At 38.6% G+C, this 55,368-nt stretch carries 65 protein-coding genes and 5 pseudogenes (2 of these 70 running past the window's edge); 43 read left to right on the forward strand and 27 right to left on the reverse strand.

From position 1 onward, the window contains the following. Window positions 1-651, forward strand: partial view of a hybrid sensor histidine kinase/response regulator gene (locus CYAN7822_RS29710; RefSeq protein WP_013334667.1) — the 3' portion only. It extends 537 nt beyond the left edge of the window; 651 of the gene's 1,188 nt are visible here — the last part of the coding sequence; the start codon falls outside the window, past its left edge; the stop codon is at window positions 649-651. On the opposite strand, the gene CYAN7822_RS29715 is transcribed toward CYAN7822_RS29710, so the two are convergent. After that, complete coding sequence (locus CYAN7822_RS29715) at window positions 634-1,299, reverse strand: response regulator transcription factor (RefSeq protein WP_013334668.1); 666 nt, start codon at window positions 1,297-1,299, stop codon at window positions 634-636. The genes CYAN7822_RS29710 and CYAN7822_RS29715 overlap by 18 nt on opposite strands. Window positions 1,300-1,613: 314 nt before the next feature. Here CYAN7822_RS29715 and CYAN7822_RS29720 point away from each other — a divergent pair, with 314 nt between their 5' ends. Then, complete coding sequence (locus CYAN7822_RS29720) at window positions 1,614-1,961, forward strand: hypothetical protein (protein WP_013334669.1); 348 nt, start codon at window positions 1,614-1,616, stop codon at window positions 1,959-1,961. Further along, window positions 1,954-2,466 (forward strand): PIN domain-containing protein, encoded by a 513-nt coding sequence (locus tag CYAN7822_RS29725; RefSeq protein ID WP_013334670.1) that lies wholly within the window; start codon window positions 1,954-1,956, stop codon window positions 2,464-2,466. The genes CYAN7822_RS29720 and CYAN7822_RS29725 overlap by 8 nt, the downstream gene beginning before the upstream one ends. Before the next feature lie 116 nt (window positions 2,467-2,582). On the opposite strand, the gene CYAN7822_RS38165 is transcribed toward CYAN7822_RS29725, so the two are convergent. From CYAN7822_RS38165 to CYAN7822_RS29745, 5 genes and pseudogenes are all read right to left on the reverse strand, one after another. After that, window positions 2,583-2,735, reverse strand: a complete 153-nt coding sequence (locus CYAN7822_RS38165; RefSeq protein ID WP_157871987.1) for an HU family DNA-binding protein — start codon at window positions 2,733-2,735, stop codon at window positions 2,583-2,585. A 48-nt stretch (window positions 2,736-2,783) separates the two neighbouring features. After that, complete coding sequence (locus CYAN7822_RS29730; RefSeq protein ID WP_041934104.1) at window positions 2,784-3,272, reverse strand: hypothetical protein; 489 nt, start codon at window positions 3,270-3,272, stop codon at window positions 2,784-2,786. A 20-nt stretch (window positions 3,273-3,292) separates the two neighbouring features. Beyond that, window positions 3,293-3,616 (reverse strand): annotated as a pseudogene (locus CYAN7822_RS29735) (AAA family ATPase); the annotation flags it as partial. 60 nt (window positions 3,617-3,676) lie between these two features. Continuing rightward, complete coding sequence (gene dnaN / locus CYAN7822_RS29740) at window positions 3,677-5,170, reverse strand: DNA polymerase III subunit beta (protein WP_013334671.1); 1,494 nt, start codon at window positions 5,168-5,170, stop codon at window positions 3,677-3,679. 497 nt (window positions 5,171-5,667) lie between these two features. After that, window positions 5,668-6,087 carry a response regulator gene (locus tag CYAN7822_RS29745; protein WP_013334672.1) on the reverse strand — a complete coding sequence of 140 codons (420 nt, stop codon included), beginning with the start codon at window positions 6,085-6,087 and terminating at the stop codon, window positions 5,668-5,670. A 304-nt stretch (window positions 6,088-6,391) separates the two neighbouring features. Here CYAN7822_RS29745 and CYAN7822_RS29750 point away from each other — a divergent pair. The 4 genes and pseudogenes from CYAN7822_RS29750 (at window position 6,392) to CYAN7822_RS29760 (ending at window position 9,738) form a co-directional block, all read left to right on the forward strand. Then, window positions 6,392-8,718, forward strand: a pseudogene (locus CYAN7822_RS29750) (molybdopterin oxidoreductase family protein). Window positions 8,719-8,749: 31 nt separating this feature from the next. Next, window positions 8,750-8,998, forward strand: a complete 249-nt coding sequence (locus CYAN7822_RS39805) for a hypothetical protein (protein WP_245602824.1) — start codon at window positions 8,750-8,752, stop codon at window positions 8,996-8,998. Next, window positions 8,992-9,171, forward strand: coding sequence for a hypothetical protein (locus CYAN7822_RS39810; protein ID WP_245602825.1), 180 nt, complete (start codon window positions 8,992-8,994; stop codon window positions 9,169-9,171). The genes CYAN7822_RS39805 and CYAN7822_RS39810 overlap by 7 nt, the downstream gene beginning before the upstream one ends. A gap of 12 nt (window positions 9,172-9,183) precedes the next feature. Continuing rightward, on the forward strand, window positions 9,184-9,738 hold the full coding sequence (locus CYAN7822_RS29760; protein ID WP_013334673.1) for an HPP family protein: 555 nt from the start codon (window positions 9,184-9,186) through the stop codon (window positions 9,736-9,738). Between the two features lie 13 nt (window positions 9,739-9,751). Here the strand turns inward: CYAN7822_RS29760 and CYAN7822_RS29765 are convergent, their stop codons facing one another. Continuing rightward, complete coding sequence (locus tag CYAN7822_RS29765) at window positions 9,752-11,077, reverse strand: DUF2254 domain-containing protein (protein WP_013334674.1); 1,326 nt, start codon at window positions 11,075-11,077, stop codon at window positions 9,752-9,754. Window positions 11,078-11,114: 37 nt separating this feature from the next. Then, entirely contained in the window at window positions 11,115-13,433 is a 2,319-nt protein-coding gene (locus CYAN7822_RS34975; protein WP_083786949.1) for a glycoside hydrolase family 31 protein, read from the reverse strand. A gap of 77 nt (window positions 13,434-13,510) precedes the next feature. On the opposite strand from CYAN7822_RS34975, the gene CYAN7822_RS29775 reads away from it, so the two are divergent. From CYAN7822_RS29775 to CYAN7822_RS29795, 5 genes are all read left to right on the forward strand, one after another. Continuing rightward, the gene (locus CYAN7822_RS29775) at window positions 13,511-13,864 is read left to right on the forward strand and encodes a hypothetical protein (RefSeq protein ID WP_157871988.1); all 354 of its coding nucleotides are present in this window, start codon (window positions 13,511-13,513) and stop codon (window positions 13,862-13,864) included. Between the two features lie 321 nt (window positions 13,865-14,185). Next, the gene (locus tag CYAN7822_RS29780; protein WP_013334676.1) at window positions 14,186-14,824 is read left to right on the forward strand and encodes a hypothetical protein; all 639 of its coding nucleotides are present in this window, start codon (window positions 14,186-14,188) and stop codon (window positions 14,822-14,824) included. Window positions 14,825-14,857: 33 nt separating this feature from the next. Beyond that, window positions 14,858-15,319 (forward strand): BON domain-containing protein, encoded by a 462-nt coding sequence (locus CYAN7822_RS29785; RefSeq protein WP_013334677.1) that lies wholly within the window; start codon window positions 14,858-14,860, stop codon window positions 15,317-15,319. A gap of 227 nt (window positions 15,320-15,546) precedes the next feature. Beyond that, window positions 15,547-16,287, forward strand: a complete 741-nt coding sequence (locus CYAN7822_RS29790) for a potassium channel family protein (protein ID WP_013334678.1) — start codon at window positions 15,547-15,549, stop codon at window positions 16,285-16,287. Next, window positions 16,262-16,825, forward strand: coding sequence for a general stress protein (locus CYAN7822_RS29795; protein WP_245602826.1), 564 nt, complete (start codon window positions 16,262-16,264; stop codon window positions 16,823-16,825). Before CYAN7822_RS29790 ends, CYAN7822_RS29795 begins: the two co-directional genes overlap by 26 nt. Before the next feature lie 169 nt (window positions 16,826-16,994). Here the strand turns inward: CYAN7822_RS29795 and CYAN7822_RS29800 are convergent, their stop codons facing one another. The 5 genes from CYAN7822_RS29800 to CYAN7822_RS29820 all read right to left on the reverse strand — a co-directional run bounded on the left by CYAN7822_RS29800 (window position 16,995) and on the right by CYAN7822_RS29820 (window position 22,130). Further along, window positions 16,995-17,324 (reverse strand): four-helix bundle copper-binding protein, encoded by a 330-nt coding sequence (locus tag CYAN7822_RS29800; RefSeq protein ID WP_013334680.1) that lies wholly within the window; start codon window positions 17,322-17,324, stop codon window positions 16,995-16,997. Window positions 17,325-17,626: 302 nt separating this feature from the next. Further along, on the reverse strand, window positions 17,627-18,613 hold the full coding sequence (locus CYAN7822_RS29805) for a mechanosensitive ion channel family protein (RefSeq protein WP_013334681.1): 987 nt from the start codon (window positions 18,611-18,613) through the stop codon (window positions 17,627-17,629). Between the two features lie 381 nt (window positions 18,614-18,994). Then, entirely contained in the window at window positions 18,995-19,450 is a 456-nt protein-coding gene (locus CYAN7822_RS29810) for a hypothetical protein (RefSeq protein ID WP_013334682.1), read from the reverse strand. 104 nt (window positions 19,451-19,554) lie between these two features. Beyond that, on the reverse strand, window positions 19,555-20,508 hold the full coding sequence (locus CYAN7822_RS29815; protein ID WP_013334683.1) for a tetratricopeptide repeat protein: 954 nt from the start codon (window positions 20,506-20,508) through the stop codon (window positions 19,555-19,557). 338 nt (window positions 20,509-20,846) lie between these two features. After that, window positions 20,847-22,130, reverse strand: coding sequence for a TIGR00341 family protein (locus tag CYAN7822_RS29820; RefSeq protein ID WP_013334684.1), 1,284 nt, complete (start codon window positions 22,128-22,130; stop codon window positions 20,847-20,849). A gap of 305 nt (window positions 22,131-22,435) precedes the next feature. Here CYAN7822_RS29820 and CYAN7822_RS29825 point away from each other — a divergent pair, with 305 nt between their 5' ends. From CYAN7822_RS29825 to CYAN7822_RS29845, 5 genes are all read left to right on the forward strand, one after another. Further along, on the forward strand, window positions 22,436-23,047 hold the full coding sequence (locus CYAN7822_RS29825) for a class I SAM-dependent methyltransferase (protein WP_013334685.1): 612 nt from the start codon (window positions 22,436-22,438) through the stop codon (window positions 23,045-23,047). Window positions 23,048-23,198: 151 nt separating this feature from the next. Then, window positions 23,199-24,041 carry a DMT family transporter gene (locus tag CYAN7822_RS29830; RefSeq protein ID WP_013334686.1) on the forward strand — a complete coding sequence of 281 codons (843 nt, stop codon included), beginning with the start codon at window positions 23,199-23,201 and terminating at the stop codon, window positions 24,039-24,041. A 297-nt stretch (window positions 24,042-24,338) separates the two neighbouring features. Next, entirely contained in the window at window positions 24,339-24,530 is a 192-nt protein-coding gene (locus CYAN7822_RS29835; RefSeq protein WP_013334687.1) for a DUF2795 domain-containing protein, read from the forward strand. A gap of 55 nt (window positions 24,531-24,585) precedes the next feature. Continuing rightward, complete coding sequence (locus CYAN7822_RS29840; RefSeq protein WP_013334688.1) at window positions 24,586-25,059, forward strand: cupin domain-containing protein; 474 nt, start codon at window positions 24,586-24,588, stop codon at window positions 25,057-25,059. 178 nt (window positions 25,060-25,237) lie between these two features. Further along, window positions 25,238-26,326, forward strand: a complete 1,089-nt coding sequence (locus CYAN7822_RS29845) for an SDR family oxidoreductase (RefSeq protein WP_013334689.1) — start codon at window positions 25,238-25,240, stop codon at window positions 26,324-26,326. 89 nt (window positions 26,327-26,415) lie between these two features. Here the strand turns inward: CYAN7822_RS29845 and CYAN7822_RS29850 are convergent, their stop codons facing one another. From CYAN7822_RS29850 to CYAN7822_RS29860, 3 genes are all read right to left on the reverse strand, one after another. Next, a complete protein-coding gene (locus CYAN7822_RS29850) occupies window positions 26,416-27,633 on the reverse strand; it encodes a zinc-dependent alcohol dehydrogenase (protein ID WP_013334690.1) in 1,218 nt (405 codons plus the stop codon). 327 nt (window positions 27,634-27,960) lie between these two features. Then, entirely contained in the window at window positions 27,961-28,470 is a 510-nt protein-coding gene (locus CYAN7822_RS29855; protein ID WP_013334691.1) for a DoxX family protein, read from the reverse strand. Between the two features lie 30 nt (window positions 28,471-28,500). Continuing rightward, on the reverse strand, window positions 28,501-29,397 hold the full coding sequence (locus CYAN7822_RS29860) for an SMP-30/gluconolactonase/LRE family protein (RefSeq protein ID WP_013334692.1): 897 nt from the start codon (window positions 29,395-29,397) through the stop codon (window positions 28,501-28,503). A gap of 533 nt (window positions 29,398-29,930) precedes the next feature. Between CYAN7822_RS29860 and CYAN7822_RS29865 the strand changes: the two genes are divergently transcribed. From CYAN7822_RS29865 to CYAN7822_RS29890, 6 genes are all read left to right on the forward strand, one after another. After that, window positions 29,931-31,502 carry a GMC oxidoreductase gene (locus CYAN7822_RS29865; protein ID WP_013334693.1) on the forward strand — a complete coding sequence of 524 codons (1,572 nt, stop codon included), beginning with the start codon at window positions 29,931-29,933 and terminating at the stop codon, window positions 31,500-31,502. After that, window positions 31,499-32,011 (forward strand): DUF1622 domain-containing protein, encoded by a 513-nt coding sequence (locus CYAN7822_RS29870; protein WP_013334694.1) that lies wholly within the window; start codon window positions 31,499-31,501, stop codon window positions 32,009-32,011. The genes CYAN7822_RS29865 and CYAN7822_RS29870 overlap by 4 nt, the downstream gene beginning before the upstream one ends. Next, complete coding sequence (locus CYAN7822_RS29875; protein ID WP_013334695.1) at window positions 32,008-32,520, forward strand: HPP family protein; 513 nt, start codon at window positions 32,008-32,010, stop codon at window positions 32,518-32,520. The genes CYAN7822_RS29870 and CYAN7822_RS29875 overlap by 4 nt, the downstream gene beginning before the upstream one ends. 14 nt (window positions 32,521-32,534) lie before the next feature. Then, complete coding sequence (locus tag CYAN7822_RS29880) at window positions 32,535-32,891, forward strand: colicin V family bacteriocin (RefSeq protein ID WP_013334696.1); 357 nt, start codon at window positions 32,535-32,537, stop codon at window positions 32,889-32,891. 128 nt (window positions 32,892-33,019) lie between these two features. Continuing rightward, on the forward strand, window positions 33,020-35,419 hold the full coding sequence (locus CYAN7822_RS29885; RefSeq protein ID WP_013334697.1) for a glycoside hydrolase family 15 protein: 2,400 nt from the start codon (window positions 33,020-33,022) through the stop codon (window positions 35,417-35,419). Beyond that, the gene (locus CYAN7822_RS29890; protein ID WP_013334698.1) at window positions 35,410-36,201 is read left to right on the forward strand and encodes an alpha/beta fold hydrolase; all 792 of its coding nucleotides are present in this window, start codon (window positions 35,410-35,412) and stop codon (window positions 36,199-36,201) included. Before CYAN7822_RS29885 ends, CYAN7822_RS29890 begins: the two co-directional genes overlap by 10 nt. Window positions 36,202-36,386: 185 nt before the next feature. Here CYAN7822_RS29890 and CYAN7822_RS40390 read toward each other — a convergent pair. The 3 genes and pseudogenes from CYAN7822_RS40390 to CYAN7822_RS29900 form a co-directional block, all read right to left on the reverse strand. Next, window positions 36,387-36,659 (reverse strand): annotated as a pseudogene (locus CYAN7822_RS40390) (fasciclin domain-containing protein); the annotation flags it as partial. Next, window positions 36,659-36,829: a hypothetical protein gene (locus CYAN7822_RS40395; RefSeq protein WP_342635711.1), complete on the reverse strand. Its 171-nt coding sequence runs from the start codon at window positions 36,827-36,829 to the stop codon at window positions 36,659-36,661. The pseudogene CYAN7822_RS40390 and the gene CYAN7822_RS40395, both read right to left, overlap by 1 nt. 45 nt (window positions 36,830-36,874) lie before the next feature. Continuing rightward, a complete protein-coding gene (locus CYAN7822_RS29900) occupies window positions 36,875-37,159 on the reverse strand; it encodes a hypothetical protein (protein WP_041934106.1) in 285 nt (94 codons plus the stop codon). A 118-nt stretch (window positions 37,160-37,277) separates the two neighbouring features. On the opposite strand from CYAN7822_RS29900, the pseudogene CYAN7822_RS29905 reads away from it, so the two are divergent. From CYAN7822_RS29905 to CYAN7822_RS29925, 5 genes and pseudogenes are all read left to right on the forward strand, one after another. After that, window positions 37,278-38,493 (forward strand): annotated as a pseudogene (locus tag CYAN7822_RS29905) (ISL3 family transposase). 317 nt (window positions 38,494-38,810) lie between these two features. Beyond that, window positions 38,811-39,623 (forward strand): SDR family oxidoreductase, encoded by an 813-nt coding sequence (locus CYAN7822_RS29910; RefSeq protein ID WP_013334699.1) that lies wholly within the window; start codon window positions 38,811-38,813, stop codon window positions 39,621-39,623. Window positions 39,624-39,627: 4 nt separating this feature from the next. Further along, window positions 39,628-40,176, forward strand: a complete 549-nt coding sequence (locus CYAN7822_RS29915; RefSeq protein ID WP_013334700.1) for a VOC family protein — start codon at window positions 39,628-39,630, stop codon at window positions 40,174-40,176. A 7-nt stretch (window positions 40,177-40,183) separates the two neighbouring features. Next, window positions 40,184-40,497, forward strand: a pseudogene (locus CYAN7822_RS29920) (DUF2231 domain-containing protein); the annotation flags it as partial. Window positions 40,498-40,501: 4 nt separating this feature from the next. Continuing rightward, a complete protein-coding gene (locus CYAN7822_RS29925) occupies window positions 40,502-41,413 on the forward strand; it encodes a minor capsid protein (protein ID WP_013334701.1) in 912 nt (303 codons plus the stop codon). Window positions 41,414-41,427: 14 nt separating this feature from the next. Here the strand turns inward: CYAN7822_RS29925 and CYAN7822_RS29930 are convergent, their stop codons facing one another. Genes CYAN7822_RS29930 through CYAN7822_RS34980 form a run of 4 tightly spaced genes read right to left on the reverse strand, consistent with a single transcriptional unit; the run spans window position 41,428 to window position 43,304 of the window. Continuing rightward, window positions 41,428-41,856, reverse strand: coding sequence for a hypothetical protein (locus tag CYAN7822_RS29930; protein WP_013334702.1), 429 nt, complete (start codon window positions 41,854-41,856; stop codon window positions 41,428-41,430). A gap of 53 nt (window positions 41,857-41,909) precedes the next feature. Next, window positions 41,910-42,137, reverse strand: a complete 228-nt coding sequence (locus tag CYAN7822_RS29935) for a hypothetical protein (RefSeq protein WP_013334703.1) — start codon at window positions 42,135-42,137, stop codon at window positions 41,910-41,912. Between the two features lie 2 nt (window positions 42,138-42,139). Further along, window positions 42,140-42,445 carry a hypothetical protein gene (locus CYAN7822_RS29940; protein WP_041934108.1) on the reverse strand — a complete coding sequence of 102 codons (306 nt, stop codon included), beginning with the start codon at window positions 42,443-42,445 and terminating at the stop codon, window positions 42,140-42,142. Next, complete coding sequence (locus tag CYAN7822_RS34980; RefSeq protein WP_013334705.1) at window positions 42,438-43,304, reverse strand: BRO-N domain-containing protein; 867 nt, start codon at window positions 43,302-43,304, stop codon at window positions 42,438-42,440. Before CYAN7822_RS34980 ends, CYAN7822_RS29940 begins: the two co-directional genes overlap by 8 nt. 175 nt (window positions 43,305-43,479) lie before the next feature. Here CYAN7822_RS34980 and CYAN7822_RS29950 point away from each other — a divergent pair, with 175 nt between their 5' ends. The 4 genes from CYAN7822_RS29950 (at window position 43,480) to CYAN7822_RS29965 (ending at window position 44,920) form a co-directional block, all read left to right on the forward strand. Then, entirely contained in the window at window positions 43,480-43,683 is a 204-nt protein-coding gene (locus tag CYAN7822_RS29950; RefSeq protein WP_013334706.1) for a helix-turn-helix domain-containing protein, read from the forward strand. Window positions 43,684-43,790: 107 nt separating this feature from the next. After that, complete coding sequence (locus tag CYAN7822_RS29955; RefSeq protein WP_013334707.1) at window positions 43,791-44,195, forward strand: hypothetical protein; 405 nt, start codon at window positions 43,791-43,793, stop codon at window positions 44,193-44,195. After that, window positions 44,173-44,583, forward strand: coding sequence for a hypothetical protein (locus tag CYAN7822_RS29960; RefSeq protein WP_013334708.1), 411 nt, complete (start codon window positions 44,173-44,175; stop codon window positions 44,581-44,583). Before CYAN7822_RS29955 ends, CYAN7822_RS29960 begins: the two co-directional genes overlap by 23 nt. Next, a complete protein-coding gene (locus tag CYAN7822_RS29965; RefSeq protein ID WP_013334709.1) occupies window positions 44,561-44,920 on the forward strand; it encodes an HNH endonuclease in 360 nt (119 codons plus the stop codon). The genes CYAN7822_RS29960 and CYAN7822_RS29965 overlap by 23 nt, the downstream gene beginning before the upstream one ends. Window positions 44,921-45,078: 158 nt before the next feature. Here CYAN7822_RS29965 and CYAN7822_RS29970 read toward each other — a convergent pair whose 3' ends face one another. Further along, window positions 45,079-45,420 carry a hypothetical protein gene (locus tag CYAN7822_RS29970; RefSeq protein ID WP_013334710.1) on the reverse strand — a complete coding sequence of 114 codons (342 nt, stop codon included), beginning with the start codon at window positions 45,418-45,420 and terminating at the stop codon, window positions 45,079-45,081. A 29-nt stretch (window positions 45,421-45,449) separates the two neighbouring features. Between CYAN7822_RS29970 and CYAN7822_RS29975 the strand changes: the two genes are divergently transcribed. From CYAN7822_RS29975 to CYAN7822_RS38175, 11 genes are all read left to right on the forward strand, one after another. Then, the gene (locus CYAN7822_RS29975) at window positions 45,450-46,562 is read left to right on the forward strand and encodes an IS630 family transposase (protein ID WP_013334711.1); all 1,113 of its coding nucleotides are present in this window, start codon (window positions 45,450-45,452) and stop codon (window positions 46,560-46,562) included. A gap of 96 nt (window positions 46,563-46,658) precedes the next feature. Then, on the forward strand, window positions 46,659-46,949 hold the full coding sequence (locus CYAN7822_RS29980) for a hypothetical protein (RefSeq protein WP_041934109.1): 291 nt from the start codon (window positions 46,659-46,661) through the stop codon (window positions 46,947-46,949). Window positions 46,950-47,196: 247 nt separating this feature from the next. Next, complete coding sequence (locus CYAN7822_RS38170) at window positions 47,197-47,364, forward strand: hypothetical protein (RefSeq protein WP_013334712.1); 168 nt, start codon at window positions 47,197-47,199, stop codon at window positions 47,362-47,364. Window positions 47,365-47,423: 59 nt separating this feature from the next. After that, window positions 47,424-47,933 (forward strand): hypothetical protein, encoded by a 510-nt coding sequence (locus CYAN7822_RS29985; RefSeq protein WP_013334713.1) that lies wholly within the window; start codon window positions 47,424-47,426, stop codon window positions 47,931-47,933. Window positions 47,934-48,002: 69 nt separating this feature from the next. Further along, the gene (locus CYAN7822_RS29990; protein ID WP_013334714.1) at window positions 48,003-48,410 is read left to right on the forward strand and encodes a J domain-containing protein; all 408 of its coding nucleotides are present in this window, start codon (window positions 48,003-48,005) and stop codon (window positions 48,408-48,410) included. Window positions 48,411-48,835: 425 nt separating this feature from the next. Beyond that, a complete protein-coding gene (locus CYAN7822_RS29995; protein ID WP_245602818.1) occupies window positions 48,836-50,869 on the forward strand; it encodes a TnsA endonuclease N-terminal domain-containing protein in 2,034 nt (677 codons plus the stop codon). Between the two features lie 25 nt (window positions 50,870-50,894). Further along, window positions 50,895-51,551, forward strand: a complete 657-nt coding sequence (locus CYAN7822_RS39815; RefSeq protein ID WP_245602819.1) for a Mu transposase C-terminal domain-containing protein — start codon at window positions 50,895-50,897, stop codon at window positions 51,549-51,551. Next, window positions 51,551-51,787, forward strand: a complete 237-nt coding sequence (locus CYAN7822_RS30000; RefSeq protein WP_041934086.1) for a hypothetical protein — start codon at window positions 51,551-51,553, stop codon at window positions 51,785-51,787. The genes CYAN7822_RS39815 and CYAN7822_RS30000 overlap by 1 nt, the downstream gene beginning before the upstream one ends. Window positions 51,788-51,838: 51 nt before the next feature. Further along, window positions 51,839-52,351: a hypothetical protein gene (locus CYAN7822_RS30005; protein ID WP_041934087.1), complete on the forward strand. Its 513-nt coding sequence runs from the start codon at window positions 51,839-51,841 to the stop codon at window positions 52,349-52,351. A 233-nt stretch (window positions 52,352-52,584) separates the two neighbouring features. Further along, window positions 52,585-53,211 (forward strand): hypothetical protein, encoded by a 627-nt coding sequence (locus CYAN7822_RS30015; RefSeq protein ID WP_013334715.1) that lies wholly within the window; start codon window positions 52,585-52,587, stop codon window positions 53,209-53,211. A gap of 125 nt (window positions 53,212-53,336) precedes the next feature. Beyond that, on the forward strand, window positions 53,337-53,603 hold the full coding sequence (locus tag CYAN7822_RS38175) for a hypothetical protein (RefSeq protein WP_157871990.1): 267 nt from the start codon (window positions 53,337-53,339) through the stop codon (window positions 53,601-53,603). A gap of 26 nt (window positions 53,604-53,629) precedes the next feature. Here CYAN7822_RS38175 and CYAN7822_RS30025 read toward each other — a convergent pair whose 3' ends face one another. The 3 genes in view from CYAN7822_RS30025 to CYAN7822_RS30035 are tightly spaced (at most 42 nt apart) and all read right to left on the reverse strand, a layout consistent with a single transcriptional unit that may run on beyond the window. Further along, entirely contained in the window at window positions 53,630-54,772 is a 1,143-nt protein-coding gene (locus CYAN7822_RS30025; protein ID WP_013334717.1) for an RNA-guided endonuclease InsQ/TnpB family protein, read from the reverse strand. A 42-nt stretch (window positions 54,773-54,814) separates the two neighbouring features. Continuing rightward, complete coding sequence (locus CYAN7822_RS30030; protein ID WP_013334718.1) at window positions 54,815-55,042, reverse strand: hypothetical protein; 228 nt, start codon at window positions 55,040-55,042, stop codon at window positions 54,815-54,817. A 2-nt stretch (window positions 55,043-55,044) separates the two neighbouring features. Further along, on the reverse strand, window positions 55,045-55,368 hold the 3' portion of the coding sequence (locus CYAN7822_RS30035; RefSeq protein WP_013334719.1) for a hypothetical protein. Its footprint extends 18 nt past the window's final position; only the last 324 of its 342 coding nucleotides appear in the window; its start codon lies off the right edge, out of view; the stop codon is at window positions 55,045-55,047.

Here is a 55,368-nt window from a genome sequence, read left to right on the forward strand (position 1 = left end):
TTAACCCTCAGTACCATTTTAGGCCAGCAAAAGGGGGAAATCTGCCAGATTGAGCGGCGGGTGCTTTCTACGATGCTATCAAGTTGTAGTTCACAAGAAAGGTTGATTGACTCACTTGTGGGGGCGCAACGGGAGAAGGAAGGGGTTGATGGGTTGGTGCTTAACTTGACGACTGTACAGCTAGAAGAGATTGTGAGTGAGGTACTTTTAGAATGGCGGCTGGTTTTAGAAAAAAATGCTGTTACGGTTAATCATGAATTGTTTATTGAAAGTTGTCCTGTTCTAAAAGCAGATGTAGTTCAATTACGTCGAGTCTATTTTAATTTAATCGGTAATGCGCTTAAATACAATGAGCCAGGGATTATTTTAACCTTGAAAGCGCTCTTGGTGATGAGAGAGGAACGAGAATGGTTGCAGTGTTGGGTAATTGATAATGGGGTGGGAATTCCAAGGATGTTTAAGAAGAATTTATTTAAACCTTATTCAAGTAGTGGGCAGGGAGTAAAGAGTGCAGGTTTTGGTCATTCTTTTGGGTTGGGGTTATATATTTGTCAAAAAATTATTGAAGCGCATGGGGGAATAATTGGGCTAGAAGAAACGGAAAAGGGGGCGGCTTTTTGGTTTGATTTGCCGTTAAGTAACTATCCCTAATGAGTGAGCTTTTAAAGCGACTAAAGTTCGATTGGTTAGGTTCAGTTTGTGAAAAATTCTAGTGATGATGGATTTGATTGTATCTAAGGGTTTATTGGTAATAGCGGCTATTTCTTTATTGGTATATCCACTGCCAATCAGTTGAAAGACTTCTAGTTCAGCTTCACTAAATTTTGAGAGAAGTTTTTTTGACGACTCTGGGATAGGCGAGTTGAGTGCTTGAAGATTGGGAGGGGTTAAGGTGTTATTAAAATTGGCTTTGAAAGAAGGATCTAAATATATTCCGCCTTCATAAATAATTTTAATGACGGCTCTGATATTTTCAGGTTTTTTTCCTTTAACTAAATATCCATCAGCCCCAAAGGATAAAGATTTAAGGGCAAGTTCAAATTGAGAAGATGCGGTTAGCACTAAGGATTTAATATGAGGGTGTGAGCGGCTAATTTGGGAGAGCGCCGTTACTCCACTTTCCCCATTTTTTAAGGACATATCTATAATTACTAAGTCAGGATTATTTTTTCTCAGGAGTTCCATCCCTTCTGGTACATTGTTGCTGGTTCCGAGTAAATTAAATGGGTCAACTTTTAAAGCGTGTTCTAATCCGATTAAAAACATCATGTCGTCTTCAATGGCAATAAGGTTAATCATGGCTAATTTTTAAAACGATTTTGATGAGCATAATTGGTGTTAGTTAAATTATAAAGTGTTAATTTAAAAACCGGAAATAAATTATAATTAACTATTTAAAAACATAACGAAATCACATCTATTATCTGTCAGAATATAGCAAACAGTTTGAAAAAAAAATGCGAACCCATAAATCGAGGTTTCAACACTCCTGAAGGTGAATATCACTTCTAAGTAGTCGGACATAAATAAAGCGCACTGTACTCGTGAAATGTAAAAGTCTCTAAACCTGATTCTATAGAAGTTATAATATCTATAGAAATTGGAGAAATAACATGGCAGGAAAAACGATATCAGCTTATACGGACGCTGAAACCGCGTCGCGTTTAGGAATAATAGCTAAAGTAGAACAAAGAACCCAAGCGCAAATAGGAGGAATGGCTTTAAAATTGTTTGTTTCTTTGCCTAAAGAGGCAAGAGAAGCTTTATGGCAAGTAAAAGCTCTGGGAAATGAACAGGACTGGGAGTCTCTAATCAAAGAAGTAACCAGAACGTTATTGAATGTTCAATATAAATTAGCGGCTCAACAAGTGGTAGAACAAATAAAGCTAGAGGAATTAGGAAATTTAGAGAGTGAAGATGAGATTTTAAAAGCAGCAGTTAATTTAACCTGTGATGAGTAATTCGTTGCGCTTGTGTCTAGATCTAAATATTTGGTGTGCTGCCTTATTATCAGAGAAAAAAGGAAGATCTGATACATCAAGTCAACGCATTGTGGAGATAGTAAGAGAAGGCAAAAGTTTCTTAGGAGAAGTACAGTTAATCATATCTTGGGGTATGCTCAATCGTTTAAAAAAGGTATTAGAAAAGGATTTAGGTGTGTCATCTTTAGCAACGGCAATGTACATAAATGCAATCGAAGGATATGCACAATTAGGAGTGTCACTAACTTTAGGGGGTACGGGGATAATTCCAATTCAAGACACAGAAGACGCGCACGTTCTCGAGACAGCATTAGCCGGACGGGCTGATGTTTTAGTAACAGCAAATTTTAAAGATTTTATATCTAATGATACACAACTAATAATTCCTCAACGTCACGCTATTCATGTTGCCCCAAATCATCGTTTTCATATTGTTCATCCTTATTTAATGATAGATTGGATTCATCAAGGACAAATTCCCTAGAGGTAAGTTCGATTTGTGTAAGATGTTTACTGTATTGTATGTCTTACGGGTATTCCCTTTTAAGATTAGAAGACTGTAGCTTTTTCGAAATCATTAATTTTTCTAACCCCATTTTTTTAAAAAGTTTGAATGATTTTCAACAGCGTTGGTAAGATGAGTTTAGTTGAATGACCTTTTTTAAGAGCCACTTCTAGAGAGATTAAATTTTCTAAAGCCGAAAATAGTGATCGTACATCAAGGGATTTAACTTCTTGTCGGAGAAAATACATTCGTTTAGGATTACTAATTTTACAGACAGAAGCGATTTGAGTGTCGTTTTAAAGCCCTTTAATGAGAGCAGATTTAACCCATAGCCAAGTCCTAAATTGAGTAATTAAACTAGGAACCTTTAAGACAGCTTCTTGCTCAGAAATAGTAATTAAAGTAGCCAACGAAAGCACTCTACGATTATTCGGTTTTACGCTTTCTACAACCTTTTTCCATATACAACTGGGGTTAATTTGAGATTGGGATTTGCTGGTTTTTTCTTGACCATTACGGATAGATTTTTCAGATATAAAAATGGGAGTAGATGGGATGAGTTTAAGTAAACAGATCTCTAACCAAACGGCTGCATTTAAAGAAGTTTTAAGGAGTTCTTCAGATTGGATGAGTTGTTGCAGCCCTTGATAGAGAATTTCAAATTCTGTATGACTGGCGAGTTTTTGTAAATGAATAATATTTGAATAATCGCTGATTAAGCTTTGGCATTTGGAGTCGAATTTGAGTAATAATAAATCTCGATAGGTTTCAATTAAACTTTTCAAAATTGATTGAGGGGTTTTTGAGAAGCCGCATCAATTTCAGTCACATTCATGGAACTTCCTCGATCTATACTTTGACAAGAAGAACATTGTCCACAAGGTTCTATTGTGGGTTTATGACTACTTTTACAGTTAAGGGCTTTAGCTAAAATTCGGGCGGTGCTGGTTTTTCCTGTCCCTCTAGGTCCGGTAAATAGATAAGAATTGGCAATTTTTAAGGAGGATATCGCATTCTTGAGGGCACGACCAATTAATTTTTGTCCGATTAAATCTTTAAACTGTTGTGGTCTGTATTTTAAGTGAAGGGGTTGGAAAGTACCGGTGGTGAAGCAATTTTGGGTTTCCATGATGGGTAAAATTTTACTAAGGTTTTAAAAGCAAAACAGTTTGTAGGGCGCATCGAGGAATTATGCGAGGGGTGCTAACAGGTATTTGAGATGAACGGCGAGGGAATGAGAGGAATTAATTGAGGGGGTAATTAAGGTAGCATCGGTAGGGCTATTTCCTAAATGTAGAATAATTGTGTCATTAGGGATGGCTTTAATAATTTCCAGCAAGTAATTAACGTTATAGAGAAGTTTTAAGGGTTTGCCCGTAAAGTTTTCAATAGGAATTGATTCTTGTCCTCTGGCGACATCTTTTTGAGAGATACTTAAATAATCTTTTTCCGATTCAATCTTCATTTTCATCACCCGTTCTGATTTGGTACAGAGGATTAAAAACCGTTCTAGGGTGTCTTGAAGTTGTCCCCGTTGGCAGGTAAAAGAGTGGCTACTTTGGCTTAAAATTTCATTGATAACATTTTCGCAGTCTGGGTATGCACCCTCAATAGTACGCGATACCAGTTCGTTCAATCCCCATTGAAAGCGGCAGAGGTTTTCTGATAAATAGAGTTTAATTTGATCACTGGGTAAAAGGTGTTTTTGAAGTTCCCGTAGGGCTTTAACAGGTATGGTTAAACTGACGGGTTCGTCTAGGGTTGATTGATCTTTTGTCATGCCTTCACTAAAGACCATTCGATGGCCATCTGTGGTAAAGGTTTTTAAGGTAGTCAGCTTTTTGTCGGGATTATAGGAAAGAAGAAAATGTGTTCCCGTTAATACTCGTTTAGTTTCTTCATTACTAGCGGCAAATAGGCTTCCATTGAAAATAGAGATGAGAAAATCGCCGCTAAAGCAAGCCATTACAGTTGTAGGAGAAACGGTTGGGTATTCTGGGTATTGATTGCCTGGTAGTCCTCTAATTTCAAAGAAGTTGTCGGGTTGTTCTTTGAGTGAGAGTTTGGCTACGATTTCATCTGTGGCTTCATCATTGGTTTGTAAAGTGAGCAAGCACTCTCCCATAGGAAATTTACGAAGAATAGCATAGAATAAAGCGGCGGGTAAGGCTATAGAACCTTTGCCTGTAATTCCTGCTTCTATTTCTGTGCTAAATCCAAATTCGTAATTATAACTTCTTAGCTTTAGCCGTTGTTTTTCTGTCTCTAATTCTAGTAAAATCATCCCTAATATCGGGTAAGCAGGGTTGTTTGATATTCCAGCTTTAACTAGCTCTATCGCTTCAAGAAGTGCATTTTTATCAGTGCTAATTTGTATTAATTGAGATTCGGTTTGTACAGTTTGTTCTTGCGGGGGGGTAGCATCAGTTTTTGATTTATCTTCTCCAGTTTCGCTAGAGGATGTAGCGGGTGTTTTTGCTTTTTTAGATGGGTTTTCGATCTTGGTAGGAGAGTTAGCTTTTGCTTTTTTTGCTTGGCTTTCGGTTGAGGTTGTAGAGTCAGTTTTTGTTCTTTTTACTTGCTTTTCGGTAGGGTTAGATGACTTGGGAATATCCGTTGATTTTTTCTGAACAGAAGATTGAGTTTTTTTTGTATTGGTGCTAGAAGCCGTCGTTTTAGTCATGATTGGTTAAATTAACTTTATTGCTAAAAAAAGGGCGATCGCCCTCGATAATATTATTGTTGAGCCGTCAACGAGAAATCTACGACCCCGACCGTCCTAAATTATTCCTCTATTTCCAAGGCGGTTAACTGTACTTTGAGTGCGTTAGTGAATGCTCTTCTTTCTAATTTCGTTCTATCCTCAATCTGGAAAAATCACCATGTTATTACTCTTTCGTTCTAAAACTTTTTCCAAGAAAGTCAGCCAATAGCAAGCCATTTCTTCAAAAAAATTAACGGCTTGACAGGGTAAAAGTCGAATCAAAGTTAGTTTGCAAATGAATTGTTCAATGAGCAATTTGAGAGTTAACTGTGAGAAAAACTACAAAAATAGTCTTTTTTTCTTTACTGCGCTTTTTTTTTCGATTAATAAATTAATAAAATTTTTTAAGATATGTCTTTTTATAGCGATAAAAAATATAAATATTTATATTTTTTAAATTTTTCTATTTTGGTTTTTTAAAGTAACAAATTTAACGACCAATAATTATTAATAGTAATGATAGCTTGCGAAAAAGATTCAAATGTCATTGATTTAAGTATATAACCTGCTACATTTAAATTATAGGCTTTTAATAGATCCTGTTCACTTTCCGATACGGTTAAAACAATTACAGGAATTTTTTTGAGATTAACATCACTGCGTAACTCTTGTAAAAATTCAATTCCAGTCATTTCTGGCATATTTAAATCTAAAAGAGTCAAAAGGCCATGTTGAGGAACAATAGGCGGTTTTCCATTTTTTGAGCGTAACCAAAAAAGGGCTTCTTTACCATTTTTGGCTATATACAAGGGATGGGTTATATGATTATTTCTAAAAGCTCTTTTGACTTTCAGGACATCAACTTCATCATCCTCGACTAGCAAAAAATGGATCATTTGTAGTTTTAGCAAGGGCAAAAACAGGGAATTTACCCAACTTTTTTAGAGTTAGCTTGATTTTTATAATTTTAAGCTAACTGTACTTTATGAAACAATATTTAAATTCGATAATATTTAATTTTTAAAAGCGAAATATCGTTAATCTACGCCTATTTATGCAAATAAACTTTATTACAAAGCATCCGCCTTAAGTTTAATATATAATAATACTATAAAATAATATTTATATTTCTTAAGATAGAGGTTTTGTAAATCAATTCTGATTTAAATAAAACAACAAAAATTTTAGTGTCATACAAGTATGCAAGAAACCCGCAACAGTATCACTGACATTTGGGGTCAGCGTACTCCTTACGTAAAAAATTGGCCGGTAAGAGTGGATCAGCGCATAGAAGAAGAACCCGAACAATGGATTCAATCAGCCTGTATTTTATGCTCAAATGGCTGTGGGATGGATATAGGGGTCAAAAATAATCAAATTGTCGGGGTTCGGGGACGTGCCGTCGATGCAGTTAATCACGACGTTTAGGGCCTAAAGGGTTGCATGGTTGGGTAGCCAATAAGAGTCAAGATCGCTTACTTCATCCTTTAATTCGTTGTAACGGTCAACTTGAAAAAGCCACTTGGGATGAAGCCATGAATTTAATCGTGCAACACTCGAAACAAATTATCGCTCAACATACGAGTAGCGCGATCGGCTTTTATACTAGCGGACAGTTGTTTCTCGAAGAGTATTATACTTTAGGCGTGATCGGAAAAGCCGGCTTGGGCACACCGCACATGGATGGGAATACTCGATTATGTACGGCCACAGCCGCCGCCGCTTTGCAAGAAACTTTTGGCTCTGATGGGCAGCCCGGCTCTTATACTGATCTCGACACCACCGAAGCGATTTTGCACGTCGGACATAACATCGCCGAACAACAAACAGTTCTGTGGATGCGAATTCTTGACCGCCGACGAGGCGAAAAGCCGCCCTCATTAGTAGTGATCGATCCCCGTCTCACTCCTACAGCCAAAGAAGCTGACGTACATTTAGCCCCTCGTGTCGGTACTAATATTCCAGTTCTCAACGGTTTATTGAATTTAATTATCGAAGCTGGGCATATCGATTTAGATTATATTCAAGCTCATACGGTTGGCTTTGAACAATTAAAAAGCACGGTCAGCCAATGGCCAAGCGAGCGCGTCGAAGAAGTGACAGGCATTCGTGCCGAAAAATTACGCGCGGCTGCCCAAATTTTAGGAGAAGCAAAAACACTGGTAACTACAGTGCTTCAAGGCGTTTATCAATCGATGCAAGCAACAGCAGCCGCCTGTCAGGTGAATAATCTACATCTAATTCGGGGTTTAATTGGGCGTCCGGGTTGTGGCATTTACCAAATGAACGGTCAACCCACCGCACAAAACACTCGTGAATGTGGCGCAGACGGGGCACTACCAGCATTTCGCAATTGGGATAATCCCGAACACATCAATGAATTAGCAAGACTGTGGAATGTCGAACCTAATATTATTCCCCATTGGGCCCCCCCAACCCACGCCATGCAAATTTGGCGTTTTGCTGAACTTGGCTCGATTAAATTATTATGGATTAGTGCCACCAACCCCGCCGTATCCCTTCCCGATCTAGCCCGTGTCCGTCGTATTTTGGCAAAAGATGATTTATTTGTGATTGTACAAGATGCTTTTCTCACAGAAACGGCTTCATTAGCTGATGTAGTTTTACCAGCCGCTATTTGGGGAGAAAAAACCGGTTGTTTTACTAACGTTGATCGTACCGTTCATATTTCTCATCAAGCGATCTCCCCCCCAGGAGAAGCCCGGTCTGATTTCGATATTTTTGTTGACTATGCACGTCGCATGGATTTTCGAGACCGAGACGGCGCACCTTTAATTAAGTGGAATAATCCTCAAGAGGCTTTTGAAGCGTGGAAAGAATGTACTCGCGGTCGTCCTTGCGACTATACAGGTTTAAGCTATGCCAAACTCAGCGAGGATTCCGGAATACAGTGGCCTTGTAATGAACAATTTCCCGACGGAACACCCCATTTATATACTGATGGAGTATTTAATACCAATCCTGACTACTGCGAAAATTATGGTCACGATCTCGTGACGGGTGCTGCTATTACCCCAGAAGAATACCGCGCTAATGATCCAAAAGGCAAGGCTATTCTTAAAGCGGCTGACTATCAGCCACCTCACGAACTGCCCGATCAAGAGTACCCACTCATGTTAACTACCGGGCGCATTGTTTATCACTTTCATACTCGCACGAAGACAGGACGCTCGAACTCACTCCATCAGGCTGCACCCGATGCTTTTGTGCAAATTTCTGCTGAGGATGCTCAAAAATATGGAATTGAAGAGGGTGGCTTAATTGAAATTACTTCACGTCGGGGTCAAGTGATAGAACCGGCTCGTATTGGCGATATTGAATCAGGACTTCTTTTTATTCCTTTTCATTATGGCTACTGGGACGATCCAGAACGCCCTCGTGCGGCTAATGAGTTAACGATTACGGAATGGGATGCGATCAGTAAGCAACCTCACTTTAAATATGCTGCCGTCAGAATTCGTCCTCTAGTCAGTATCCGTCCAACCGATGCCCAAAAGGAATTTTAAACCATAATTAATTTCAATATTCAATAAAACCATGCACTTAGCAAATTATTTAGGACTGATTCACCATAGTGAACAACAACTCGCTAAAGCTTTTGATACTATCGCTCAACATCATGGGGATGAACCTGATATTTATCAAAATTGCTTGTTATTGTCGTCTTGGTCACAGCATCATGTTCAAGCCCTTAAACCTGTATTAGAGCGCTATAAGGAGGATAAAAGCTCTGAACCCGAACGGCTGACAAAAACACTTTTTGAAGAACCGCGCACTGGTTGTTAGCTAATGAAGTTTATTTATGCTGGATTGTTTTATTACAAGCCGCCAGAGCTTTACGAGATAGTGAACTCGAAACTTTATGTCAACAATTTGATGGAGAAACTAAGCGCCAAATTTCCTGGTTGATTACTCGAATTAAACATATTGCCCCACAAACTTTAGTCGTTGCCGAGTAATGACTTAACATTATGGTTCACAATAGTCAAAAAAATCAACAGTCAAATTCTCATCAAAAAAACTGGTTTTCTAAATTACCAGATTTTATATGGGCCCCTTTTTCGGCTGGTTTGTTAATTTTAATAGTCGGTTTAATTGGGATTGTAGTAGGCCAGCCTTGGCTATTTCCTAGTTTAGGTCCAAGTGCTTTTTTATTAGTTGAAAATCCTCAACTTCCCTCGGCTCGTTTTTATAATATTGTTGTCGGTCATTTAATTGGATTAGGTGCAGGTTGTCTTGCTGTAATTATCCTTAACGCAAGCGATGCGCCAGGGGTATTATCGTCTAATCATTTGACTTTAATTCGAGTTTGGGCTGCTTTGTTGGCAATCGTGTTAAACATGATTGGAGTTATATTAGCGCGCGCTTCTCATCCCCCTTCGGCGGCTACTACTTTATTGGTTGCCCTTGGTGGCTTAAAAGTCACTTGGCAAGATGCACTAACGGTCATTATCGGTGTTTTGCTCTTAGCCGTTTTTGGTGAAGGATTACGATTATTACGGCTTGCAAAAAAGCCATTTTTGTAATAATAAATAAATTTTACTTTAAGTTTTTTAGAGTTGCTAAATATCGTTTTTGGATATCTTTAAGGTCTCGTTTTTCGGAAATTCGTTCTAAAGCATCTTGGTTGACCATTTGGCTATGAATCATCAAAACTTGTCGATAATCATCATTATCGGTATGAGCCGCAATTTCAGCAAGTGCTTCTAACAAACGAATTCTAACAGCAACACTAGAACTAACATTTTGACGTATCTGATTAAAAGCCGCGTCTACCATTCCTTCAAAAGTGACAGGGTTAGCAATAATTCGAAGTTGATTATTTTCATCATAGCGATAGGAAGACGGAATTTCTCGCTCGACAAGACGACAGAGACCTTGACTGAGCCGATCAATACAACTAATAGCAGTAAATGGATCATTAATCCCCGGCGATAGTGCCCTAATGGCAATTTCTACAAGCTGATCGACTGTAAATTTAACATCCTGCTGTTGAGTTCGGTGTGAACCTAAAATAAATATTTGATTAATCTGTTTAATGAGGTGTTTATTAACAAATTCACGAGGGAAAATTAGAACTAATACACTTCCTTTAATAATAAAATTTCCGGGGCGTTGGAGAATTTTAATAATCAAATTATGATATTTAGCTATTTTTAATAATTTTTCTTCATCAACAGCTTGAATATAACCACTTTTTTGAGCTAATATCGGGGAATAATTATTGTCAAAATTTGCCAACAATTCCGGAGAAGGTTGTTGTGGTTTGAGTGAAGATTTGTGTCCTAATTTTCCCGGAAAAAGAGAATCTATAGCCTGATTAAGGTCATTGCTGACTTCAGCAATCACAATATCAGCTTGTATTGATTGGGCGGCATGATGAATAAAAAAGATTAATACACCAATGCTAATCATGGCTAAAATAATAGCAACAGTAACTGATATTTGAGGAATAAATATCTCATAATCATGACCATGAACTGTTCGTAAAATTAATAAACAATAAATAAATGTAGAGATAAATGTTCCTAAAACTATTTGATTCCCTGTATCTTTCATAAAATTTCGTAATAGTCTAGGCCCGAATTGTGATGAAGCTAAAGAGAGTGCAACTATTGTGATAGAAAAAACTGTTCCCGTCACCGTAATCATTGAGCCAGCTATAGTAGAAAGTACGGCTCTAGCACCATCAGGTCCGCCCGTATAAATCCAACCTAATTTTTTAACTAATCCGGAGCCGAGTTTTTGATCCAAAATTAACATAATAAAGGCAAGTCCTACTGAACTGATTGCCATTACAGTTGGCACAAACCAATAACTTGTATGAAGGACATCCCAAATTTTACTAAGTTTTGCAGATTTCATCGTTTCAACATTTTTGATAAGTTTGGATAAAAATGTTTTAAGAGTCAACAATCATTAGTTCAACAATTAAACGAACTTTATTAAAAAGACAGCAAACTAATTTTTCAGGAGAAAAGTCAGTTATTTCCTCACCATCAACCCAAACCTGTTGAAGTTTCATCCCATGTAAATAAAGTTCAATTTCTGAATAGGGAAAATCATAGTTTCCTTGTTCTGAACGAATTAATTCTAAGCCTTCCTCTTCTCGCGCTAATGTAAATGTATCTAACCGCCAATCTCCATAACCGTCTTTGGCATCACTATATAAGTAACCTTGACTGTATCCTTCAATAAGAGGGTAAATGTGCAAAATTAGTCGTTGTCCTGTTTCCATTGGCAAAATACTGCCAGCACGAACCAATAAAGGGATTTGTTCTAAAGGTGCATCTAATTCAATTTCACATTTACCTTCTAACACTTGATCATCCCAAAAATGATACCAATGTCCTTTAGGAACCAATACACGACGCGATCGCTTTTCGGGTTTTAAAATCGGACAAACCATTAAAGCATTACCCACTAAAAAGCTATCTTCCACATCCCAAAGTCTTCGATCCTCATTATCTAACCAAAAAAGAGGACGTATGAGAGGATATCCCGTCTGATTAGCTTCCCAAGCTAAAGTATAAAAGTAAGGTAGAAGACTATAACGTAATTTCAAAAACTTTCTAACAATGCTTAATGTGGGTTCTCCGTAACTCCAAGGGGTGCGAGGTTTAGCGTTATTGGCGGAGTGGGTGCGACAAAAAGGCAAAAACGAAGCCATTTGAAACCAGCGTAAATACAATTCTGCTGTAGGATCTCCCTTAAAACCACCGATATCAGGCCCGGTGTAGGGAATTCCTGATAGTCCCATATTTAAAACTGTAGGGATAGTTTGTGCTAAAGCTTGCCAAGTGATGTCAATATCTCCCGTCCAAGTCCAAGCATAACGTTGTAATCCTGCCCAACCGGCGCGTGAAACAATAAAAGGACGCAGTTCCGGTTGATAATTTCGTAAAGCTTCATAACCCGCTTGTGCTTGCAGTAAACCATAAACATTGTGAGCTTCCCGGTGATCGCCTCCTCGGCCTTCCATAGCGTGTTGGGTTACAGTAGGTAAAGTAGCATCCCCCCACAAGGTGAATACCCCCGGCTCATTCATATCATGCCAAAAACCCGCTATTCCTAAATCGAGTAAATATTCATATTGCCTACTCCACCAATGCCGGGCTTGAGGGTTAGTAAAATCGGGAAAGGCACACATTCCCGGCCATACGGGAGCTAGGATCAGCTTACCATCTTCCCCTTTACAGAAAATATCCTGCGCTATTCCTTCCTCAAATAGTTTACGATTGCGCTCGGCTTTAACTCCGGGGTTGATAATAGTCACCAGTCGCACCCCTCGCTCTTTGAGTTCTTGGGAAAAATTTGCTAACTTAGGAAAGCGATCAGGATCGATCGTAAAGGCTCTGAAACCGTTTTGACAGTCAATATCTAAATGAATAGCACTCAACGGTAGGTTATGAGTTATAAATCCTTGGGCTACAGAGCGAATTACCTCCTCGGTTTCATATCCCCAGCGAGACTGATGATATCCAAACGCCCAATAGGGAGGCAAGACAGGACGACCCGTTAACTCAGTATATCGTTTAAGTAACTGAGCGGGTTCGCCACTTGCCACATAATACCGTAATGCACCCCCTTCAAATTCAGCACGAGCAACATCTTTAAAGCTAAAGGTGGCACGATAGGGATTCTCATAAAAAATCAAATAACTGCCTTGAGCATGAAGTCCTAAATAGAGGGGAATGCAAAGATAAAGAGGATCTGCGCCGGGACCATATCTTCCACCCATGTCATAATTCCACATTTGATAAGATCTTGGCGGTTCATCTGTATTAGGAGAAGTCCGAAGATTGAGGGGAGCGGCTCTTTCTCCTAACCCATAAATATGTTCTTCTAATTGCAATTTGGCTTGATGCAACCACTGTTGTCCTTGGCGCTGAGGCGGCAATTCTTCTCGTAAGAGTTGTCCATCAGTTGTGTAAAAAGTTATGCTACCTTCTTGACTCACTAAAACTTTTAATTTAGAACTGGAAATAATCCACTCATTTTGTCTTTGCTCAAAAGTTGTCTCTACCATTGGCCAATCTTGAGCAATAATTCCATAAGGAACGGGCGGAACTGGGTATTTCCAATCGATTTGAACTAAATCAGCCGCTAAAAATTTTATTTCTAGTTCTAATTGCTTAAATTGGAAATATCCACCTTGAAAACTTGATTCTGCCTTGAGACATTTTTCAGGACTTTGGGATGTTTTTGAGATATTTGATATAAGACTGCAAACTTAACTGAATATCAAAGGAGATTTTAATGTTTTTCTTCAAACAGTTAGCAAAATCAGCAAAACTAATGGGTGCAGCCCTGGGGAGCTTAGTTATACTTCCGATGATTCCCTTTGCTGCTTCTGCAAATCCTGTTGCTCAGACTAATTATCAACAGATTACTATCCCTGATCGTATTACCATTCCAGCTACAGGAGAAATAATCTATATGTCAGATTTAAATGTAGTGGGTACACCACCTTGGCCACAAAATCCTTGCCCTAACTTATATTATGAGTATCCCCATAATTCTCGCATTGTAGTGCCTGAAGTTTGTCAAAATAATGCGGTTACTCAAGAACTTCAAAATTTAGGACTACTACAGGCGGTTCGTAACATGGCTAACAATAATAATGCTTATTACCCGAATAGAACTTACTAAAATATCTCATCAGTAAGTTAAAAGGTTTTGAGTTGGTAATTAGGGGTAAAAAAATCTAGAATATCATTTTTTTCACCAATTAAGCTAAAGCTCCCTATTGGGGAGTTTTTTATTTAATCCCAATAATAAATATTTATTTTTATTTCAAAAGTTATAAATTTTAACTCAACAGCTTTACTCTTAAGATAGATTAAATTTGCTAAAATAATTTTTATACTGTTATTAAATTAAAACTCAGTCAAAATTATTAGATGAGTTTTAAATATCTTAAAATTAAATAGTGGATATAAACTGTTACTAAGACAGTTGGAAGATAGAATCATGAATAATACTTCAAATATAACTAACCCTTCTAAATTAGCCATAGGAATTTTTAGCAATAGCTCAATGGCTAAACAAGCAATTCAAGAATTAAAAAATATTGGCTTTGCTGAAAACAAAATTTTTCTGCTTACTCAAGACAATAATATCAGATCAGCCCCAAAAGACGATATTAGCGTTACTCAAAAAATTATTGGTAACAAAAGCAATGAAGGAACAAAAACGGGTGCTATCGCGGGTATTTTAGTAGGAACATTTACAGGAATTTTAGTAGGTTTAGGAGCGATCGCCATTCCGGGTGTTGGCCCGATTCTTTTAGCCAGTGCTGAGGGAACAGCTTTAGTAACTACCTTAGCAGGAAGTGCGATAGGCACAGCTACAGGTGCTGTTTTAGGAGGTTTGATTGGTTTGGGTATTCCCAAAAAGCAAGCCAAAATTTATGAAAAACATTTTAAAACCGAATCGGATAGCGCTCTGGTTGTGGTTCAGGGAAACCGAGAAAATATTAAACGAGCAGAATCTTTAATGCTTTCTTTAGGAATTCAAGAATGGAATGTTTATAATTTGCCTCCAACTCAAAATGATTTAGCCCAAAGTGAGCCAATAGCCGTAGTTCTTAACCTTCAAGAAATTCTTTAACATAAGTTTTTTAAAAATAGGAGGACATTACCAATGAATAAATTTACGCTATTAATACTCAGTAGTTTCTTAATCATCGGGGCTGTTGGATGTAGTAATGTCGCTAGAACTAGCAGAGATGCACCCACCACTTTAGATGGTTCTGTACAAAATCCCCAGGACGTTCGAGAAACAAGAGAAGACGCAGAAAGTAAGATTCGCCAAGCGCAACTTAATGCCGATATTCGGGCACGAGAAGAACGGAATCAATGGTCAGACAATGAGCTAGAAAGAACCGATGCTGATCTACAAAGCGAAGTCCGCGCTAAATTAGAGGCAAACATTCCTCGTGGCCAGCTAACAGTTAAGGCCGAAGATGGGGTTGTTACAATAGTAGGTGTAGTTCCCAATCAAAAAGAATATCAAACTATTGAGCCATTGGCAAAAGAAATTAAAGGAGTTAAAGCCGTTAATGTTAATGTTGAGGTTGTCCCTCCTACTCCTACTAAAAGATAATTATTTTGTATTATGGGCTAACACTTGCATATTATCAAATGAAAGGTGCAGCGATAAAGCCATGAACAAAAATTGAGGAACAGATAGTTAAGGTTGCAACTGTCCATGCTTCCTCAATTATCGTTTTTTCTAGGTACATACTCTCATCAATAGAGCGGTGATAGCGATTGAATTAAACCATTTTAATTCATTTACAATGATTTTATTTTTTTTAAACTAATGTAACGATGAATCCTATAAATTTTCCTCACAAAAATACTCTGGAACGCGAACGACATGAAATTTTGCAACAGCTTGAAGAATGGCTTGATGTTCCCATGCTAATTCTTAGCTTTATTTGGCTGATTTTGTTTGTTGCTGAACTAATTTGGGGTCTTACGCCTTTTCTAGATGTTTTAGAAACGGCAATTTGGGTGCTTTTTGGACTAAACTTTGCTTTAGAATTTATCATTGCTCCTCGCAAATTAGCCTATCTTAAACAAAATTGGTTAACGGCTTTTTCTTTAGCTCTGCCTGCCATACGTTTATTGCGCTTCGTGCGCTATTTACAACTTTTAAAGAGCGTTCACAGTGTACGCGGTTTGAAATTAATACGATTGATCTTGCGAACTAATCGAGGAATGCGATCTCTGTCCGGTAGTTTTCAAAGGCGGGGTTTTGGTTATGTCCTTGGATTAACCACTTTAGTGATCTTTTTGGGAGCAGCCGGAATGTATGCTTTTGAAGGGGATGTTCCTAATACCGGCTTATCCAATTTCGGCACAGCTTTATGGTGGACAGCAATGATTATGACGACAATGGGTTCAGATTATTTCCCAAAAACTCCCGAAGGTCGTCTTTTATGTTGGTTTTTGGCTCTTTATGCTTTCGCTGTTTTTGGTTATGTAAGTGCTACCCTGGCTACATTTTTTATTGGTAGAATTGGAGAACAAAATTATGATTATGGAAAGACCACCACTGAATGCTAATCCCCAAACAGGAGGTATTCATCAACGCGCTGTAGGTGTGTTCCAAAAATCTGAAGATCTTGAAAATGCGATTCGCGGCCTTAAAGATGCTGGTTTTAACATGGACAATGTATCTTTAATCGCCCGTAACCCTAAAGAAGTTGAAAAAGCCCAAGACATGACAGGCAATGAAGCCAAAGAAGGTGCAGCCGCAGGAGCAACAGCAGGGACAGTTCTCGGCGGTGTTGGTGGCTTATTGGTTGGTTTAGGAGTATTATTAGTACCTGGTGCCGGTCCATTTTTAGCCGCAGGTACTTTAGCAACAACTCTAGCAGGAGCGGGAATTGGTGCTGCTGCTGGCGGGATTGTTGGTGGTTTGGTTGGTTTAGGGATTCCTGAAGAACGCGCCCAAGCTTATAGTGATCGCATTGAAGCGGGTGATTATTTAATCATGATCAGTGGAACTCAAGATCAAATCCGACAGGCAACAGAAATTTTAAGGAATTATTCGATTCAAGACTTTGAAATTTATAGAGAGTCTAATTCTAACCTGTTGTAAAGCACCTTTGTATTTCGTGCGCTTGTCGCTTTCTAAAAGTCCCATGCTGTTTTTTGCAGACGTGGGATTTTTGCCGCTCTAACCTAAAGTAAGAGAGTGTTTTTTTGGTGAAGTAGCTGATCAAAACCCAATTTTTTGTTTGACAGTCTACTTCACCCTAAAAAATTAATTAGGCGACCCCTGCTAAACTAGCGACTTTTTGATATTCACTAGCTGCACGACGACAAGCTTGAGCGCATTTTTGACAGTGTTCGTTATCATGTTTAGAACATTCATCCGCACAGGCCTGACAAATGTTAAGGCAAGAATTTACGATATGAGGGATAAATCGAGAATCTCGGCTAATATAGGCAGCAATCGTCCAACACATTTGAGCGCAGTCCCGACAAAGTTTGGCGCATTCAGGCATCTGACCTATGCAAGCATCTCCACAATGTTCGCATTCTCTGGCACAATGGATAGCCGCATCTAGAATTGACTGATGTTGTTGCTCAGGCATATCTACCTCCAAATTACTAAGATTTGCTTAAACTTGTTGAAAAAGCCCAAATAATTTGATTTAACTTGACTTAAAAGGACTAATCTACATTGGGCTTAAGATGTCTTTTCTGTTTCCAACTTATAAAAAAAATTTATAGATTATGTCCTACCACAGAAATAAATACTTTTCTAACTTAAGACAGAATTTGACATTTTGAGCTAATTCCAGATTGACTAGGTTCGGAATTTAATATTTCGACAGGCGTAATTTTAATAATTCTCCCTAAGCCCGAATTTTTTTTTCGTTATTATTTTTCATCACTAATGCCCACGTTTATTATTATTATCTACTGCGTGAGAATTAGATTGTTTATTGAGCAAAGCTTGATAACGAGGCATGGGAACTTGATTTTTGCCGGCTGGCCAGCCTTCTCGTTGACGAGAGCGATCACCATCGGTTTCTTCAGTTTGATCATGAAATAGAATTTGCTGAGTAGGAAAAGGCAAATCAACGCCGTTAGCCGTAAGCTTATTTTTAATAGCAGTTAATACTTTATCTCTTAAGTCTAAAGCATCAGAACGGCGAGGGGGTTGAATCCACCAACGGGCACGAATATTAACGGTACTAGCCGCTAAATCTACGACAAGAACATCCGGGGCTGGATCGCTTAAAACCCCTTCTGTAGAGCGGATAGCTTCTAAAATTAATTGTTTTGCGCCCTCAATATCATCTCCATAACCTATCCCAATATCATACTCTAAACGACGGTTTTCAAAAGCCGTATTGACTAAAACCGAATTAGTAAATAATTCAGAATTGGGAATAACGATGCGACGACCATCATAAGTCCGAATGGTTGTTGCCCGTGTTTCTATATTTTCAACTGTGCCTTCAAAGTCTTTAAAAATAATTTGATCGTTAATTTGAAAAGGTTCAGTGAGTAAAATTAAAATTCCTGCCAAAAAATTTTGAAGAATATCTCGAAAAGCAAATCCGATCGCTACTCCACTAATGCCAAGCAGTTGTACTAAATCACCCGCTTTAAAGGAAGGAATAACTATAGATAGGGCAATAAATAAACCGACTAAAATAATAATTCCCTGTGCCAAGCGCCCTAAAACTAACGCTAAATTTCGAGCTTGACGACGATGGCGGGTTAATCGCTTGACTCCCCTTTTAACGACTCTTCCTATTAAAAAAAAGACGAGAAAAACAATAAATTCTAGAAGTAAATTAGGCAGCAGAGCTATGAAATTATTAATCATATCTTGGATTTGATTCCACGCTTTTGATATTTCTATACTCATGAATTTTTATTTTTTCAAGTTATCATTTATTACTGATAATAAGTCAAGATTACATAAAAAACATCTATCAAAGGTCGGTAATTAATCTTTTAACTTTTCCTAAAACAACTAATGTTAGTTTTTTTCGCTAATAATGTATGCTACAACGAAGGAGATAAAACGTTTCTTTTTTCTCATGAGGACGGCCTAACTCCTGCTCTTTGCAAGTACCAGTTGCTGTTGCTTTTCGACGGAAACCGCCTAGCCCGAGAGAGATATTCAAGCTCTCCCACAACAAAACATTATTTAATAACTCTTAAAAAAATTAATCACTAATCGAATAAGCTAAAAATAATGCAATTTTTTCCAAAAGCTAGTTAATTATCTGGTTGGTAATTATCATTAGATTAAATTTTTTTTTTGAGGGTTATTAATAATATTATTTAAGAATAAAACTGCTACAAAAACAAAAGCAAAAAGTACAATAATTTTTAGATCGTCGTTTTTAATTTTCAGTAAAGTAAAAATTTTATTGATTAATAAAGTTAACCCATTAGGAACTTCTAAAGCTTTAGAAATAATTCCTAATTTATTTTCCTGATCACTTCTCCATTCTTGATAAATATTATAGGTTAATTGTGGCATTGAAGCCTGACCACTTTTTGAAAGAATATTATATGTCATTTCAGAAGTAAACAATAAATTTAACTTAGGATGAGTTTCTAAATAGTTACACCAGCTTTTTATAGCATAAGCTAAAGCTACTTCAAATTCGCTATTGTTACTTTCATTAAGTTGAGTATTGACTTGCTCAGAAATTTGGTTAATTAAGGTATAAAAATTATTAGGTGAGCGCATAATTAATTACAATTCTCTTCTGGCTAAGTTTATTATGGTTGTAAAATTTAAAAAGCACCTCCTCACATTTTAAATTAAGCTTTTACGGCTGGTTTTGTAAAGCCTCATTGATTATTGTTGGCTTCACCTGTTCCTCTAGCATTCTGCTCGTAGGCAGTTACATTACGAATAGCACGAATTGCATACTCATCATTTGGCCGCACTGATAAAGCTTGACGAAAATAAGTTAAAGCACTAGGATAGTCTCCTCGCTCAGTGGCATCGTATCCTAGTCTCATATAGCGATCATAATCCGACTCTCCTTGTGTAGCCCGATTTTCTTGTTTTCCATTTTTTAGCACATCTTGAACATTCCAGAAAGCCACAGTCGCTAGACGATCATTAGGACGTTCATAAAGGGCGCTGCGAAAATAATTAGCTGCGGTAGTATAGTCTTTTCGTTGTTGAGCCGCGTATCCTAAACGCATATATCGATCATAGGCTGATTCACCGATATAAAAAGTTGGCTCGGTATTAAGTTGAGCGTTAGAGCTTCCTTCACCACGATTAATATAGGTGTTGACATTACGCATTCCTTGAGTCGCATAATAATCATTGGGACGTTCTTCGAGTGCCCGTTGAAAATTAATCAGTGCTGTTTGGTAATCGGCTTTTTCTGTGGCATCGTAAGCAATTCTCATGTAGCGATCGTAATTAGTTTCTTGTTGGGAAACATTATTGTCCTGCTTGGTAATTTCATCTCTAGCATTCCAATAAGCGATAGTAGCGGCTCTATCTGAAGGCACATAATACAGTGCTTGTCTAAAATACTGGGCAGCCAGAGAATAATCTTTTCTTTGCATCGCGGCATAACCTAATCTCATAAATTCGGCATAGGCCGATTGAGGTACAGTTGTTGAATTATTTGATTGGGGAATAGAAGGAGCAGTAGGATAATTACCCGACGGGGGAACTGGCTGGGGTCGGGAACTTGTTCCCGACTGCTGTGCATTAACGGGGTAAGATGTAAACGCGGCTAAAAATGCTAAAGTTATTGGGATATATTTTAAAATATTCATAGTTGTCTTCCTTAAAAATTAGGTTGTCAAATCAAGTTTTTGATAGCTCTAGCTAGATTATTTTTTTTCAGTAGCATTATTTTTATATTTTTGATGAGGATCAAAAAGGGCTTTAGATTAATTAGTAATTAGTTTTACAAAACAAAGACAAGAATTTTGGATTAATTACAATTATTCTATAATTTTAGTTCCGTTTTTAGATTATATCAGAAAAAGATTAATTACCTCCACCTTTAGAATTAAATGAGTTTATTCCTAAAGTTAGATAAATTTTATTAAAAAAAATGGGACTTTCTCAAATTAATCGTCAAAATTACTATGATCATATTAAATATTTTTTAGGGTTGAGATACAGGAGGTTCTAAAATAGTCAAATTGACTAGAGGAGTAGCCTTAAACTGTTGTTGTAACTGATTTTGAATTTTTTGAGTTAGCTCAGTCTGTAATTGTTCTTTAGACTGAACAAGATTAGTATGAGGTTGAACATAAACAACCGCTAATAAAGTATCTTGATTAGGAATATTAGCACGAGTAAAACGAACATTTGCCTCAACTAAATCCACCTCTTGACTTTTTTCAATAACTTGATGAATAGTAGCTGTTGCTCTTTGAGAGCGAGTTGCTCTTTGTAAAGTCGGAGAATCTCTAAACTGAAAAATAATCAAACTCACCAGTATTACTGTGGTAATTATCAAAGTAACAATAGTAACAGATTTTTTTCCTCGCTTATAGCGTGCCCCACGAGCAGATAAACCATACATACGAAATATAATTGCACCTGATAAATTAATTCCTACCAGTTGTAGCAATAAAAGAAATAGACCACTTTTAGTCATATCCCATCGTCCAAGAACGCTACCTATTCCAATTAAACCCGCAGGCGGTGCTAAAGAGGCAGCCACTAACATTCCTGTAGCCGCACCTGATACTAAACTACTTCGCTTTGATTGTACTAAATTAAGTGCCCCTGCTGTTCCTGCGGCTAAGGGAAGTAGCACCGCTACTTCAGAAATTTCACTAATAGAAATCATTTGAGCGGTAGCAATTTGCTGGCGGAAAATCCAACTGAGTAAGGCACATACAGCTATTGTTACTCCCAAAGCCACAAAATAACGCAATAAACTCCGGCGTAGTAATTGCCAGTCTCCCCGTGCGGTGGCTAGGGCTGCATTCATGGCTGGACCTGCGAAGGGTGCAATCAGCATAGCCGCTACCAACAAATAACTTTTATTGGTTAATAATCCAATCCAAACCACAATTCCCGCCATGGCTGCATATCCAAGAAATCCTCGCCAACTTCCAACACTTTGTAACCCTTCTAAAAAAATTTCAATAGGACTGAGTTCTTGAACTTCTTTGACTTCCTCTGCGGCTTGAGAAGACGGGGGTTTTAGTGCCATTACTCCTTGGGGAGTTAAGGTTATATGCACATCAGCAATATCATCTAATGCCTTTAAAAAATCTTCTATTTTTCGATTGGATAAATGAACAATTACCTCATCAATAAGACCATTAGGACTCATTGCCTCAAACTGGCTTAGATTACTTCCCTCATGAGCTTGAGCAATTTCTAAAACTTTTTTTCCTTGTCCTAATGGCACTTGAACTAGCAGTTGACGCATTGTCTTTTTTTCTGCTTATAAACTTATCCACGTATCGTAATATATCAAATTTTGGCTGAGTTGGTTTCCTTAAATAGGTAGATTTTGGCAAAATTTTTTTGTATTTAAGTATTTTTTTGATAAATTCAGTTTCAATCAAGCAAAATATAATTCTTAAGATAGATGTTTTACTTGGAAAGCGAGAGCCGTTAGTAGAGGATAATTCTTATCTGCTTAATAAAAATTCTGTCTTAAGTTAGACATTTTCCTAAGATCAAACAATAATATAGGAATTAATTATTGCCGATAGAGTACAGTAAAATAATATGGAGAATGTTTACTTTTTACCCAATACCTTACATTTTTTGTCAAAAAACTTACAAGCCACATTACAGAAATCCTTTGAGACTTGTTTAGCAGAAGCTGATATTAAGATTAATGGTGATCGTCCTTGGGACATTCAAGTTCATGACCCTAAATTTTATACTCAAATTTTTTTCCTAGGGTCTTTAGGTTTAGGGGAATCTTATCTAGAAGGATGGTGGTATTGCCCTCAATTAGATGTTTTGTTTACTAAACTTTTAAGAAATCGTGTACAGGAAAAAATCAGGACCTATAATTTTTGGGGTCAGTGGGAAATTCTCAAAACCGCTTGGTTTAATTTACAAACAATAACCAGAAGTTTTCAAGTTGGTCGCCATCATTATAATTTAGACAAAAATATCTATGAAAAGATGTTAGATTCCCGCTTGACTTATAGCTGTGGTTATTGGCGAAATGCTACGACTTTAGAAGAAGCACAAGAAGCAAAACTTGACCTTATTTGTCGAAAATTGAAATTAGAAAAAGGAATGACTCTTCTCGATGTTGGTTGTGGATGGGGAAGCTTAATAAAATATATGGAATGGCTGAACACAAAAATTATATTAGTGATGTAGCACAGCAGGTTGAGTTGTTAATCCAAGCAAGAGATTAAGTTTTTTATTTAACTGGGTAAAATCCCAGCTTTTTTCAGCTAAAATGTCTTACTTTTAATTTAAATTAATTCTTGAATATCTATTAATCAAATTAACTAAAATTTTTTAAAAAATGACGAATTTTATTTTATTAACCTTGCTAGTTTTTACTCAGGTAATAGGTGATATTTTGCTAGGTTTTGCAATGAAAAAAATAGGAAAAGTAGATTTATCGAATGTATCGGCATTTTGGTCTTTAATAACTTATGTAGTGACTAGCCCTTGGATTTGGCTAGGGATATTTTCTCTTATTATCTCTTTAGTCCTGTATTATGTGGCCGTTTCCCGGCTGGATTTGAGTTTTGTCTTACCCATACTTGCCTCTAATTATATTTTTAATGCTTTATTGGCTTGGTTAATTTTAGGAGAACATATTTCTTCCCTGCGTTGGATTGCCACCTTAATCATTACATTAGGAGTATTTATTGTTACTATTAATAAAAGCCATGAAATGAGAAAAACTTTTTTTTCTGCCCTTAAAAAATACTTGCAATCAGGGCTGAATTTTTTAATTTTTGCCCTACTACCTTTCGGTTTGTTTCGATTTAAAATTTGGGTATTTATATTGATTATTGTTTTGGGGGATGGTTTTGGATATTTGTTTAATGCTAAGGGAATGAAGCAGATCGGTAAAGTTCAGTTAGGGTCTCTATCTCATATGTTAGAACTCGGAAAAAAATTTATTACTAATCATTGGATTATATTAGGAATTACTGGGCAAACGATATCCTTTTTCAGTTTTATATATGCTTTAAGTTTGGCTGATATTAGTTTGATCAGACCCGCTACTGCCCTGACTTATGTTATTAGTTTAGTAGGGGCGCGTTTTATGTTAAAAGAAAAAATTGGATTCAGTCGTTTAGTTGGCTTGATTATTGTTGGTATTGGTATATTTTTAATAGATTTAAATAAATAAATATTTATTAGGTTTTGTTTATGCTTATTACTTTATTTTTTGATTGCATTTCCTCTATATTTAATTGAATGAAAGCATAAGGCGGGGCGAGACAGTTGGTAAAAATTCAATTTTATTTGTATAGATAAAAAAAGATGTAACTTAATTACAATAATGGAAAAAAAAAAGCTGCGAAAATATATATACTCTGTTAAGCTCTATACTAGGGCTAAATATATCTTGTGAAGGATAAACCAACAGGAAGTAGTTGTTAAAGTAAAAATCAAAGAAAAAAATCGAGATTTTAAGGAGTTAATTATGGCTATCTCGGCTGTTGACCTTTCTAAGCATTTAAAAGGTGTTGATTTGCCCGCTTCTAAGCAAGACCTCATCGATTATGCCAATAGTCAAAATGTTAGTCAAGAATTAAAAGATATTCTTTCTCAAATGCCTGAGCGTGAATATCAAAATATGGCAGATGTAGAGAAAGCATTTGGAGAAGTTAAATAAGATTTTGCTTAATTTAATGGGTAAGGATAAATCTAAGTTATGAGGTAACTATTTTATGAGCGATCAAATACTAGAACAGCAATCTAATCAAGTTAAGTCTACTCAAGACCAACCTATTCTTGATTATTGGCACGTCTGGACGGATGAACAAGGAATCAGTCATCAATCTCGTCGTCAAATTCAGAACTTCAAACTAAAAAGTATCGCGGACTCTGCCTCACCTCAGTGGATCGCACAGTTCAAACAGAAGGGAGCTACTGTCGTTTTTAGTGTGCTGCCTGTAGGCTGGACGGGAATTTGGCATGAAAATCCCAAGCCTCAGTGGATTATTCCTCTGTCTGGACGGTGGTTTGTGGAGACAATGGATGGACAACGAGTGGAAATGGGTGCCGGTGACATTTCCTTTGGGGCTGATCAAAATACCAAGGAAGACTCTCAGGGACGTAAAGGACATCTTTCAGGAACTATAGGCAATGAACCCGCCGTTTTAGTTATGATACAGTTTGATGAAACTCCGCCAATGGAATAAATAGTTTTTACTTTCTACTTGTAGCTTTGTTTAATAGTTATCAGTTGTTTAACTACAAGAACAAAGAATTAAACAATAAAAGAATAACCGCCAAAAGTAGATGCTGCGCTATTTGCTCGAATAAAAGCAGTTTATACAAATGCGTTTTTTTCTCAAACCCCAGTCGTAAGGAAAGTTAATGAGTTCACAAAATTCGCAGCCACCATTTTTCTCTCAACAGCAAGAGGTATTAAAAAAAAATATTTTCAAAAAAGCCTCACGCCGTCAAATTCTAGGCGGTCTATCTATTGGTTTTGTTGCAGCACAAGTAGCACCAGCCGTCGCGCAACAGTCATCTACCCTAGCAAACCGACAAGAGACAACTAGCCAGGAAATACCTAACCAGTCCATGAAACAGAACCCAGTTAACCAATATCCAAGTCCACCTTTTCCGCGACAACCACAAAAACCGCCCGGTCTTGCCAGCGAGATGACACCACGCCCCGATCACGGTGAAACCAGTTATGAAGGTACTGGACGGCTAATCGGACGTAAAGCACTGATTACAGGGGGCGACTCTGGTATTGGTCGGGCAGCCGCGATCGCCTTTGCTCGAGAAGGGGCTGATGTTGCTATCAACTATTTGCCTGTCGAAGAGCCAGATGCCCGTGAGGTGATTCAATTGATTGAATCAGCAGGACGCAAGGCAATAGCAATTCCTGGCGATATTCGAGAAGAAAGCTTTTGTAATCAGCTTGTTGCTACCGCAGTGCGCGAACTGGGTGGACTGGACATTCTGGTCAACAATGCCGGTAAACAGCAGTCTGTTGACTCGATAAAAGATCTAACAACAGAACAGTTCGACTCAACATTCAAAACAAACGTTTACGCCATGTTTTGGATTACCAAAGCGGCTATGTCCCATCTAAAGCCTGGTGCAAGCATCATCAATACTTCCTCAGTCCAAGCCTATGACCCTAGCGCGAACCTGCTCGACTATTCCCAGACTAAATCAGCGATCGTGGCTTTTACTAAGTCACTAGCCAAACAACTTGCCCAGCAGGGTATCCGTGTGAATGCAGTTGCACCCGGACCTTACTGGACACCACTTCAAGTTAGTGGCGGTCAACCGCAGAGTAAAATTGAGCAGTTTGGTAGTGATTCACCGATGGGTCGTCCCGGACAACCCGCAGAACTTGCCCCCATTTATGTACTTCTTGCCTCTTCCGAGTCGAGCTACGCGACAGGACAAGTTTATGGCGCGGCAGGCGGAAGCGGGAATCCTTAATGCTTGATATTAATGCTTGATATTGATGTCTAGCTATTAAAAAAAATCCCCACACAGGTTGCTAGGGGATAATTTTTTTAACTTATTTATTAATTTCGGCCAGGAACTAACTCGACTTTAATCCAGCCCGGCTGCCTTTTGTCAAAAGCTTTGTAAGCATCAATAGCTGAAATAAGGGGTTCGACTTGAGTCAAAATTTTTGTCGGGTCTAGCATTCCAGAATTAACCCGATCAACCAGAAAAGGAATATACTTGCGGTGATTACAGTTGCCCATGTTAATCGTTAAATTTTTATTCATCGCCATACCGATGGGGAAAAAGCGATGTGTAGGGGGATAAACACCGATAATTGAAAGGGTTCCGGCTTTGGCTAGAGCTTGTACAGCCCAGTCTAATACTATTGAGGGCGCATTGCCAGGATGCCAGTTTCCATTTTGAGGGTTGGTTTGTGGAGCAACCTGTTTTTGCTGTCGCTCAAACTCTTCGGTAAATTGTTGAGCTTGTTGTGCGGCGGGTCCGGTGTTAGGTGATACTGCATCCACGCCTACCGCATCAATCACCCGGTCAACTCCAATCCCTCCTGTTAATTGTTTGATAATTTCAACAGGATCTTCAGCGTTAAAATCGATGATTTCTGCACCCTGCGCTTTTGCCATTTCTAAGCGTGATGCTATGGTATCAACAGCAATAATTCGTCCTGCGCCAAATAATTTAGCACTGGCGATGGCAAACTGACCGACTGGACCACAACCAAAAATAGCGACTGTATCTCCGGGTGTAATTTCAGCGATATCGGCTCCAAAATAAGCAGTCGGAAAGATATCCGATAATAAAATAGCTTGATCGTCGCTTACATTCTTTGGAAGCTTGATTAATCCTACATTAGCATAAGGAATACGAGCATACTCGGCTTGTAATCCTTGAAACGGGCCTGTCTCCTTGGGACCGCCAAAAAAGGCTGTTCCTGCGGCTGAACCATTAGGATTAGCATTATCGCACTGAGAATAATATCCTGTGCGACAGTAAGAACAGTAACCACAGCCAATTGTAGAAGGAACGACGACGCGATCGCCCTTTTTGAGATTACGAACATTAGTTCCTATTTCTTCGACAATACCAACTCCTTCATGTCCAAGAATAGTTCCTTCTTTCATGCCTGAAAAAGTGCCTCGAATCATGTGTAAATCCGTGCCACAAATAGCACTGGCTGTTAAGCGAATAATCGCATCAGTGGGTTGTTCTATTTTAGGATCAGGTACGTTATCCAAACGGATATCACCTATTCCGTGAAATACTATTGCTTTCATTGAAAAACTCCTTTCAATTTTGAACATTAATAAGGGTTAAGCATTAACCCGCATTTCGCCTTGAGAGCCGGCAAAAATAACCTCAAAGTCAGGAGGCAATTTATCGTATTTTCAAGTAATTTTTGTTAGTTGCGAGGGAGTTTATTTATGCTCCTTGTGTTCTCTTTAAAAAAATTTGCTTTTGCAAAAAAAACTTTATTGAACAGCTTATTGATTGTCAATGCTGATTTGATTCAATCCTAAAGAACAAGATTTTTTTTTTCCTCTTACTAAAGAGGTGTTTAATATCTTTATTGATGTATCAGAGTTAACAAAGAAAAAATGTATTTAACTAAAAATTAAAGCATCCAAAGAAAACGCACCAGGGCCAATAAACATGATGGTAATTAACATCACACAATACATATATGCTTTTTCCCAGGTTGGCGGTTCTCCTTTTCCTTGAGGCCCTTGATATTGATCATTGGGAATTAAATAGGGGTCACGAGCAACAAAAGGTTTGCCTTGGGCAATGTGTAAATATATGGCAAATACCATTGAACAGAAAATCGGGAGAGTCGCTAAAAAGGTAAAAAATCCTAAAACTAAGGCAACACCCCCAAAAAACATAGTAAAAGCTGAGATAAAGCACAACCAAGCGGGTTTTTTGATAGAATTAGCCCACTCTCTCAGATGGATCAACTTAGGGTAGCCATGTATCATAAATAAGAAACCGACACTCGCTCTTAGTATTAAAAAAATTACTCCTAAAAAGCCGCCTGGATAGACAGGATTAAGCGAACTAAACCAATATACGGGAGAATCGGCGACATTAATAATGGCAATTACATCAATCATAGTTAAACCTCCTTTAATTGTTAAAAAATACTAGCCATGAGTGTTAAGGTCGATCGCATATAATGAATGTCCGGCAGTAATAAAAAGGCGATCGCCTTTAGGTCCGCCAAACGTCATATTGGTACAAGTCTCTGGAACCGGAATTTTTCCTAGACGAGTGCCATCAGGAGCATAGACCTGTACACTATCAGAGGAGCTAGTAAAAATATTGCCCTGTGCATCTATGCGAAATCCATCGGGTTCACCCGGTTCAATAACCGCAAAAACACGACCATTAGCTATTTGACGACCTTCTATCACCTCATAGACACGGATGTGATGAGGGGCATCAGGAATATTATGGGAGGCAGTATCGGACACATACAAAAGCTTTTCATCTGGACTAAAGGCTAAACCATTAGGACGTATCATATCCGTTACAACTGCCTCAATTTCTCCTGATTTTGGTTCAAAACGATAGACAAAACATCCAGGTTGTTCTTGTTCTCCGCCGTAACCTTGATTTGGTTCAGTGATTCCATAGGTGGGATCGGTAAACCAGATTGTACCGTCACTTTTGACGACTAAATCATTTGGACTATTTAAACGTTTATTTTGATAGCGATCTACTAATATTTTCCACTCACCATCATGTTCTTGACGAATAATTGCCCGTAAACCTGATGAACAAGCAACAATTCTCCCCTCCTTATCTCGATAGTTACCACTTTGATAGTCAGAAGGGTCACGTAATACAGTTACGCCATCTTTTACACTCCAACGTAATAAGCGATTTCCGTGAGCGTCACTCCAAATTATACTATCGTCTTCTTGGATATAAACAGGGCCTTCACTCCATACAGCACTATCAGCAATTTTTTCGACTACGTTAACCTGGCCCATCAGTGAAACCATACGATCGTCATAAATTTCAATTGCTTCAGGCATTAGTCCCTCCGAATCTTTTCAATTGTATGTAGAACAAAAAAACTATCAGCAAATGTTTTTTTCTATTTTTTTTAGACTTCTTTATTAAGAAAATTCTTAATTTATGCACTTCTAAAAATTGTGCTGTTGTCTCTATTAAATCTTAAATTTTTAAAATTAGATATTTTTTTGATATGTCTAAGGTTAGAAATAAAATCTAAGTCTTTAGATAGATGTTGTTTCTCTGTTGAGAATTTTAATTTAGTAATGAATTTTAATTAGTAATCTAGGCTGAAATTATTATCTAGAGACGAGTTTATTAGCTATATAATTTAATCAATGATTAAATTAATAAATAAAAAATAGAGAAAATTTAGTTTGAAAAATCCTATTATTTGATTTGAATAAAAAGCGGGTTAATAGATAAAAATATACTTTAATCTGATTAATAATTCAGTATAAATTACTTAATGAAAGAGGAAAGCACTATGCTTTATTTCGGATTAAAATCAATGCTCAACCCGTGTTACTCAAGAAAAATTAAGGCTTAAAAAATGAACCAAAACGAACACTACGATGTAATTATTATTGGTACGGGGGCAGGAGGTGGCACTTTAGCCCATCGACTTGCGCCCACCCGAAAAAAAATCTTAGTCCTTGAAAGAGGTGATTTTCTCCCCAGAGAAAAAGAAAATTGGGATGCAAAAGAAGTTTATCAAAAAGAACGCTATCAAACTGACGAACATTGGTATGATTCAGAAGGAAAACCTTTTCAACCACAAATGTGCTACTGGGTAGGAGGTAATACTAAACATTATGGAGCCGCTTTATTTAGGCGCAGAGAACGAGATTTTGAAAAAGTTATTCACAAAGGAGGTATTTCACCAGAATGGGAATTAAAGTATCAAGATTTTGAACCCTATTATACTCAAGCTGAAAAGCTTTATGAAGTGCATGGAGAGCGAGGAAAAGATCCCACAGAACCCCCGTCAAGTGCTGACTATCCCTATCCTCCCGTTAGTCATGAACCAGATATGCAGGAACTGGCCGATGGAATCGAAAAATTAGGCTATCATCCTTTTCATATACCATTAGGGATCAAATTAAACGAAAAAGATCCTATTAATAGTCCTTGTATTCGTTGTGATACTTTTGATGGTTATCCCTGTTTAGTTAATGGTAAAGCGGATGCTGATATTAATGCAGTCAGACCGGCTCATCTAACTTATCCTAATGTTACCCTATTAACTAAAGCCAAAGTTCTCAAATTACACACCAGTGCTTCAGGAAAAGAAATTACTTCTGTTGAAACAGATGTTGATGGGGAAATACGTCATTTTAGGGGAGATATTGTAGTCGTTGCTTGTGGTAGTATTAACTCTGCCGCTTTACTTTTACGCTCTGCAAACGATCGACAACCTCATGGATTAGCTAATAGTTCCCAACAGGTAGGGCGCAACTTTACAAAGCAAAACGAGGTCGCTTTATTAGCGCTTCATTTTGAACCCAATAATGCCCGCTTTCAAAAAACTATTGCTGTTAGTGACTTTTATTGGGGTGAGCCAGATTATCCTTATCCTATGGGGTTAGTACAAAATACCGGCAATGTTTTAGCTCAAATGATTCCCGCAGAAGCACCTCCTTTGTTAAAACCTGTAACAAAATTGATTCCAGGTTATGAACTACATTTAATTGCTGAACGCTCGGTAGGATGGTGGTTACAAATAGAGGATTTACCCGATCCTAATAATCGAGTACGAGTTGTTGGGGATAAAATTCATCTAGATTACCAACCTAACAATACCGAAACAGTTGAGCGGCTAATTCATCGCTGGACATCCGTCATGAAATCCATCCACCGCAATGCCATGCACGTGATTCCTTTTAGCGCTTATCCGAGACACATGATTCCTTTACAGGTAGTCGCTCATCAATGCGGAACCTGTGTCTTTGGCAGCGATCCGAAAACTTCTGTTTTAAATTTAAACTGTAGAACACACGATATAGATAATCTCTATGTCGTAGACTCCAGTTTCTTTCCTTCTCAAGCGGGAGTTAACCCCACCCTAACTATAATGGCTAATGCCTTGCGGGTGGGCGAGCATTTAGAAGAACGTTTAAAATGAACCAAAAATCGTCGCAAAATACTTGGGTTAACTTATTACTGCCTTTAGCACTCATCATAGGGCTAGTTTTGCTCTTGAGTTTGAATGTAGAAGGAGGAGACACAGGGGAAGGAGCATTAATTAGCCCTTTGGAGTCGTGGTTAAAGGTAATTGTGGGTTATTTAGCGGCAGGAGCAGAAATTGCCGCAGCACTGGTAATTGGAGGAGCCGTAATTAGAGGTATTTGGACTTATCTACAATTGTTTTTCTTTCGTTCTAGACCCCATTTTGATGCTACCGAAGGAATTCGCTTACAATTGGGACGAGTGTTAGCTTTAGGGCTAGAATTTACGGTTGCTAGTGATATTTTACGCACAGCAGTAGCACCAACTCGTCAAGATATTCTCAATTTGGGAGCGATCGTTTTACTGAGAACTTTATTAAATTATTTTCTAGAACGAGAAATAGAACAGGGAGAACAAAAGCGTTCATTAGATCGAGAGCCAAAAATAATGGAAAATAACCGATGAAGCAGCACCAGTCTACTATCCAACCTTTACAAAAGCATTCTCTCCGAAGTCGTTTAAATTGGAAGGGAGAGTTAATCATGGCTACTGCTCCAACGCTGGTTATTTTAGCAGTCTTAGCTTTGGTAGAGGTTTTAAGCCGCCAACGGTTATTATTTGCTTCTCTTGCTTCTAGTGCTTTTTTAATATATCTAGACCCACAACACGCCACTAATACGGTTCGCACTTTAGTCATTGCTCAAACTATGGCCGCCATCATCGGTTTTATCGCTTTTTTAATTTTAGGATCGGGTTATATATCAGGGGGAGTTGCCATGATTATCACCATTATTTTGATGATCTTGTTGAATGTGATGCACCCTCCCGCCGTTTCTACTTCTTTAAGTTTTGCCTTGAGAGCAGGTAATGAAAGTAATTTAATTTTGTTCGGGTTGGCAGTAGGTGTTACTGCGGTTTTAGTTGGATTAGAACGCTTGGCACTTTGGCTTTTAATTCATTTAGGAAATCAATAATTAAGGAGGAAATTATGACTGAAGAACAACAATCTAACCCCCAATCAGAATCTCAAAAAGATGACAATCAAAGTCAATCAACTGATAATATTCATACTTTATCAACCGGCATAGGGGCAGCCGGAGGAGGAGTTGCCGGCGCGGCTATTGGGAAATCTATAGCCGGAAATTTAGGAGCAACAATAGGAGGTGTAGCTGGTGCTATCGCTGGCGGTGTAGCTGGTAATAAATTAGCCGATTTAACGGAAAAACTTACCGAAGAACTTAGCCCTAGTTATAGTTTTGGTGTAGGTGCTAATAACAAACCCGTTGAATTACCTGCTCATTATTCTTGGGAAGAATTACAAGCATTATCAAAACCACAATCGTAAATAAGGGAATAGGCGGTACTCCGCGCTCCTTCGTCGCTTGTCCGTGCCGGACAGGGAACAGGCAATAGTATTTCATCTTGTTTCTTTTTCCTATTTTGTTTTACCTAGTAAGGGAAAAATAAAAAGACATGGTTAAGTTTATCAATCAATCTCAAGCTTTTGGTTGTCCAGGGGTTGCTCCTAGATGGACGCATGGGAATAAAGACGGAATTGGAACGGCTCTTTTTAGCGCTAGTCGTGTCTGGTTTACAATTTGGAACGGCATAATAACAGAAGTTTATTACCCGACAATTGATCGTCCACAAATACGAGATTTACAATACCTTATTAGTGACAATCAAAGCTTTTTTCAAGAAGAAAAGCGCGATCTCCATTCAAAAATAGAAAGAATCTGGGATCATGGGTTAGGATATCGCATTTTAAATCACGATCCTCAAGAACGTTACACGATTATCAAAGAAGTCATTAGCGATCCTCAACTTTCTTGTATTTTGCAGCACACCCAATTAGTCGGTGAACCTTCTATTGTCTCCAAACTTCACTTATATGCTCTATGTTCTCCTCATTTAAATGTTGGGGGCAAGGACAATAATGCTCATATTATTGAAGTAGCCGGACAGAAAATATTGGTAGCCGAAAAAGATGATACTTGGTTAGCATTAGGAGCAACAATTCCTTTTACTAAATTATCTTGTGGTTATGTAGGAGAAAGCGATGGTTGGACAGACCTTCAAGATAATTGTCAGATGGATTGGGAATTTTCTCAAGCCTTAAATGGCAATGTAGCCTTAATGGGAAAACTCGCTCTAAACCCGGAAAATAAATTTACTTTAGGTCTAGCTTTTGGGAACAGTTTGCATAATGCTATTTCTACTTTATTTCAATCTTTAGAAATCCCCTTTTGTCAACAAAAATCGACTTATCAAAAGCAATGGCAAGAGAAAAATAAAAATATTATTTCTCTAAAACAAAAATCTGGCGATCAGGGTAATCTTTATCAAAGTAGTGTTAGTCTTTTATTAGCTCATGAAGATAAATCCTATCCAGGTGCTATTATTGCCTCTCTTTCTATTCCTTGGGGTGAAGCAAGAGACGATCAAAGTCCCGGAGGATATCACCTTGTTTGGACTAGAGATATGGTTAGCAGTGCCATTGGTTTGATGGCCGCAGGAGATCACCAAACTGCCCGGCGAGCGCTTATTTATTTGGCAACAAATCAAGAAGAAAACGGAGGTTTTGCCCAAAATTTCTGGATTAATGGCACTCCTTACTGGCAAGGAATTCAATTAGATGAGGTGGCTTTTCCGATTATATTGGCTTGGAAACTTCATACTCAAAAACTTATCTCAAATTTTGACATTTATCCTATGGTAATACGAGCCGCAAAATTTCTAGTACATCACGGTCCGGTTACTCAACAAGAGCGCTGGGAAGAAACCAGTGGTTTTTCTCCTTTTACTCTCGCTTCTAATATTGCGGCCTTAATTTGTGCCGGAGCCTTGGCTCGGGAGCGAAATGACTCGACAACGGCTCAATTTTTGGAAGAATACGCAGATTTCCTAGAAAGTCATCTAGAAACTTGGACGGTAACTACAGAAGGAACTCTAGTTCCCGATATTAAACGCCATTATATTCGCATTACTCCGGCTAGTGTTGATGATCCCTGTCCGAATGAAAACCCGAATGAGGGAATTTTATCAATTGCTAATCAACCTCCCGGTCAAAAAAGTGAATTTCCGGCTAAAGAAATTGTAGCTACTGGTTTTTTACAATTAGTGCGTTTTGGGATTCGTAAACCAGATGATCCGATTATTGTGGATTCTGTTAAAGTGATTGATGCTGTTTTAAAAGTAGATACTCTCTTTGGCCCTTGCTGGCATCGCTATAATCATGATGGTTATGGACAAAGACCAGATGGTCAACCTTATCAAGGTTGGGGTAAAGGTCGCGCTTGGCCTTTACTTACTGGAGAGCGAGGACATTATGAATTGATGAGGGGAAATGATGTCACTCCCTATATTAAGGCGATGGAAGGATTTGCGACTGATACAGGATTACTACCAGAGCAAGTTTGGGACGAACCGGATCGTCCTGAGATTAATATGTTTTTAGGCAAATCCACCGGCTCTGCTATGCCTTTGATGTGGGCCCATTCTGAATATATTAAGCTATTGCGTTCAACTGAAGATGGTCAGGTGTTTGACTGGATTCCTGAAGTAGCTGAACGTTATTTAGGTAATCGCAATTCCTGTAAAAATCTTGAAATTTGGAAATTTAACCGACAGGTAAAACAAGTTAAACCAGGCTGGACTTTAAGAATACAAGCACTTGCTCCTTTTCAATTACATTGGTCACAAGATAATTGGCAAACGGTTCATAATTTTCAATCTACTTGCACTTCGGTAGATGTCTATTATGTAAATATTCCTGTAAATGCCGAGCAGAAAGCACCTATCTATTTTACCTTTCTTTGGACAGAGGGTAATCAATGGGAAAACAAAAATTATCAAGTTGAAATATGGCATTAATTAATAACCATCAACCTTATTTTTTTGCTCCTAATCCTCTTAAAAAAAACGCTCCCTTATTTGTATTTCTGCCGGGAATGGATGAAACGGCTAAGGAACTAATGAAAATTCAAATAGGGGATTTAGAAACAGTATTTGATGTTCGTTGTTTTGTTATTCCTGCCGACAATTTAACCGACTGGGAGCATCTTAGTTCTCAAGCGATCAAACTTACTCGCTCTGAACTTGAGCAAAAACCACAAGCAACAGTTTATCTCTGTGGAGAATCTTTTGGTGGCTGTCTAGCTCTAAAAATTTTACAGCAAGAACCTGAGTTATTTGATCGTATAATTCTCATCAATCCTGCTTCATCATTTCATCGAGTTCCTTGGCTAAATTTAGGCTCTTATTTACTTCCTTGGACTCCTAAAATTATCTATGATCTCTCTTCGATTTTAACAGTACCTTGTCTTGCTCCTTTAAATCGCTTGTCTTCCCAAAGTCGCCAAGCCTTATTAAAAGCTACTCGCTCCGCTCCTAAAGCTACTGCCGCTAAAAGATTGGCACTTTTGCGAGAATTTAGGGTTTCAGAAAATCAACTTCAAAAGATAACAAAACCTGTATTATTAATTGCTAGTAAAGGTGATCTTATTTTACCCTCCTTATCTGAAATTAAGCGACTAGCTCCATATTTTAAGGATGTTAAGACTATTACTCTACCTAATAGTGGCCATGCCTGTTTAGCTCAAACTAATGTTAATTTGCGCTTACTTTTACAAAAAGCAGAATTTTTACCTGAGTAAACTAAAGTTAGTAAGTGGTCGGACATAAGTAAAGTTAACTGTGTGAACAGGGAACAGGGAACAGGGAACAGGAAAGGCTTTTAAGGCTTTTACATTTCTTAACATCATGAACTTTATTTATGTCCAGGTACTTACAATTGAGAAAGTAAAGTGATGCGTCGGGAGACGCATCCTACATATTAATTTTAACTTAAAGCTAAAAGTTTACCCATTGATTGAGGAATAATCACATTATCAATGACATGAATAACACCGTTATCTGCTTTGATATCAGCGTTAATGACTTTAGCTTCATTGATGTGAATACTATCATCTAAAACTTTAATTTTTACCGATGAACCTTCTGAAGTTTCCAAAGAATCATTTTGAGCTATATCTTTTGCCATAATTATTTGATTAGGGACAATATGATATCTCAAAAGAGTGATTAAATCAGGAATATTTTCCAACAAGGTTTCTACTGTTCCTGATGGTAACTTAGAAAAGGCTTCATCTGTTGGAGCGAAAACAGTAAAAGGACAAAAGTACCTTCGGTTTTTAAAGCTTGTGCCATACTAGCCGCATTAACCAAATCTACTAAAGTAGTAAAACAACCGGCATTGATAGCAGTATCTAACACATCTGGCATAATAATCTCCTTATTTTAAAATAATTTTGGGGCTACTGTCATCTTTTAAGCTTTTTCAGTAGCTGGAGTCACATCAACAAGCTTGGGAGCTTTTTGATGGGGGGGAAGTTGGATAGATTGTTCAATTGATGGTCCTCTATGGTAATCTAGGTCATCTAATGGAACAAAATTACCTGTATCTAAAGAACGCTGAAGAGCATTAACAATACGAATGTCATTTAACCCTTCTATTCCCGAAGGTTCAGGATCTTTATTTTGCAAAATACAGTCGGAAAAATAAAGCAGTTCAGCCGCTAATTGATCGCCAGATTTAAAAGAGCGTTCCTGCATTTTCCCTTCCCGTGTGAGATAATGCTTAATTTCTCCTTTCCAGGGATAAGGGTTCTTCCGTACTTACTGTGCTAAACTATTAGAAATAAATTCTAGTTTTTTGTTTAAAAACTTAAAGATGAAGAGATTAATGACCCAACTATTAAATTTACCAGGGGTTATAGTGGAAGATATCACTGATGCAGAAAATACTTTAATTTTATCAGTAAGAAAAGCTTCAAAAACGGCAAAATGCCCTCGTTGTGGTCACAAGAGCCATCGTCTTCATCAAAATAACAAATATGCGCGTTAAAGATTTACCAATAGGGAATAAAGAAGTAATTTTAAGAGTAAATCGTCGTAGATTTAAATGTGATAACTGTAAAAAACCCTTTAGTGAAATTTTAGACTTTGTAGGAACTAAGAAAAATTTCACTTATAGATATGCCGAAAATATTACAAAGCAAGTTATTCATAGTGATATTAAGAATGTTGCCAAAAACAACAAATTAACTCCCGAAGAAGTTGAAACAATGGTTATGAGTATTGCTTTAAATATTATTCCAATTAATCTTGACTCCTTGCAGCGATTAGGAATAGATGAAATAAGTTTAGTTAAAGGGCAAGGCAAATTTATAGTAGTTTTAGTGGATTTAGATACACATAAATTATTAGGTTTAGTTTCAAAACGAACCCAATCAGAGATCAAAAAAGTGATGCTAGAATTTGGAGAAAAAGTTTTAGCTCAAATTAAAGAAGTAAGTATGGACATGACCGGTAACTATAAATCATTAATTAAAAAGCTATGTCCAAATGCTGATATAACTATAGATAGATTTCATGTAATGAAAATCGTTCAAGAAGAACTTAACCAAGCCAGGATTGGCCAAAAAAAAGTAGCTGAATCCTTAAATATTAAAAAGAGAGCTTCTTTGTTTAACAGTTTAAAAGGAAGTAAATATATATTATTAAAAGGAGAAAAAGACTTATCTAATAAACAAAAAGAAAAGCTGGAACAAATCAAAGAAGCCTCTCCACAGATAGCTATTATGCACGAGTTAAAAGAAGAATTTCATTTAATATTTGAGAAAAGCAAAAATTTAGGAGAAGGGACATTAAAATTAATAGATTGGTTAAAAAAAGCCGAACATTACTATAGAAAGAGCGTCAAAACCATAAAACGTTGGTTTGGAGAAATTGTTGGATATTTTGAAAAAAGAACAACTTCGGCTATAGTAGAAGGGATTAATAATAAATTAAAATTATTAAAGCGTTGTGGATTTGGATTTAGAAATTTTAAAAACTTTGAAATACGAGCTTTACGGGGGCATTATCCTAATAGTTTAGCACAGTAAGTACGGAAGAACCCTAAATATAGATGTTTTAAAGTATAAGAAAAAGCTTATATTTTACGGAAAAATTTGTGCTTAATAGATGCTTTGAGTAGGCCAAATTTAATTATAGTCAATCATTGAAAGAACTCACCAAGTCAAAAGAAACCTAAGAACTTAATATTTATTCACAATCGTTAATTTTATTGATGTCAAACTAAACCCAATAACTATAACTTAAAGTAGATGAGCCGATTCGGATATATTTTTAAAATCAACCTGTTAATAGATTTTGACTTGTTCAACTGATTACTGTAAACTCAAGTTAAGCCAAAAAAGACATGAGTTATTCTCCTTATTTACTTAAAGATCAAAAAGCCTTAGTGACAGGTGCTAGTTCAGGCATTGGTGAAGCAGTTGCCCGTCATTTAGCTAGAGCAGGTGCATCAGTCGTTGTCAACTATCATTCCGATGCTGAAAGTGCCCAGAAAATTGTCGCCGATATCTGCAATGAAGGGGGAGAAGCGATCGCTATAGGTGCAAATGTTGCATCTGAAGATGAAGTTTTGGCCATGTTTGAGCAAATGTATCAACAGTTTGGCGGGATTGATATTTTAGTTAATAATGCAGGAATTCAAAAAGATGCCGCTTTTGTTGACATGAGTCTTCATGATTGGAATTTAGTTATAAATGTTAACTTAACAGGACAATTTTTGTGTGCTAAAGAAGCGGCTAAAGAATTTTTAAAACGAGGAGTCAAGCCGAATATATCAAGTGCAGCCGGTAAAATTATTTGTATTAGTTCTGTGCATGAGGTCATCCCCTGGTCCGGTCATGTCAATTACGCTTCTAGTAAAGGGGGAATTGACATGATGATGAAAAGCATTGCTCAGGAACTTGCTCCCCATAAAATACGAGTTAATAGTATTGCTCCAGGCGCTATTAAAACACCCATTAATAAAAATGCTTGGGATACCCCACAAGCTGAAGCTAAATTATTAGAATTAATTCCTCAAGGAAGAGTAGGAGAACCAGATGATATTGGTAAAGCGGCTGTATGGCTCGCTAGTGATGATTCTGACTATGTTAATGGTACTACTATCTATGTGGATGGTGGTATGACATTGTATCCAGGTTTTGCTCATGGAGGTTAAAACGATGACAGTAAAATCTTTTAAATTTAAAGACCCTGATGGTCACGATTTAGAATTAATTTGGTTTCCTCCTGATAAAGGAAAAAAGAAATGGCATGAGCAAAATGAACAATTATTTTTAGGAATCGATCACACGGCAATAGCGGTTTCTAATACAGAGCAAAGCCTTAAATTTTATCAGGAACTATTGGGTTTAAAAATTAAAGAAAGTAGTTTAAATACAGGAAAAACTCAAGCTGATCTTGACGGTTTACCTCATGCTGTAGTCCGAATTACCAGTTTAAGTACAACTGAAAAAGGTATGGGGATTGAACTCCTCGATTATATTAAGCCTTCTGAGGGTCGTTCTCGACCCAAAAATTGGACAAGTACCGTTCTTGCTAATCTTCAAATAGAACTTGTTGTTAATAATATTCAAGACATTGTAAAAGAACTCCAGAATAACGGTGTAAAATTCATTTCATCTCATCTAGTCCAGTTAAAAAATACTTCTAAACAAGCTTGTTTAATCCCAGACCCTGATGGACACGTATTATTATTTATAGAGGAATAAAAATACTATGTTAAATTTACGTCTTAATGATGTTAATTTACCTTATCCAGTCCCATCCATCCTATTATCGTTCAGTTTGTTATAGCGATGGTTTTATTTGCTTTTTTCTGTGATATTATTGGGTATTTCTGGAAGCAAAATTATCTTTTTGAAGTCGGATTTTGGAATATGATTGTGGCTTCAATTACGATTTTTTTAGCGGTGATCTTTGGGCAGTTTGAAGCTGGGCTTGCTCAACCTTATCAAGCCGCTCAACAAACGTTAAATATCCATACTTTTACGGGTTGGATACTATCAGCTATTGTAGTAGGAATTACCGCAGCTAATGTCCGATCCATTGTCCCTAATTGAACGTTACAATTCTATTCTCTCTCAAGCCGAAGATAGGATTATAGAACGCATTAATCGCGCTCTGGCTGAAGCCTTTGTGCAATTAGAGCGAGAGCTTAGAATTAAGTATCCGAAGATTCAAGAGAACGGGAGCTTAACGGCGGCCAATAGAAAGCTTTTGCTGTTGAATGAGCTTAAAGGTTTGCTCGATATAGTCGGTAATACGAGCCGATACAGCCAACTGTTTGAGGAGCTACTAAAAACTGCCAATGAACAGGGCGTTAGTTTGGCGGGAAAATTTTCCCGCCTTATGGAAGGAGACGATTTTGTTCAGGCAACTGCTAAAGTGCCCATAGAGGCTCTTAAATACGCTGTAGAGGAACAGATTAGGTATTTGGGGAAATATGGAGATGAATTTGCCAATAAAGCCAGCGCGATTATCGAGCAGGGCATTATCCAAGGCTGGCATCCTTCTAGGATTGCGCCTTATTTGCGGCGAGAGCTAGGTGTGACTAAGGTTAGAGCCGAAATGATTGCTCGGACTGCTAGTTTATCAGCGTTTAATAGTGCCCTTAAACAGCATTTTTTAGCAAATAATATCCGTTTTGCCCAGTTTCAGGCGACAGTTGATGATAGAGTATGTCCGTACTGCTCGGCACGAAATGGAAATGTTTACCGCATAGAGGAAATAAGAATTCCTTGCCACCCTCAATGTAGATGTGTGGCGATGCCCTGGAAAGCCGATTGGCAAGAACAGGGCTTGACAAATGATGATTGGCACAGGCGATCACACGAACAAGGGATCGCGGAGCTTCGAGCAACAGGAAAAGAGCCGAACTACGGGCTTTCACCCTTCGAAAAAGCGGCGGGACTGGAGAAACCCCCAGTCCCGATATGGACTCCTTAAAACTGATAAGTTAACTAAAAAAGTGAAGCCGCCAATAAATTAAGCCTTTTTCTTGTGCTGTCATCAAATATCATCCAACATTCATCAATATCCTCAGATGGGTATTGTTCGAAAATTGTTTTAAGTTCTTCGGCCGTTTGAGCTTGTTCAAGTTTTTCCAACAAAGGAGTTAGATCAGTTCCCGTATGAAATTTATAAAATGCCAGTTGATCTTCTTGTCCATGAGGGAAGTTAAAAATAGTGGCAGCCTCAGATGACAAAAGCTTTTTAATTTCCTCTTTTTTTGAGGCATCTTTTAGCCGAAGGATAATATTAGTGTAATTATCAGAATAACCTGAAATGACTATTTCTCCATAAGGTGCGACCATTCTGGCGGCTTTAACCAAATCGAAAAAGGGGAAATAAATGTCTAATCCAACGGGTTTGTTTTCTGAATTCATCATAAGTAAGCTTCCTTGTGTTGAGTTAGTCCCCTGGACTAACCAGGGGGTGAAAATTAATTATTTTCTTGAGATTGTTTCGACCAATAGACCCGTTTATCGCGTTTTATGGACTCAATGGCGTGATCAAGTCTACTTTCAATCTCTTGAACAGTTTCGAGATAAGCCTCGACCGAACCCGAAGATTGAAGAACGTCATAATTGATCGCTTTGTTGAGCGTTTTGACAAGCGACAACACTAGGGCGAGTTCGTCGTCATGTTGAGTAAATGGGTAAAAATCCATGACTAACCCTCCCAACAGAGAATAATGTAAGCCTGCGCTTCTTCATGAGAGCCGAAGCTCTGTTCATTAGGTTCATACACAAACTCTCCATTTTTGTAGAATGGCTTAGCAACCCACTCATCAGTCATAGGAGAACGATAAAAAGAGCCGAGGCAGCTACGCCCACGCCATACTCGGTAATGGTAGGTTCCAAAGTCGTAATCAGCATCGACCTCATAGTCACAGAAGGGTGTGTTTTCCGTGCTGTAGGCTTGCTCAATGGCGTTTTCAAGTGCGATTATGTCAAAGTCGTCATAAATTTTAGCCATTTTGATTTTTCCCCATCCATCCATAAAAGAACTGAAGCGCGATCAAGTAGAGGTTTTCAATCTGCCCATCCTGCTCAACTTGATCGATGAGAGTCCGGCGGCTATTCCTGGCTCTCGCCTTCACGTCGTAGTGGTAACGGTACTTCAACTGAAGATAGAAGTTTGTGAAAACATCCTTATAGCTAACTCCGGTCAGTTTGCAGAAGCTGCGAACCAAAAGGTTAATCCTTGAACGGGTCGTCAATTGGGCTATCTCTTTGCTATTTTTCCAGTCCGACTGAAGCAAATCTAGGGCATCCCAGGCTTCTTGTTTGGTCTTTTGGAGCATATCGAAGCCGATTCGCCATTCGGCAGCTTGGCGATCTAAGCGCCCCGTCGTATCAGCCAACTGAGATTTGATCATCGCCATTTCGTGGCGAGTTTCATTATGTTCGGCTTCAAGAGCATTAATCCTTTTGTCTCGCTCGACCGCTTCCTGGGCCAACATCAAAATGAGTTCTCCTTGAGCTTTTGGCTGTGGCGGCTGTACTTCATACCGTCCTGTTTGGCGGATAGATGGCAGCACCTCTTGACACACCCAGTCTTGAAACGGTTCGGCTTGCGGCTTGCGAGAAGTTAAAACTAGGCGGTACAGTCCAGACTCTGAAATAATTGCCATTTCTTGATTTCCGCCTGGGGTACAAACAATACTTGTCCCCTTTTCGTAAGACTTCAAACGTTGACAGGCCATAGAAACATCTGAATGTTCTAGAACATTACAAACGTCCTTGGCAACGAACCAAGGTTCTCCGTCGATCAGAACAATTCTGATCTGATTGTTGCCATAAGAAAAAACTGATAAGCTTTTATCGGCTACCATGAATCTCCTTTGAAAAAGTGGTTAGCTGGCGATCACTGTAAGCTCGAACTTCAAAGTGATCGCTTTTCACTCGTTTATTATATCAGCTATCTAGATAGTTGTATATAACTATCTAACTTGACAAGTAAGCATTTAGTAAGTTAGTTATATATATAGATAAAGACAAATTGAGGTTATGACCGTGATTTGCACCCTTCGCCAATTTATACAAGAGAGAAACTTAACGCAGCTTAAAGTTGCCCAGGATACGGGCTTAAGTCCTACTATTATCGGCAATTTATCCAATAATCGATTTAGCCGGATTGATGTTCAAACGGCTGAAAGGCTTTGTAAATACTTAAGTTGCGAATTTGGCGATTTATTTAAAATCCAAAACTAATACGGCGGGATACCTCGGCTCTCATCCCGCCACTTTTCAGTGATCTCAGTCACACCGTTCCAACCCAAGGCGGCACAAAATAAAGTAAAATGTTGGACGGGCAATCTATGAATAAAAAAGACGCGATAGCACTGGCTAAACAGTACAATTGGACTGAAGCAGATGCAAATAGAGCATTTTTCGATGAAAACATTAAGTCGGCTACCGAGCAAGATATTCTCATCCTTCTAGCCAAATTTGCCGGACCTGAACTAAAAACACGGCAAACCCTGCAAGCAGCACAAAAAGGGCAGGCGACGAGGGCAGCAAAAGGCAAAAGGCTTGCAGAGGAAGAACTCGAAAAACACCTCAAAGAAACTGCCCAAAAATTTGAAGAGATGAACAGCATCTTCATTCCCCTTATCGAAAAACTTTACGGAATTGCTCAGAGGGTCGGCTTAAAAGACCCCTGGATAGAAGCCTTAATCAATATGTACAAAGGATTTCAAGATGACCAAGACCAGCCTGCCTGAAACCACAACCCGCGCCCAACTGCGGGGATACGGAGCAAGCGAATATCTAGCCATAGCCATTACCAAGACCCTAACCCCCATAGGCAAGGAAAAGGTATTCAAGCTCTACTCCCTCAAGCAAGTCGTTGAAAACATACGCGAATATCTAAAGCGATCACGTATCGCCCCCCAAACTCGGCTAACCCTAACCCGCCTACTGGAAGTTTTATCCAAGCGGCTTCAAAACGTCATCCCGGCCGCTTTCGGGCAGGGCAGCGACCCCGCCTTGAGCCAACTATCCAGGGCAGCCCACAGCAAGCTACTCGAAATCAACACCCACATTAACAAGCTTAAAGGTCAATCGGCTACCATCAAAGGAAAAAGTAATGCTAGAAGACAGCGAAATTAAAGAAATTCAAGAAATATCCCAAAAAGCTCACGATTTCAACATCAAACTTGCCGGCTTTCTTAAGAAAAACGAAAAGAGGCGGCAGGAGCTAGAGGAGAAAAACGATCCGCGACATCTTTTCAACAAATGGAAAGGCAGCAAAGACGGGCAAGACTGGAAACAAAAGCAATATGCGATTCAGCAGGGCTTATGTGCCATGTGTAAAAAATCTATGCCCCTCATCGGCTCCCACATTGATCACATCAAGCCTATATCTACCCATCCGCAACTAGCCCTAGATGTGAGTAACCTCAGATTGTTGTGTCCTGCCTGTAACACCTCTAAAGGCAACAAATAAAACCGAGAAACAGGGGGCTAAATTAACGCCCCTTCGGCATTAAACCAATAATTTGAATCATTTTAAAACCCAAAAATCTTCCTTAACAATCCCCTCGGCTCCGCACCGTATTTATAAAGCCAAGCTTTAGAGTGATCTCATATTTATTTAGTTAACATTCATTGCGTTCCAAATAGCAAAGTACAACTAACAGCCACCCTAGCGATCGTTTGAGATCGGGCACTCGGCTCTTTGTAAACTTTGTCTATGCAGAGGTAAAAATATCCTTTAATCCCATTCAAGCTTTCACCCTTAAAATAACCTTGCTGCATAGCTCTTTTCGTTATTGTCTCAGTTAAGGTTAAGCGTTCCATCGGCGATGCTTTTAACCAGCTTAATCCATTTTCAGAAGCCATCAAACTCCAAGCGGGAGGAGATGCACAAATCACGGCAACCAATCCTAGCAAAGAAATTCTTAAGCTGCTATGCAGCTTATGTGCATAAAATAGAGATAGTAACATAATAGCAAACGAGTTTGGAGGAGTCGGAAGTGCCAGCGAAAAGTTTTTTATCTTTGGAGCAAAAAGAAAAATTACAAAAAACTTTACGAGAAAGCCAATGTCCTCATGTGAGAGAACGAGTATTGATAATATTATTAATGGATGATGGCAAAACTTACCATGAGATTAGTCAATTTTTAGGAATAGCTTATCGAACAGTAGCTTATTGGGCTATTCATGGTGATCCAGATAACTTAGAAAGTTTTATTGATAAAAGAAATCAAGGAAATTTTAAAAAAGTGACTGACGAATATATTAATTTACTTTTAGCTGTAATTGAAAAAAATCCCGAAGAGTTGGGTTATGAATTTGGACGTTGGACAGCAGCAAGATTAGCAAGCTATTTAGAAAAAGAAACGGGAATTTGTTTAAGCGGCTCACAAGTAAGGAGGATTTTACAGAAAAAAAAGTACGTTTACCTTTGGGCTAAATATAGCTTAGAAGATAAGCAAAATCCTGTGTTAAGAGAAGCATTTAAAGAAAAATTACAAGAGTATATAAAAATAAGCATTTTCAAGCCAAATTCATGTCAAATATGGTTTTGGGATGAAGCGGGCTTTAGTTTACGAGTGATTAGACGAAAACAATGGTCTAAAAAAGGGACAAGAAGAAAAGTAGCAGGACAAAGAAGAAGAGGAAGGGTTAATGTAATGGGAGGATTGCGATATACAGATAAAAAAAGATTAGCTTATTTTATTGAGAAAGGAAATGCTATAACTTTTTACGAACAGATGGTTAGTTTAAACGAATTTGTATTAAGCGAATGGGTTATAGAAGGAAATCAAGCTGATAAATTTGTTCAATTAGGTCCAAAGATAATTGTCATTCTTGATAACGCTTCTTTTCATAAAAAAAAAGAAATTTTAGCTCAAATCGAAAAACAAATGCCAAATATAAGGCTAGAATTTTTGCCTCCTTATAGTCCAGATTATAATTTAATGGAATTAGTGTGGCATTCTGCAAAAGAATATATTGCTAATAAATTATTTGAGTCAGTTGAACAATTGAAATTTTTATTAGATAAATTATTAAATCAAGGAGAACTTATTATTAAATGGAGACGCAAAATTAAAAATAAAGGAAATTCTGTTTATGCAATTTAGCTGCGTAGCAGCTTAACATTTCATCATCCAAAAAACTATACTTAAGATTCCCTTCGGCTCACTAAGATGAAAATATACTTTACAAAAAGTTAACCCATGCCTTTCAAAAACCCAAAACAACACACTGATTACATGAGGGAACGCCACCGAAAAGAACGGGGCTACAAACGGGGTGATCGCCCTCAAATTTTTGCCGCTATTCCATCTGATGCACTGGCCCTGTTAGATGAAGAAGACAAAGCCATAATCGTTGGCTATTACCGAGATATGAAGTCTTTAGCGCAAATTGGGCAGGAATTAGGGGGAAAAAGCCGTCAAGATATTGCACAAAAGAAGGCTCGGCTAGAAACTCGTCTAGGCATAAAAAAAGATTCAGAAAATACTTGACAAAAGGTTACCCCTTGTGCAAATATATATTCATGGGGGACAAAAAACCCCAACCTGAGTAACACAAGCGGCACTCGCTCAACAGGGGGCAAACAAAGGGTGAAGGCGGTAGGAGAAAGGGAACAAACGGACGACTCAAGAGGTCGGGCTACACTGCTGATGCCGCATTCACAAAGCACAACTGCACTTCAAAAAAGATACGCTACACAATTCCACTTCAGTCAACTTACACTACAGGACAAAAACAATGAACGCTGATTTAAATCTCTACACAATCGCAGACTTAACCAACGAAGAAAAAGAAGGATTTTTCAATGATCTTTTTGAAGAGGAAACTTCTTACGAAGACCCCACAGTCGATGACGACGGCGACCTCGGCTGGCTAGAAAATTTATTAAGTTCTAACGAAGAATAAAACGCAAAGGGGGTTGACTACCCCCTTCCTCACTCAACATAAACTCTACACAGACAAAAATGATACTTTCCGTAATCTCTGACATAATCGAACTCACCAACCACATCCGCGAAAGTCGCCAAGCTCTTGAACAAATCTTGAGACAGCCCGAAAAAATCGTCAAGGAACCTGCTACCCCTTCTCACCCTATCGCCACACCAGAAACCGTCACCATCAACGGGCACACCATTGATATTCCCGTACTCTACGCAACTGTCAACGGACACGAAGTTCCTATCAAGTTGGTAACTTACGACGAAGCGAGTGAAGATTGGGGAGCGCCTGCCGACGTGACTTACGAGGCATGGCATCAGGCAATGGGTTACAGTTCCGATTGGTTTGGACTGACCACAGAGCAAATTGAAAAACAAGAGGATGAGTTCACCTGCTGGTGGCTTTCTCAGACGCAGTTGGGCTACTACTACGACTCCGAAGACGACGAATTAACCTTAAACGAATACCCAGGCAAACCCTACAACCCAATCAGCGACGAAGAAATAAGCAGACTGTGGGAAGAAAAAGAGGACTAACAATCGAATAAACCAAAAACGGGGTTGGCAAATCCAACCCCTGAGATCAACATAAACTCAACAATAATTATGGAAGAAATCTACAGCTTATTAACCTATAGGGAATTACAAATCCGCCTTAAATCCGCCAGAAACTATGGGCACACTAAAATCCGCCTCAACTCCACAAAAGCTGCACTCCTAGCGGAATATAAACGATGCCGGAAACAATACAAAACCTCTTACATTCCCGAGCAGAAGCAACAAAAGCATACAAAACAGTCCGCCACAAAACCAAAACCAATCAACCTCAACACCTGCACTCCTCGACAATATCTGCAAGTTTTCGGCTTACAGTCGAGCAATGCCAACCGCCAAACCATTAAAAAAGCTTATTTTGCCTTGGCAAAACAGCATCACCCAGACCAAGGTGGGAATCCAGATAGCTTCCGCAAAATCTACGAAATTTATCAACATCTCCTCACCAAATACGCCTAATAGCTTAATTTATCCACATTCTCAAAATAACGGGGGCTGTTGCCCCCAAGCAAAATTGACTTAAAGGAATTTTAGATCATTGAGACTTTCACCATAAAAAGGCCAAATTTGTTAACCATAACTTTGCCAGGTTAGAACGAGGTTACAAGGGTTTGCGCCACTGCTCAAGTTGACTTACCTCGGCTATAATTACTCTAACTCCCAAATGTCAACCATAACCGTGCCCGAAGTTCTTGCTCCGTTCGCGCTCCTAAAAAGTTTTCTAAAAACAGCCCCTTTCAAGAGTCAGATATGGTTGATTTTGGCAAAGATATGATTTACAATTAAGAGTAAGTAATAAGCTTAAACACTGACGCAGAGAAAGATTAAAAGGTTTAAAAATGTTGGAACAACTCTAAGGCACTTCGAGGAGTCAAAGAAAGTCAATGAATGACCAACAATTTACTGACTGGTGTCAGAAGTTAAAACTGCCCTCGCCAACCGTGGAATTGATTAAATCAATTCGCTCGTCTCCTCCGTCGCGTCGTGTACAGGGTCGAGCCGGCAATGTGAGCGGGGTGTACCCAAGTCGTAAAATGGGGCATACGGTCTCCTTTGAGAGTGCAAAAGTGGAATTGTGGGCTATTTACCAGATGGAACACGATAAAGATGTTCTGGAGTTTTATGACCAACCAGAGGGGTTTAAAATTAAATATCAAAATGCGGCAGGGCGAACAATTGGACACTATCACACGCCGGATTTTTTCGTGCTGCGCTCAAGTCACGCGGCTTGGGAAGAGTGGAAAACCGAAAAACAATTAATTAATTTAAGTGAAAAATATCCTACCCGTTATCAAAAAACGGAGCTTGGGGTTTGGCGATGTCCTCCAGGGGAAGAATTCGCATCTTTACTAGGTCTTAAATATTATGTTCGTTCTGATGCCAGCCTCAATCCGATTTATATCCAAAATTTAATATTTTTAGAAGATTATTTAAAATTTACGGTTTCGGTTTCTCGAGAAATTCAAACACAAGTTAAAACAATTATTCAAGATAATCAAGGAATCACGCTTACTCAAATTCTGTCAAATTTAGAAGAGGTTCGAGCTAATGATTTGTATAAAATGATAGCTCTTGAACAAATTTATGTAGATTTATCAGCCATCCCTTTAGTTAATGGTGCTGAAGTAAGGTTATATTCCGATAAAACGAGCCATGAAACCGTAATTTCATCCCGTCTCGCCTCAAATTCTCTCTTACCCATATCGTCGATGTTATTATCCGCTAATACTCAGCTAGACTGGGATGGAAAGTTTTGGACATTAATTAATCAAGGGCAGACCACAACAACTTTGTTACCTGAAAATGGACAGCCAGTAAAACTAAATAATGAAATCTTCCAGAACTTATTGCTGTCGGGTTCGATAACTAAACGTTATCCTAATTTATCAGAAAATAATCAACAAAAAATTCGGGAATTAATAAGTCAAGCCTCGGCTAAAGATTTAGAAATAGCTAACCATCGTAATTTGGCTGTTCAAGCCTATTTGGAGCGAAATAAGAATTTTGAAAAAAATTTCTCAGAAAGGACAGTAAGAAAGTGGGTTAAAAAATTTCGTGAAGCTGATGTTGAGTTAGGTTGCGGATACGTAGGTTTATTACCTTTAACAAAAAAACGAGGAAATCGCTTACCCAAAGCCAATAATCAAGCACTTTCATTACTCGATAGTTTTATCGCACAACATTTTGAAACTTCTCGACAAGCTCCTGCGGCATCAGTGTATCGAGCTTACCAGAGAGCTTGTTCGACGGCTCAAATTACTGCCCTTAGTCGCACCACATTCTACAAACGAATAAAAGAGCGCGGATCTCCCGAACATCTAAGAAAGCGATACGGGGCTAAAGTAGCTTATCAGGTAAGTCCTTGGTATTGGGAACTAAATGCTTCTACCCCACGCCACGGAGACCGGCCACTGAGTGTAGCTCATCTGGACCATACTCAGCTAGATATTGAATTACGTTCTTCTACTACAGGCAGACTGTTAGGGCGACCTTGGTTGACTCTGCTGACTGACGCTTACAGTCGTCGCATTCTAGCCATTTATCTAACCTTTGACTCTCCATCTTATCGTTCCTGTATGATGGTTTTACGTATTTGTGTAGGGCGAACAGGGCGCTTTCCTGAGTCATTAGTCGTCGATGGGGGCAAAGAATTCCACAGTGTTTATTTTGATAGCTTACTGGCAAGGTATCACTGCCTAAAAAAAACTCGTCCCGCTCATCAACCTCGCTTTGGAAGCGTTATCGAGCGACTGTTTGATACAACGAATACTCAGTTTGTCTATAATCTATTAGGAAACACTCAAGCATCCAAACAGCCTCGAACCCTCACCAAAGATATTAATCCAAAACAACAAGCGGTTTGGACTTTAAGTGATTTGTACACTTATCTCCAACAGTGGGAGGGGCGAGCTTTATGACACAACTGAGCATCCGGCTCTTTGTGTGACACCCCGAATTGCTTATGAACAGGGGTTAATCTTAACAGGAGAGCGAGAACATCGACATATTGCCTATGATGAAAACTTTATCTTAGCTACTTATCCCACGACCTCTAAATCCACAGCTAAAATTCAAGCCGGTCGCGGAATTAAACTGCATTATCTCTACTATTGGAGTGAGGCTTTTCGTAACCCGGAAATTGAAGGAACTTCTGTGCCAGTCCGTTATGACCCCTTTGATGTTAGTGTCGCTTATGCTTATGTCCAAGGACGTTGGGTCAAGTGCATTTCTCAATACTACAGCATTTTTGAAGGGCGAACTGAAAAAGAACTTGTTTTAGCGGCACAAGAAATGAAGCAACAGGCAAAACTCACCAATAGAAAAATTGTTATTTCTGCGCTTCGTCTAGCCGATTTTCTGCATAGTGTGCAAAAACATGAAGCTTTGCTACTACAACGTTTGCGAGATCTTGAAGGGAAAAATGTTCTTAACGCGCTCGCTCTTGAGCCTACAACAAAATCCTCTGTTAGGCTAACATCAACCCAAATTTTCCCATTATCATCATACGATTCACCAATTACTTTCTCCGAGGTAAAAACCCAATCAATTCCCCCAAAAGTTGAGCTTTCTTCTTTGCCTATATTTGAGGAGTATCGCTAATGGATGAGGAACTATTGGTTAGTAATAGTTTAGCACGCCAAAAGCTCAGTCAATTTAAGGAATATGCGGTATTACATCCTCATTTAAACAAAATTGATCAAGCTTTGATGCGTGCTATTGTCGAGCCAGCCGGCTTTGCTCATGTATTAGTGTACGGACCTAGCGGCGTGGGAAAAACGACAATGATTAATCGTCTTGGAGCAAGGCTAATTTTCATGAAGGTGAAGATACCTTAAGACTACAGCGTATACAAGAGAATGCTCTTACTTTGGCGATAGGGTGAGCGAATGGCTATAGATGCAGTAGAAGGAGAACAAAAATTAACTTATTCGGCAAGTCGCCAAGAACATTTATCAAGATTATTAAAAATGGAAGGAGCTTTGAGAAACATAAAGAATAACGAACAATCTTCTCTACCCGACAGCACATCAAAAATTCCTTCTCCGGAAACGACTTTAACAACTTCTCCCGATGCTCCTCAAACTAATTCTTCGTCAACTCAAAAGAAAAGTCGCAAACGTACTCCAACTGCTTCTTCTACATCTTCAGTTGATAAGGGTAATACAACAGTTGCTTCATCAGCACCAACTGTTAAAAAAGGAAGAAAAAAAGCGACCTCAGTCAAAAACGATGAAATTATCCCTCCTCCTTGTAATAATGAAACTAGAGGAGAAGAGAGCGTAAAAGTAGAAGACCTTGATACAATTGATGCCACATCAACACAGAAAAAGACAAAGCGAAGAGTGGGAGCGCGTAAACCCAAACGCGACCATGTTGGTTCCGAACCCGAAAAAGCGTGAACCTGTATCACTTCGCCCCAGAACCGAGAAACAAGCAGGAGAAGAGCGCTCCTCAGTCAGAAGGAGTAAGCTAGTACATTGATAGTACCCCTAATTTTGTTAACTATAAAAAGACCAATTTGGCCTTTTTATGGTGAAAGTCTCAAATTGCTCTATTATCGATGGCTATATCACAGCCGAAATGGGGCTTTTTGATAAAAACCTAGATTCCATTCAAAAAGTAGAAAACCCTTATGACCGCCAGCAGTACACAATCAAACTCCCGCAAGAAATCCTCAGTATCTCCCCCGGCAAAAGAAGGCGCGTTGACAGACAAATCACAGTTGCCCTTCTATAAAAAGCCGCCTAAGCCGACTTACGAAATAGTGGGCGAGGAGGAGACAGGCCAATTTGCTCTACTCAAGCTCGGGTACATTACTCAGGCTGAATTTGAAGCTCTGGAGCAGGTGAGTCGCTCTCGCCTAAGCAGCCAGCTTGACGGGCTGGAGGTAATAACCGCTATCTCGGCAGAAACACAACTTCCCCTTGAGCAAATTCTGGAATTAGCCACCAGTAATCCGTATGGGTTGGTGTCTTTGGTGGGTGAAAAAAGCCGAGAAGCTCTAAAGACTGTAGGGAGTGTATTAAACTCCCAAAATGAGCTAAAGCTCCATGAAGTACGGATATGTTTAATATATAGGCTGCTGGAAAATCCGGCAGATTTATCAAGTGCTGGCTGGGATTTGAATGATGAACTTTTCAATCAGATTCCTAAGCGGCTAATTGATGCCACCCATGATTTTTTACAAGCCGAAAGGGGGGCTATAAAAACTCAAAAAAAGAATTGGGGCAATACGTTAAACAACTCAGAAAATACTTAAGTCAGTCGCCTATTAATTGGAACAAGATTTATCTAGAAATTAATTCAAGTTCAAATCTTGAAGAGTTTAAAAGAGGAAATTTCGAGAAGCAATCACCCTGGTTGATTTTGGAGGTTTATCACGATTTGAATAAGCGGGAGCGTCTGAGGGCGAATATCGCTGCCGCTCCTGTGGCTAAACTAGCGACTGATTTAATTAATAGTTGGTCTAACCAAAAGACCGATTTAATAAAGTTTTTGCCATATCCTGGAGAGTTTGACCAGAAGCCGAATATATCGCCTGATACGGCAAGGATATTAATCGGTTTAGTACAAGATGAAAAAATTCATCCGAAATTCGCCGCTCTTGTAGCTCAAGACTGGCATCTAATAGAAAAAATTGCTCAAGATTGAGCGGTGATCATAGGCTTACGCCGTTCCTAGCCTTTCAACGTGGTGGTGTCGGCACTCACCACTCCAGGGGCTGACACGAGAGATCCTCCCGCCTTCATCAAATTAATTGCCGCGTTCCAATCTCGGTCAAAGAAAAAGCCGCAGTCCGGGCAGGTAAACCAACGGTCTTTTAAGGTTAAATCTTCTTTGATTTCGCCACAATGAGAGCAAGTTTTAGAACTGGGGAAAAAGCGATCAACTACTACTAATTGTGAGCCGTATAACTCACATTTGTACTGAAGTTGCCGCCGAAACTCGTAAAACCCTGAATCAGCTATAGCTTTGGACAGTTTACGATTAGCCAACATCCCTTTTACATTTAGGTCTTCTATCACTACTGCCGCGTGGTTCTTGCTTAGGTAGCTAGTAGCCTTGTGTAAGGTATCTTTTCTAATGTTGCCTATCTTTAAATGAAGTCTCGCTATCTTCAACTGTGCCCTTTTCCACTGAATAGAGCCGATTTTCTTGCGGCGGTTTAGCCACTGCATTCTAGACAATTTTTTCTGGTGTTTTTGGTAAGGTCTAGGGTTATCAAATTTTTGCCCAGTTGACAGAGTAGCAAGAGCCGAGATTCCTAAATCCACACCTACTATTTTGGATGTTTTAGGGGTAATTTTTGGCTCAACTTCGATGTTGAAACTAATGAACCATCGGTCAGCTTTGCGGGAGATAGTAACGGATTTAGGGTTAGCTCCTTGGGGCAGTCTTTCATAGGTTTTTAACCAGCCGATTTTAGGGACTTTGATCCGAAAATGCTCAACATAAATTGACTGGCGCAAAGTGAAAGAATCATTTCTGCCCTTCTTTTTAAATCTAGGAGGTTTAGAGATTTTGTTGAAGCATCTTCCCCAAGCGTCTCTTAAATGAGACAAAGCACTTCCGACGCATATAGAACTAATTTCGTATAGCCAAAGATTGTCAGGCTTAACTAAGGCGACGAACCATTTATCTAAATCATATTTACCAGGAAATTTGATTTTATCCTCTGGATTTAGCCGATTGTGGTCTAATATTTGCCTGGTTAATCCTAATCCCCAATTCCAGGCAAAACGTGCCGCACCTGCGTGACGGGCGAGTAATTGTCTTTGAGTTTTATTGACTTTGAGTTGGGTTTTAAGGGCGATCAACATGGTGGGTTTGCTCCCTGGCAGTGCCAGGGGATAAAAAGTTAATTAATTATTTTCTTGAGATTGTTGGGACGGCCAATGAGTCCGTTTAGAGCGCTTGATTGACTCAATGGCGTGATTAAGCCGCAATTCAATCTCTTGAACGGTTTCGAGATAAGCCTCAGTCGCACCTGAAGACTGAAGAACATCATAGTGCAGTGCTTTGTTGAGCGTTTTGACAAGCGACAACACTAAGGCGAGTTCGTCATCATGTTGAGTAAATGGATAATCCATGATTAACCCTCCCAACAGCGAATAATATGAGCCTCTGCGTCTTTGTGGGAGATAAAACGCTGTTCATTAGGTTCGTACATGAACTCACCGTTCTTGTAGAAGGGCCTTGCCACCCACTCATCAGTCATGGGAGAACGATAGAAACAACCTAGACGGGTACGACCCCACCAAATACAGTAAAGGTATGTGCCAAACTCAAGCTCTGCGTCGATTTCATAGTCACAGAACGGCGTATTTTCTGCGTTATAAGCGACTTCGATGGCGTTTTCGAGGGCGATTACGTCGAATTCGTCAAAAGTTGAGTCATTTGTATTAATGACTAAATG

Source organism: Gloeothece verrucosa PCC 7822 (genome assembly GCF_000147335.1).
Taxonomy (GTDB): domain Bacteria; phylum Cyanobacteriota; class Cyanobacteriia; order Cyanobacteriales; family Microcystaceae; genus Gloeothece; species Gloeothece verrucosa.

Coding starts and splice junctions, on each gene's coding strand:
- CYAN7822_RS29860 (WP_013334692.1), bottom strand. CDS start 29,397: ATGCCTGAAGCAATTGAAATTTATGACGATCGTATGGTTTCACTGATG.
- CYAN7822_RS29890 (WP_013334698.1), top strand. CDS start 35,410: ATGGCATTAATTAATAACCATCAACCTTATTTTTTTGCTCCTAATCCT.
- CYAN7822_RS29780 (WP_013334676.1), top strand. CDS start 14,186: ATGAATAATACTTCAAATATAACTAACCCTTCTAAATTAGCCATAGGA.
- CYAN7822_RS29930 (WP_013334702.1), bottom strand. CDS start 41,856: ATGATGAATTCAGAAAACAAACCCGTTGGATTAGACATTTATTTCCCC.
- CYAN7822_RS30030 (WP_013334718.1), bottom strand. CDS start 55,042: ATGGATTATCCATTTACTCAACATGATGACGAACTCGCCTTAGTGTTG.
- CYAN7822_RS29880 (WP_013334696.1), top strand. CDS start 32,535: ATGACTGAAGAACAACAATCTAACCCCCAATCAGAATCTCAAAAAGAT.
- CYAN7822_RS29805 (WP_013334681.1), bottom strand. CDS start 18,613: ATGAGTATAGAAATATCAAAAGCGTGGAATCAAATCCAAGATATGATT.
- CYAN7822_RS29970 (WP_013334710.1), bottom strand. CDS start 45,420: ATGTTACTATCTCTATTTTATGCACATAAGCTGCATAGCAGCTTAAGA.
- CYAN7822_RS29850 (WP_013334690.1), bottom strand. CDS start 27,633: ATGAAAGCAATAGTATTTCACGGAATAGGTGATATCCGTTTGGATAAC.
- CYAN7822_RS30000 (WP_041934086.1), top strand. CDS start 51,551: ATGGATGAGGAACTATTGGTTAGTAATAGTTTAGCACGCCAAAAGCTC.
- CYAN7822_RS29965 (WP_013334709.1), top strand. CDS start 44,561: ATGCTAGAAGACAGCGAAATTAAAGAAATTCAAGAAATATCCCAAAAA.
- CYAN7822_RS29865 (WP_013334693.1), top strand. CDS start 29,931: ATGAACCAAAACGAACACTACGATGTAATTATTATTGGTACGGGGGCA.
- dnaN (WP_013334671.1), bottom strand. CDS start 5,170: ATGACTAAAACGACGGCTTCTAGCACCAATACAAAAAAAACTCAATCT.
- CYAN7822_RS29720 (WP_013334669.1), top strand. CDS start 1,614: ATGGCAGGAAAAACGATATCAGCTTATACGGACGCTGAAACCGCGTCG.
- CYAN7822_RS38170 (WP_013334712.1), top strand. CDS start 47,197: ATGAACGCTGATTTAAATCTCTACACAATCGCAGACTTAACCAACGAA.
- CYAN7822_RS29870 (WP_013334694.1), top strand. CDS start 31,499: ATGAACCAAAAATCGTCGCAAAATACTTGGGTTAACTTATTACTGCCT.
- CYAN7822_RS34980 (WP_013334705.1), bottom strand. CDS start 43,304: ATGGTAGCCGATAAAAGCTTATCAGTTTTTTCTTATGGCAACAATCAG.
- CYAN7822_RS29960 (WP_013334708.1), top strand. CDS start 44,173: ATGACCAAGACCAGCCTGCCTGAAACCACAACCCGCGCCCAACTGCGG.
- CYAN7822_RS29785 (WP_013334677.1), top strand. CDS start 14,858: ATGAATAAATTTACGCTATTAATACTCAGTAGTTTCTTAATCATCGGG.
- CYAN7822_RS29815 (WP_013334683.1), bottom strand. CDS start 20,508: ATGAATATTTTAAAATATATCCCAATAACTTTAGCATTTTTAGCCGCG.
- CYAN7822_RS29925 (WP_013334701.1), top strand. CDS start 40,502: ATGTCCGATCCATTGTCCCTAATTGAACGTTACAATTCTATTCTCTCT.
- CYAN7822_RS29725 (WP_013334670.1), top strand. CDS start 1,954: ATGAGTAATTCGTTGCGCTTGTGTCTAGATCTAAATATTTGGTGTGCT.
- CYAN7822_RS29715 (WP_013334668.1), bottom strand. CDS start 1,299: ATGATTAACCTTATTGCCATTGAAGACGACATGATGTTTTTAATCGGA.
- CYAN7822_RS29760 (WP_013334673.1), top strand. CDS start 9,184: ATGGTTCACAATAGTCAAAAAAATCAACAGTCAAATTCTCATCAAAAA.
- CYAN7822_RS29990 (WP_013334714.1), top strand. CDS start 48,003: ATGGAAGAAATCTACAGCTTATTAACCTATAGGGAATTACAAATCCGC.
- CYAN7822_RS29855 (WP_013334691.1), bottom strand. CDS start 28,470: ATGATTGATGTAATTGCCATTATTAATGTCGCCGATTCTCCCGTATAT.
- CYAN7822_RS29885 (WP_013334697.1), top strand. CDS start 33,020: ATGGTTAAGTTTATCAATCAATCTCAAGCTTTTGGTTGTCCAGGGGTT.
- CYAN7822_RS30015 (WP_013334715.1), top strand. CDS start 52,585: ATGACCGCCAGCAGTACACAATCAAACTCCCGCAAGAAATCCTCAGTA.
- CYAN7822_RS29800 (WP_013334680.1), bottom strand. CDS start 17,324: ATGCCTGAGCAACAACATCAGTCAATTCTAGATGCGGCTATCCATTGT.
- CYAN7822_RS29915 (WP_013334700.1), top strand. CDS start 39,628: ATGACAGTAAAATCTTTTAAATTTAAAGACCCTGATGGTCACGATTTA.
- CYAN7822_RS30005 (WP_041934087.1), top strand. CDS start 51,839: ATGGCTATAGATGCAGTAGAAGGAGAACAAAAATTAACTTATTCGGCA.
- CYAN7822_RS40395 (WP_342635711.1), bottom strand. CDS start 36,829: ATGCCAGATGTGTTAGATACTGCTATCAATGCCGGTTGTTTTACTACT.
- CYAN7822_RS29745 (WP_013334672.1), bottom strand. CDS start 6,087: ATGATCCATTTTTTGCTAGTCGAGGATGATGAAGTTGATGTCCTGAAA.
- CYAN7822_RS29775 (WP_157871988.1), top strand. CDS start 13,511: ATGGGTGCAGCCCTGGGGAGCTTAGTTATACTTCCGATGATTCCCTTT.
- CYAN7822_RS29875 (WP_013334695.1), top strand. CDS start 32,008: ATGAAGCAGCACCAGTCTACTATCCAACCTTTACAAAAGCATTCTCTC.
- CYAN7822_RS29955 (WP_013334707.1), top strand. CDS start 43,791: ATGAATAAAAAAGACGCGATAGCACTGGCTAAACAGTACAATTGGACT.
- CYAN7822_RS29910 (WP_013334699.1), top strand. CDS start 38,811: ATGAGTTATTCTCCTTATTTACTTAAAGATCAAAAAGCCTTAGTGACA.
- CYAN7822_RS29985 (WP_013334713.1), top strand. CDS start 47,424: ATGATACTTTCCGTAATCTCTGACATAATCGAACTCACCAACCACATC.
- CYAN7822_RS29845 (WP_013334689.1), top strand. CDS start 25,238: ATGAGTTCACAAAATTCGCAGCCACCATTTTTCTCTCAACAGCAAGAG.
- CYAN7822_RS29765 (WP_013334674.1), bottom strand. CDS start 11,077: ATGAAATCTGCAAAACTTAGTAAAATTTGGGATGTCCTTCATACAAGT.
- CYAN7822_RS29995 (WP_245602818.1), top strand. CDS start 48,836: ATGAATGACCAACAATTTACTGACTGGTGTCAGAAGTTAAAACTGCCC.
- CYAN7822_RS29825 (WP_013334685.1), top strand. CDS start 22,436: ATGGAGAATGTTTACTTTTTACCCAATACCTTACATTTTTTGTCAAAA.
- CYAN7822_RS29835 (WP_013334687.1), top strand. CDS start 24,339: ATGGCTATCTCGGCTGTTGACCTTTCTAAGCATTTAAAAGGTGTTGAT.
- CYAN7822_RS29935 (WP_013334703.1), bottom strand. CDS start 42,137: ATGGATTTTTACCCATTTACTCAACATGACGACGAACTCGCCCTAGTG.
- CYAN7822_RS39805 (WP_245602824.1), top strand. CDS start 8,750: ATGCACTTAGCAAATTATTTAGGACTGATTCACCATAGTGAACAACAA.
- CYAN7822_RS29795 (WP_245602826.1), top strand. CDS start 16,262: ATGGAAAGACCACCACTGAATGCTAATCCCCAAACAGGAGGTATTCAT.
- CYAN7822_RS29950 (WP_013334706.1), top strand. CDS start 43,480: ATGACCGTGATTTGCACCCTTCGCCAATTTATACAAGAGAGAAACTTA.
- CYAN7822_RS29980 (WP_041934109.1), top strand. CDS start 46,659: ATGCCTTTCAAAAACCCAAAACAACACACTGATTACATGAGGGAACGC.
- CYAN7822_RS29830 (WP_013334686.1), top strand. CDS start 23,199: ATGACGAATTTTATTTTATTAACCTTGCTAGTTTTTACTCAGGTAATA.
- CYAN7822_RS29810 (WP_013334682.1), bottom strand. CDS start 19,450: ATGCGCTCACCTAATAATTTTTATACCTTAATTAACCAAATTTCTGAG.
- CYAN7822_RS38165 (WP_157871987.1), bottom strand. CDS start 2,735: ATGTATTTTCTCCGACAAGAAGTTAAATCCCTTGATGTACGATCACTA.
- CYAN7822_RS29840 (WP_013334688.1), top strand. CDS start 24,586: ATGAGCGATCAAATACTAGAACAGCAATCTAATCAAGTTAAGTCTACT.
- CYAN7822_RS29940 (WP_041934108.1), bottom strand. CDS start 42,445: ATGGCTAAAATTTATGACGACTTTGACATAATCGCACTTGAAAACGCC.
- CYAN7822_RS29900 (WP_041934106.1), bottom strand. CDS start 37,159: ATGCAGGAACGCTCTTTTAAATCTGGCGATCAATTAGCGGCTGAACTG.
- CYAN7822_RS29790 (WP_013334678.1), top strand. CDS start 15,547: ATGAATCCTATAAATTTTCCTCACAAAAATACTCTGGAACGCGAACGA.
- CYAN7822_RS30025 (WP_013334717.1), bottom strand. CDS start 54,772: ATGTTGATCGCCCTTAAAACCCAACTCAAAGTCAATAAAACTCAAAGA.
- CYAN7822_RS29820 (WP_013334684.1), bottom strand. CDS start 22,130: ATGCGTCAACTGCTAGTTCAAGTGCCATTAGGACAAGGAAAAAAAGTT.